The following is a 55,828-nucleotide window of genomic DNA, read 5'->3' as shown; positions in this document are numbered from 1 at the left end:
GTCAGGTGATGCTGAAAGACCACCCTCTGGCGGCAGCAATCCCGCCATTCGGGGACGACAGAACGACCCGTTTCAATGGCCCGCGAGCCGCAAGCCCTGCCCTCTTGCGATGGTCATCCGGGGACGGCGGAACCCGGCGGGCGGCGGTTTCTGACGCTGCCGCCCGGCCCTCAACCGGCAAAAGAAAAGGCCGCGCCCGAAGGCACGGCCCTGTCATCAAAAGGTTCGGCAGATCTTACTTGATCTTGCCTTCCTTGTATTCGACATGCTCGCGCTTCACGGGGTCGTATTTGCGCACGACCATTTTCTCGGTCATGGTGCGGGCATTCTTCTTGGTCACATAGAAGTGCCCGGTGCCCGCCGTCGAGTTCAGACGGATCTTGATCGTCGTCGGCTTCGCCATAGTCGTCTCTCCTGCATCGGGAAAAGACGCCTTTTCCCGCGAAATCCTGAAGCCTGCCTTTTAAGGAGCCCGGCCCCAGAGTCAACAGCGAAACCGCCCCCGCGCGCCAGATTTCGCGCCCCTGCCCGCCGCCTTCGCCAGGATGCGGCCGCGGGAGCCTCCGGCGGGGATATTTTGAGACAGAAAATGAGCTTATCGCCTCTTCAGGACGCGCCCTCGTGGGATGATCCCGAACCGAGAGCAACACGGCAAGCCGTATCCGCTGATCTTCTGTCCTCAGATATCCCGGGCCGTCTGCCGGTTTCGCCATCGGTTCGGGAAGCAGGTGGACGCGGCCCTGCGGCACCCAGGGACAAGGGCAAAGCGAGGACGGGGGCAGAGCCCCCTGCCCGGCCCGTCGAAAACGCGCGGATGGCCTGTAAGCCGGATTCTGTCCAGGCGGCGGACCGCCCTGGATGACCATTCCTCTTGCCCTTTCCTTACGGAAAGGGTCTGGCTGCCAACCCGGGCCTCTCGGGCTGAAGCGTCCCTGCGGGCGGTATGGGTTGCCCCACCGGCCCCCGCGCGAGGCCCCTATTCGGCATTGCTCCGGGCGGGGCTTGCCGTGCCGCTTCTGTTGCCAGTCGCGCGGTGGGCTCTTACCCCACCGTTTCACCATCACCCCGGCAAGCGGGGCTGTCTCTTCTCTGTGGCGCTTTCCCTCGGGTTGCCCCGGCCGGGCGTTACCCGGCGCCCTTACTTCATGGAGTCCGGACTTTCCTCGCGGGCGTCACCGCCCCCGCGGTCATCCGGCCATCCGCGCAGGGGCCGGGGTAAGATTGCGCCCTGCTTTCGTCAAGAAGAAAAGGCGGGCAGCACGGCAATCCGTTCCACCGCGCCGGAGCACTCGTTAAAATCACCAATTCACAGTATACTTCATAGACGTGTCAGGGAAGCCCGGAAATGCCCTTGGCATGGACGGGAAAAACGACCCTTATCTGGCCGCCCTCGCGCTGGTCCTCAGAGAGAAGCGCAAGAGCATGGGGCTTTCGCAGGAAGAGCTGGCGCATCGCGCCGGGCTGTCGATGCGCTATGTCTCGCTGCTGGAAAGCTGCCGCCATCAGCCGACGCTCGCCACCCTGCGCGGTCTCAGCGCGGGGCTGGGCCTGCCGCTGTCCGCCCTGCTGGCCGAGGTGGAGGCGCGGCTCTGACGCCTCAGCCGGCGGCGAGACCGGCGGCGAGCGCCGCGTCCTGCGCATCGGCCGGGCCTTCGGCCCAGGGGCGGAAGCGCAGCCGGAACGCCGCCAGCAGCAGATCATCGGGCAGATCGGCATAGCCGAAGGCCATGAGATCGCGGCGCAGCTCCCCCGGCGCGGCGGGTTCGGGCCAGACCGCCAGCCCCTGCCGCGCAAGGCGCCTCCAGTCGAAGCGCGGGCCGGGGTCGGATTTACGGCCCGGGGCGATGTCGGAATGCGCCAGCACGCCCCGCGGCGCGATGGACCAGCGCGCCATGATCTCGCGCAAAAGCCGTTCCAGCGCCGCCATCTGCGGCTCGGGGAACGGGTGGTCGCCGCGATTCGCCAGTTCGATGCCGATGGAATGGCTGTTCACGTCGCTGATGCCGCGCCAGAAGCTCTGCCCGGCATGCCAGGCGCGCGCCTCCTCGGGCACCAGCGCCTCGGTGGCGCCGTCTTCCGCGATCAGCCAATGGGCCGAAACCTCGGCCGCGGGATCGCAGAGCCGCGCGCGCGCGGCGGCGCAGCTTGCCATCGCGGTGTAATGGATCACGATCAGCGAGGGGGTCGCGCCGCCCCGCCGCTCGCCGAAATTCGGCGAGGGGAAGGCGGTCACTGAAGCGCGGAGCGGAACGGGCGCGGATCCCAGCCGCAGGCGAAGCCGTCGCCATCGGGATCGAGACCGAGCCGGTCGCGGTCCGGGCCGCCGCGGGCGAGGAACTCCTGCTGCGCCAGATCGGGCGAGGCGAATTTCGCGCAGGCGGCCATCGCGTCCCTGGCGCGGCCGCGGTCATACATCTGCACGCCCGGCGCATGGGTGGTGGCCAGCGCGAATTCCACGATATTCGGCCCGGTATCGCCGGGGCGCTGCGGCAGATCCTTCGGCTGCACCACGACATATTCCGAGCGGTTGCGGGCGATGCGCTCGGCGTCGCTCTTGATGGTCTCGCGCGCGGCGACGGCGTTGAAGTCGTTCTCGTCCGAGATGCCCGGATTGGCGTGGATCATCTCGCCGTTCTGCTCCTGGATCCCGGCCGGGGCATTGCCGCGCGGCCGCGTGCCGGTGGCCCCGGTGCTTCCCATGCCGCTGGTTCCGGTGTCGATCACGACCTGCCCCGGAGCGGCGGCGGCGGGCGCGATGCCCTCGGCGCGGTCGATCGCGGCGGCGGCGGCGGCGGGATCGAAGCCGGTGGCGGGTGCCACGGAAACCGGCGCGGCGGCGGGCGGCGGGACCGAGGTGTTGCGGATATAGCTGTTGTAATCCTGAAAGCCCACGCCGGCGCCGGAATCGGGGACCGAGGGCGTGCAGGCGGCCAGCGCCGGAATCAGCAACAGAACCAGGGAACGGGTGGTCATCTTCGCCTCACGCAAAAGAGCTCTGCCTCACGCAAAAGAGGCGCCCCGAATCGTGCTGTCGCACGGGGGCGCATCTTAAAGGGCGGTTACCACCATTTTTGTGGCCTGGCTACAAATCCAGCCGCACGCTCCAGCACATAGGCGTGATTGAGAAGCCCGCCCTCATCCCAGGGCCGGCCGATCAGTTGCAGCCCCAGAGGCAGCCCTTTCGCGTCCAGCCCCACCGGAACCGAGACCCCGGGCAGACCGGCAAGGTTCACCGTCACGGTGAAGACATCGTTGAGATACATCTCGACCGGATCGGCCGAGGCCATCTCGCCCAGACCGAAGGCCGCCGACGGCGTGGCGGGCGTCAGGATCGCGTCCACCCCTTCGGCAAACACGGTCTCGAAATCGCGTTTGATCAGCGCGCGGACCCGGCGGGCGCGGTTGTAATAGGCGTCGTAGAAGCCCGCGGACAGCACATAGGTGCCGATCATGATCCGGCGCTGGACCTCTTTGCCGAAGCCCTCGGCGCGGGTCTTTTCATACATTTCGGTGATGCCGTCGCCCTGGGCGAGTTTCGCCCGGTGGCCGTAGCGCACTCCGTCGTAGCGCGCGAGGTTCGAGGACGCCTCGGCCGGGGCGATCACGTAATAGGCGGGCAGCGCGTATTTCGTATGCGGCAGGCTGATCTCGCGGACCTCGGCGCCCGCGTCCTTCAGCATGTCGATGCCCTGCTGCCAGAGCGCGTCGATCTCGGCCGGGATACCGTCGAGCCGGTATTCCTTCGGGATGCCGATCACTTTCCCGCGGATGTCGCCAGTCAGCGCGGCCTCGAAATCCGGCACCGCGATTTCGGCGCTGGTCGAATCCTTCGGATCGTGCCCCGCCATGCTTTGCAGGAAGATCGCGGCGTCGCGCACCGATTTGGTCATCGGCCCGGCCTGGTCGAGGCTGGACGCAAACGCGATGATCCCCCAGCGGGAGACCCGGCCATAGGTCGGCTTGATGCCCACGATCCCGGTGAAGGCCGCGGGCTGGCGGATCGAGCCGCCGGTGTCGGTGCCGGTCGCGGCAAGGCAGAGATCCCCCGCCACCGCCGCCGCCGAGCCGCCCGAAGAGCCGCCCGGGGTCAGCTTGCGCTCGTCCACCTTCCAGGGGTTCACCGCGGGGCCGTAGACCGAGGTCTCATTCGACGAGCCCATGGCGAATTCGTCCATGTTCAGCTTGCCGAGCATCACCGCGCCATCCGCGAACAGCTTCGTCGTGACGGTGGATTCGTATTCCGGCTTAAACCCGTTCAGGATGCCCGAGGCCGCCTGGCTGTTCACGCCTTTGGTGCAGAACAGATCCTTGATCCCCAGAGGGATGCCGCACAAAGACGGCGCATCGCCCGCCTTCAGCCGCTGATCCGCCGCGCGGGCCTGATCCAGCGCGATCTCGGGCGTCTTGTGGACGAAGGCGCCGAGCGGCGCGCCCGCATCCATCGCGGTGAGGCAGGCCATGGTCAGATCGACGGCGGAAATCTCGCCCTTGCGCAGCGCATCGCGCGCCTTTTCGATCGTCCAGGTATTTGCGGATCCGGCGCTCATTCCACCACCTTCGGCACGGCAAAGAAGCCCTCGCGCGCGAGGGGGGCGTTTTTCAGGACCTCGGCCTGGATGCCGCCGTCGGTGACGACATCCGCGCGGCGGCGCAGGCGCATCGGCGTGACCGAGACCATCGGCTCGATGCCGGTCACATCGACCTCGTTCAGCTGTTCCATGAAGGTGAGGATGCCGGACAGCTCGCGCGCAAGCTCCGGCAGCGCGGCTTCCTCCACCCGGATGCGGGCGAGTTTCGCCACTTTCCGCGCGGTATCGGTGTCGATCGACATGGGAAAGACCCTCTGACTCTTTGGCCCCGTTTAGCCGCCGCTGCCCCGGCGCGCAAGGCACCGGCGGCGCGCGCCGGGGCCGGCCTGCGCCTCCGGCGGGGGTATTTGGGTCAGGATGAAGCCCAAAGCGCAGGCGGGCGCGATTCCAGACCGGACGGTTCGGAATCGGCTGGCATCCTGTCACATTCGGCCGCTAAAGTGCCGCCGCACGAATTAAGAACGGGAGAAACGGCGATGAAGATCACCTGGCTTGGCCATTCCGGTTTCCGCATCGAGATCGAACAGGCGGTGCTGCTGATCGACCCCTGGCTCACCGGAAATCCGATGTTCCCCGAGGCGCGGCGGGCCGAGGCGGTGGCAGGCGCGACCCATATCCTGCTGACCCATGCCCATGGTGATCACGCCTCGGATGCGGCGGCTTTGTCGCAGGAGCTGGGCGTTCCGGTCGCCTGTATCCATGAACTCGCCACCTGGCTGGGCGGCCAGGGCGCGCAAACGACCGGCTTCGGCAAGGGTGGCACCATCGACTGCGGCGGCGCGAAGGTGACCATGGTCAACGCCAGCCATTCGGCCTCAGTCGATTTCGGCGGCGGCGCGCTTTTGCCCGCGGGATCGGCCGCGGGCTTCATGATCCGCGGCGAGGGCCGCACGATCTATGTCTCGGGCGATACCGATATCATGGCCGACATGGCCTGGATGGCGGAACTGCACCAGCCCGAGATCGGCATCCTCTCCTGCGGCGGCCATTACACGATGGATATGGAGCGCGCCGCCTGGGCCGCGCGGAAATATTTCAACTTCCGCTGGGTGATTCCCTGCCATTACCGCACCTTCCCGATCCTCGCGCAAACCGCCGACGCCCTGCGCGCGGGCCTGCCGCCCGGCATTGAGGTGATCGAGCCCGAGGTGCTGGAGCCGATCGGCTTCTGACCTTCCCCCTGCCCCACAACACAGGTGTTCCATGCTGATCCGTTCGGTCAAAAACGTCATCGCCGGCCGCGCAGTTCCCGCCGTCGCCCCCTGGGCCAGCATCCGCGAGGCGGCGGAAATCCTCGAACAGTTCGACATCGGCGCACTGGTGGTGATCGACGGCAGCCGCCTCGTCGGGCTCTTGTCCGAGCGCGACGTGTTGCGCAAGGTGGTGGGCCAGGGCCGCGCGCCCGACGGCGCCAAAGTGGCCGAGACGATGACCCCGGATCCCGTCACCGTGCACGAGGACGATCCGCTGGCCGAGGCCATCGCCAGGATGGAGGCCGGGCATTTCCGCCATCTGCCGGTGGTCGATGCTGCGGGCACCTGCACCGGGCTTCTGTCGGTGCGCGACATTCCGGCGGAATACCGCGTCATGTATGAGCGTTTCCGCGAATTGCGCGGCCCCTCGGCCTGACCCGCCGGCCTGATCCTCAGCGCCGCCCGGCGAAGAAATCGCGCAGGATCCGCGCCGCTTCCGGCGCCCCGATCCCGTCCACGACCTCGGGGGCGTGGTGGCATTGCGGATGCGAGAACACCCGCGCGCCCGCCGCCACGCCGCCGGATTTCGGATCCTCCGCGCCATAGACCAGGCGGGCGATCCGCGCGGCCGAGATCGCATGGGCGCACATCGGGCAGGGCTCCAGCGTGACGTAAAGCACATGGCCCGGCAGCCGCTCGGACCCGAGCGCCGCGCATCCCGCCCTTATCGCCAGAATCTCGGCATGCGCGGTCGGATCGCTCAGCTCGCGCGTCCGGTTCCCCGCCCGCGCCACCACCTTGCCCCGGGGCGAGATCAGCGCCGCCCCGACCGGCACCTCGCCCCGCTCTCCGGCCGCCCGCGCCTCCGCAAGCGCAATCTCCATGAAAGACCGGAACGCCACGGCAGATTGCCCTTTCACCCTGATTTAAATACTCTCGGGGGTCCGGGGGCAGAAGGCCCCCGGGGCTGGCCACCCCGCGCCGAGGATCACGACTATGGCGCCGAAAGACAAGCAGGCTCAGGCCACCCCCGAAGGCGAACGCATCGCCAAGCTGCTGTCGCGCCGCGGCATCGCCTCCCGCCGCGAGGCCGAGCGGCTGATCGAGATGGGCGAGGTCAGCGTCAACGGCAAGGTGATCGCGAGCCCGGCGCTGAACGTGACCGATGCCGACCGGATCGTGGTTTCCGGCAAGCCGCTGCCGCAGGCCGAGCCCACGCGGCTCTGGCTCTACTACAAGCCCGAGGGGCTGGTGACATCGGCCTCGGATGAAAAGGGCCGCGACACGGTTTTCGACCATCTGCCCGAGGATATGCCCCGCGTCATGTCGGTCGGCCGGCTCGATCTCAATTCCGAGGGGCTCCTGCTGCTCACCAACGACGGCGAACTCAAGCGGCGGCTGGAGCTGCCCTCGACCGGCTGGCTGCGCAAATACCGGGTGCGGGTGAATGGTGAGGTGAACGACCCGAAACTCCAGCCCCTGCGCGACGGCATCACCATCGAGGGAGAGCGGTTCAAGCCGATGCAGGTCACCATCGACCGCCAGCAGGGCGCCAACGCCTGGCTGACCGTGGGCCTGCGCGAGGGCCGGAACCGCGAGATCCGCCGGGCGATGTCGGCGGTCGGGCTTTACGTGAACCGGCTGATCCGGGTGTCTTACGGCCCGTTCCGGCTGGGCGAGCTGGAACCCGGCCAGGTCGAGGAGATCAAGGCCCGCGTGCTGCGCGACCAGCTCGGCGAGACCGGATCCGATGACGGACCCGATACCGGACCCGCCCCCCGCGCCGCCGCCAGATCGCCCGCCCGCAAACCTGCCGCGAAACCCGCAACGAAGCCCGGCAGCCGCGCCGTGACGAAATCCGGCGCCGGGGTCGAGGCGCTCTCCGCCGCCTGGAAAGAGGCCACCACACCGCGCCCCGGCCCCCGGGTCAAACCGCGCACCGGCACCGGCGCCGCCGCTTCGGGGGCTGCGAAACCCGCCACTACCTCGCGCACCGCCCCCAGGTCGAGGCCGGACGAGGCTCTGCCTCCGCGCGGCGGCGCGGCGGTGCGAACCGCGGGAAAGACCGCCTCCCCGGCCAGGGCCCCTCGCCTTGCCGCGAAGGCAAAACAGGACGAGGCTCCCTCACCGCGCGGCGGGAAACCTGCGACCTCCGCACGGCGCGCGGCGGCGCCCGCGGCAAAAAGGGCGGCTCCGGCCGCCACAGCCCGCTCCGGACCGGGCACTGCCACGCCCCCCGAGGCCGCGCGCGGCAAACCGGCGCGCAGCGCCGCCGCCCTTAAGGGCAAAGCCGCCGCAAAACCCGCCGGCAAGACGGCTTCCGGCAGGACGGGCAGCGGCAAGCCTGCCACCGGGGACGGCGGCGTGAAACCCGCGCCCTCGCGCGCACCGCAGGGCGGCAAGCTGAAACGGCCGCCGCGCAGCCGCGGCTGATGGCGGCATATGGCGGGAAGATGGAAAATTCCCGCCATGCCGCAGCGCTCGCGCTGGCAAGCCTGCGGCCCATTCGCTAGGATCGCAGGGAAACCGACCGTGGCGGAGCATCCATGTCCGAATCCGGCCTTCGCACCCTCTCGCTGGCGCTTCTGGTGGCGCTGGTTTTCTACGTCGCCGGTTCGGGGGGCATCTGATGGCGTCAAGGCGCTTTGGCGGCAAATTCAGCCCCGACCCCACCGGCAACGACACACCCGTCCCCCGCGCGGCCCCGGGCGATGAGAAGCCCAAAGGGCTCTGGCGCGCGCGCATCCTGTTCCTGACCGCCTTCGCCTTCCTGTTCCCCGCCTTTCGCGGCACCCCGGCCGAGATGCTGATGGGTCTTGCCGCCGGGGGAATGCTGGTGCTTTCGGCCTGGCTCACGCGCGAGGGGATGCGCGCCCGCGCGGCATTCGACGCCCGCCGCCTCGCCCGCCGCCCGGCGATTCCGCGCATCCTGTTCGGGGCGGTGGCCACCGGGGCGGCTTTGTTCACCGGCGGGCTGATCGCGCATGGCGTCTCGGTTTACCCCGCGCTCTACGCCCTTGCCGGCGCGGCGCTGCATCTGGGCGCCTTCGGGCTGGACCCCATGCGCGACAAGGGGATGGAGGGGATCGACCGCTTCCAGACCGACCGCGTCGCCCGCGCCATCGCCGGGGCCGAGCAGGTTCTGGCGCAGATGAAGGACGCGATCCTGCGCACCCGCGACCGCCAGCTGGAAGCCCGGGTCGAGCGTTTCGCCAGCGAGGCCCGCGCCCTGTTTCGCCGGGTCGAGGAAGATCCCGGCGATCTGACCGCGGCGCGCAAATATCTCTCGGTCTATCTTGAGGGCGCGCGCGACGCGACGATCAAATTCGCGGGTCTCTGGGCCGCGAACCGCGATCCGAAGGCCCGCGCCGATTACGAGACGCTGCTGAGCGATCTTGAAACCACCTTCGCCGGGCGCTCGGAAAAGCTGCTCGGCAACGACCGCGATCAGCTCGACGTGGAGATCGCGGTCCTGCGCGACCGGCTGAAGGCCGAGACCCCCACCCGCGGCACCACTCCGCCCCAAGTGTGAGACCAGTATCATGGCGAACGACACCAACCGCAGCGAAGCCGAAGCCCTGCTGAGCGAGGTCGAGAAAGTCTCGGCGGTGATCCTGCCCGAGCCGGTGGGCGAGGTCGTGACGCTGGAGCGCGCCGCACCGGAAAAAGCCGGAGAAATCCGCCGCCGGATGGCGGAACTGGATCTGTCGAGCACGCAGTCGATCATCTCCTTCGGCTCGTCCGCCCAGGCCGAATTGCAGGTGATCAGCCAGGAAATGCTCCAGGACGTGAAGAACAAGGATGTCGGCCCGGCGGGCGACAGCCTCAGGAAGATCGTCACCACGATCCGCGGCTTTTCCACCAGCGAGCTGGATCTGCGCCGCGAAACCTCATGGTGGGAGCGCCTTTTGGGCCGCGCCGCGCCCTTTGCGGATTTCGTCGCGAAATACGAGGACGTGCAGAGCCAGATCGACAAGGTGACCCAGGAACTGCTGGGCCACGAGACGAAACTTCTGAAGGATATCAAGTCGCTCGATATCCTCTACGCCCGTACGCTGGAATTCTACGACGAGCTTGGCCTCTATATCGCCGCGGGCGAGGCGCGGCTGAAACAGGCCGATGAGCAGGACATCCCGGCGAAAGAGGCCGAAGTGGCCGCCGCGCCCGAGAACGACAAGGTGCTGAAGGCGCAGGAGCTGCGCGACCTGCGCGCCGCCCGCGACGATCTGGAGCGCCGGGTGCATGACCTGAAACTCACCCGCCAGGTGACGATGCAGTCGCTGCCCTCCATTCGCCTCGTGCAGGAGAACGACAAATCGCTGGTCACCAAGATCAACTCGACGCTGGTGAACACCGTGCCCCTGTGGGAAACCCAGCTTGCCCAGGCGGTGACGATCCAGCGCTCGAAAGAGGCGGCGGAATCGATCCGCGGCGCCAATGATCTGACCAACGAACTGCTGGAAGCGAATGCGAAGAACCTCCAGGAGGCCAACCGCACCGTGCGCGAGGAAATGGAGCGTGGCGTCTTCGACATCGAGACGGTGAAGAAGGCGAACGACACCCTGATCGCCACGATCAACGAAAGCCTCGCCATCGCCGATGAGGGCAAGGCGCGCCGCGCCCGGGCCGAGGAGGAATTGCAGAAGATGGAATCCGAGTTGCGCGACACCCTCGCCTCGGCGCGCGCGCGGCAGATCACGCCCCCGCCCCAGGCATGAAACCTGCCCGGCCCCTGCTGAACACATGGCCCGCCGCTGCCCTGCTGGCGGCGGGGCTGTCGGCCTGCGTGCCCGCCGGTGCGCCCGACCAGGCGCGCATCCCCGCGCCGCCGCCGCGCCCCGAGCGCCCGGCGGCCCCGGCCGCGGACACGCCGCGCAGCGCCGCGGCCCGCGCCTATTACGCCGAGGTGCAGCGCACGCTGCTGTCGCAGGGCCTGCTGCGCACCGACGGCGGCGGGCCGGATACCCCGTTCGACGACCGGATGCTGGCCGAAAACTTCGTCCGTATCGCGCTTTACGACGAATATTCCCGCACCGGCGGCGGCTTCGTGCGCGGCGAGACCACATCGGTCCTGCGCCGCTGGGAAGTGCCGGTGCGCTTCCAGATCCGCTTCGGCGCCTCGGTACCGGCGGAGCGGCGCGCGACCGACCGGGCGCGGATCGCCTCGTATCTTGCGCGGCTGTCGCAGATCACCGGCCATCCGATCAGCCTCGTCGACCAGGGCGGCAATTTCGTGCTGCATGTGGTGTCCGAGGACGAGCGCGAGGCGCTTGGGCCGGCGCTCCGGCGCGACATGCCGGGCCTGTCGCCGCAGGATGTGTCCGATGTCACCCGGATGTCGCCCACCACCTATTGCATGGTCTACGCCTTGTCCGAGGGGAACACCGGCCGCTACACCCGCGCGGTGGCGGTGGTGCGCGCCGAACACCCGGACCTGCTGCGCCAGTCCTGTTTCCACGAGGAAATCGCGCAAGGTCTGGGGCTTGCCAACGACAGCCCGCGCGCGCGCCCGTCGATCTTCAACGACGACGAGGAATTCGCGCTGCTGACGAAGCAGGACGAGCTTTTGCTGAAGATCCTCTACAGCCGCGAGTTGCGCCCCGGCATGACCGAGGCCGAGGCCCGCCCCATCGTGCGCGCGCTGGCCACCCGGCTGGTGGGCGGCGGGGCATGATCCGCCTCCTTGCCCTGCTGCTGAGCGCGGGCCCCGCTCTGGCGGATATGCCCGGCAGCCCCATCGCCGATCCGGGCACGACCGGCGCGCTGGCCTGGATGGCCGGGGAAAGCGCCCTGCCGCTGGACTTCCGCACGGCGGGGCCGGTCGCCGTCGCCCCCGGCGGGGTGATCGTCGTCGATCCGCTGACCTATGATCCGGGTTACGGCTGGCCCTTCATCGCAGCCCCTTCGGGCGAGGCGAGGCTCATCCTCGCCATCGACCCGGCGGAACAGCGCGTCTCCAAGGCGATGCTGGTGTTTTCCGACGCTCCGGTCCTGTGCGGCGCCGATGTAGCGACGGTCGGGGTGGACACCGGGCTCGTGTCCTTCCTCGACCAGCCGATGAGCGAGGCCCTCGGGCGGGCGCAGACGGTGCTCGGCCCCGGCAAGGATCTCTACAACGACTGGTTCCACGAGCTGATCGGCGAGATATGGGTGGTCGGCCATCTGCTGCCCCTGCCCGATGGCACCGTGATTCCGATGTCGTCCTCGGGCTGGGGCGACGGCGGCTATCCGGTCGTCGCGCTGCAATCGGGCACCGGCCAGGTGGTGGCGATCTACGCCGATTTCATGGGCCGGAACGAGGCCGGCGACTGGCTGCTGCCCGCATCCTGCACCGGCGTCTGAGCCGCAGGCGGCAAGCCGCGCCGCCCGCGCTTTTCCCCTTCAATCCCGCCGCGTCCTCGTTATCCTGTGGCCTGCGCGGCATCACAGAAAGGCTGAGGCCATGGTCTTCGATTTCCTCAAAGGCGAATTCGTCGATGTCATCTCCTGGCTCGACGACACCCGCGACACGATGGTCTGGCGGTTCGAGCGCCGCGGCCAGGCGATCAAATACGGCGCCAAGCTGACGGTGCGCGAGGGCCAGGCCGCGGTCTTCATCCACGAAGGCCAGCTTGCCGATGTCTTCGGCCCCGGTCTCTACATGCTGGAGACCAACAACCTGCCGGTCATGACCACGCTGCAACACTGGGACCACGGCTTTCAGTCGCCGTTCAAATCCGAGGTCTATTTCGTCAACACCACCCGGTTCAACGACCAGAAATGGGGCACCAAGAACCCGATCATGGCGCGCGACCCGGAATTCGGCCCGGTGCGGCTGCGCGCCTTCGGCACCTATTCGATGCGCGTCACCGATCCGGGGCGGTTCATGACCGAGGTGGTCGGCACCGATGGCGAGTTCACCGCCGACGAGATCAGCCTCCAGATCCGCAACGTCATCGTCCAGGCGGCAAGCCAGGTGCTGGCCGGATCGGGGATTCCGGTGCTCGACATGGCGGCGAATACCGGGGATCTGGGCAAGGTGATCGCCGGGGCGATCGGACCGAAAGTGGCCGAATACGGGCTGTCGATCCCGGAATTCTACATCGAGAACATCTCGCTGCCCGAGGAAGTCGAGAAGGCGCTCGACCGCCGCACCTCGATGGGCGTGGTGGGCGATCTGAACAGATATATGCAGTTCCAGACCGCCGAGGCCATGGGCAACCCCGCCTCCGGCGCGGGTTCCGCGATGGCCACCGGCGCGGGTCTCGGCGTCGGGATGGGCATGGCGCAGAACATGGGGCCCTGGGGGGCGCCCGCCGCGCCTCCCGCCGCGCAGCATACGCCGCCGCCCCCGCCGCCTGCCGCCCGCGAATGGCATATCGCCGAGAACGGCGCCACCAAAGGCCCGTTCGACGAGGCGGCGCTGGCAGGGATAGTGGCCTCGGGCGGGCTGAGCCGCACCACCATGGTCTGGAGCGCCGGGATGGAGGGCTGGAAACCCGCCGGCGAGACCGACCTCGCGCCGCTCTTCGCCCGGGTTCCGCCGCCCCCGCCGCCCGCCGGCTGATCATGCCGCAGACGGGAGAACATCGCTGGCCATGCAGCCAGTGCGGCGCGCAACTGCGCTTCGCGCCCGGCCAGCGCGAGCTGGTCTGCGACCATTGCGGCCATGTCCAGCACCTGCCCGACGCGGCGCTGGAAGACCGGGATGCCGCGCTGAAAGAGCACGACCTCGCCGCCGGGCTGCGCGACGACCTGTCTGGCAGCGATATGGAGGTGGTGCGCACCACGCGCTGCACCTCCTGCGGCGCGCTGATCGAGTTTGAAGGCGCCATCCATGCCACCGAATGCCCGTTCTGCGCGACGCCGGTGGTGACCGGTACCGGCGAGACAAGGCAGATCAAACCCCAGGCGCTGGTGCCCTTCGTGTTTTCCGAACGTGAGGCGCGCGGGCAACTGGTGAAATGGCTGGGCAGCCTGTGGTTCGCGCCCAACCGCCTGCTGGAATACACCCGCCGCGGCCGGGCGATGAACGGGGTCTATGTCCCGTTCTGGACCTTCGACGCCGAGACCCGCTCGCGCTATAGCGGCCAGCGCGGCGACGCCTATTACGTCACCCGCACCGTCACCGTGAACGGCAAGAAGCAGACCCGTCAGGAGCGGCGGATCCGCTGGAGCCCCGCCTCGGGCCGGGTGGAGCGCGATTTCGACGACGTGCTGGTGATGGGATCGGCCTCGCTGCCCGCCCGGCTCGGGAACGAGCTGACGCCCTGGGATCTGGGCGCGCTGGTGCCCTGGCGGCCAGACTACCTCGCCGGTTTCACCGCCGAGGGCTATACGGTGCCCCTGGCCGAGGCCGATGCCGGAGCGAAGGAGCGGATGGCCGAAGTCATCCGCCAGGACGTGCGCCGCGACATCGGCGGCGACGAGCAGAGGATCGACAATGTCTCGACCGAGTTCTCCGCCGAGACCTTCAAGCATATCCTGCTGCCGGTCTGGATGGCGGCCTATAAATACAACGGCAAGAGCTACCGCTTCCTCGTCAATGGCCAGACCGGCGAGGTCCAGGGCGAGCGGCCGTGGTCGGTGTGGAAGATCCTGTTCGCCGCGACCGTGGCGGCGATCCTTGCCGCCGGTATCTGGTATCTGGCACAGGAAGGTGGGGTGTCCTTCGACGGCGGGCCCGGCCTCGACTGGCTGGACTGAAAAGACGACCGGACCTTGCGGCCCGGTTTGCGCTCCGCGCGGGGGTATTTGGATCAGGATGAAAGCCCTTTCACCCTGACCCAAATACCCCGGGGGGAGTCTGCGCGGCGCGCAGACGGGGGCGGCGCCCCCCTCCGCCCGTTGACAGAGGCGCGCGCTCTGCCCATAGCAGCGCGGACATCAACCCCAGCGAGGCCGCATCATGGTGATCGATCTTTCCCGCGTGTTGCCCGAGGCCCGGATCCCCGAACTGCCCAACCCCTATTTCGGCAAGGTGCGCGACTGCTACGATCTGCCGCCCTCGGACGGTTTCCCCAACGGGCGGCGGATCCTGATCTCGTCGGACCGGATCTCGGCCTTCGATCGCATCCTCGCCGCCATCCCCTGTAAGGGCCAGGTGCTGACCCAGGTCGCGCGCTGGTGGTTCGACCGCACCGCAGACATCTGCGCCAATCATGTCGTCGCCTACCCGGACCCCAACGCGGTGATCGGGCGGCGCGTGAGCATCCTGCCGGTGGAAGTCGTGGTGCGCGGTTATCTGGCCGGGACCACCTCGACCTCGATCCTGACGCAATACCGCAAGGGCGCGCGCGAGATGTATGGCCACCGCCTGCCCGAGGGGCTGAGGGACAACGAAGCCCTGCCCCATGCGATCATCACCCCCACCTCGAAAGCCTTCGACGGCGGTCATGACGAGCCGCTGACCGCCGCCGACATCCTTGCCCAGGGCCTGCTGACCCAGGCGCAATGGGAGGAGGTCTCCGACAAGGCGCTGAAACTCTTCGCTTTCGGGCAGCGGGTTGCGGCAGAGCGCGGGCTGATCCTCGTCGACACCAAATACGAATTCGGGGTGGACGAGACCGGCAGGATCCTGCTCGCCGATGAGATCCACACCCCGGATTCCAGCCGCTACTGGATCGCCGACGGCTACGAGGCGGCGCTCGCGGGCGGCACCAGGCCGCCCTCCTTCGACAAGGATGTGATCCGCTCCTGGGTGGCGGCACGCTGCGATCCCTACAAGGATCCGGTCCCCGAGATCCCGCCGGAGATGATCGCGCAGACCGCCGGAGTCTATATCGAGGCTTACGAGCGCATCACCGGCGAGGCTTTCCTGCCCGACACCAGCGGAGAGACGCCGCTCGCGCGGCTGCGGGAAAATCTCGCGCCTTACTTCCAGAGATGATCCTCAGCTGCGGCGAGGCGCTGATCGACATGCTGCCGCGCGCCACGGTTGCGGGCGAAAGCGGCTTCCTGCCCTGCCCCGGCGGCGCGGTGTTCAACACGGCGATCGCGCTCGGGCGGCTCGGCGCGCCTTCGGCCTTCTTCTCGGGCGTCTCGACGGATCTGTTCGGCGGGATGCTGACTGAGGCGCTGCGGGCCTCGAACGTGGACATCTCGCGGCTCGCGCGCTCGGGGCGCCCGACGACGCTGGCCTTCGTGACGCTCGACGGCGGCGAGGCGCGCTATGCCTTTTACGACGAGAACACCGCGGGGCGGATGCTTTGCGAGGCCGATCTGCCCGAACTGACGCCGGACATCAGCGCGCTGTTCTTCGGCGGTATTTCCCTCGTGAGCGAGCCCGCCGCGAGCGCCTATGAGGCGTTGCAGGCAAAGGCGGCGCCCTCGCGGCTGATCATGCTCGATCCCAATATCCGGCCCGGCTTCATCGCCGGGCGCGAGGCGGCGACCCGCGCGCGGCTGGCGCGGATGATCGAGCGGGCCGATATCGTGAAGCTCTCGACAGACGATCTGTGCTGGCTGGAGGGGGAAGGCGATCGCGCCGCACAGGCCCGCACGATCCTGACCCGCGGGCCGAAACTCGTGTTCCTGACCGAAGGCGCGCGAGGCGCCCGCGCCTTCGGCGCCGAACATGATTGCCGCCTGCCCGCGCGGGCGGTCACCGTGGCGGATACGGTCGGCGCGGGCGATACGTTCAACGCGGGCGTGCTGGCCGCGCTGCACGAGGCCGGCGCGCTGACCAAAGCCGCCGTCGCCTCGGCGGATGCGGCGCTGCTGGCGCGCTGCCTCGATCTCGGCATCCGCGCCGCGGCCGTCACCGTTTCGCGTCCGGGCGCCGATCCGCCCTGGCGTCACGAGCTGGGAGAGAAAGCATGAGAGCCATCCTGCAACGTGTCCTCCGCGCCGAAGTCGCGGTGAACGGCGAAACCGTGGGCCGGACCGGCCCCGGGCTGATGATCCTCGTCTGCGCCATGCAGGGCGACGACGAGGCCGCGGCGGAAAAGCTGGCGGCGAAGATCGCGAAGATGCGGATCTTCAAAGACGATCAGGGCAAGATGAACCTCTCGGTGCGCGACACCGGCGGCAGCGCGCTGGTGGTCAGCCAGTTCACCCTCGCCGCCGATCTGCGCGGCAACCGCCCCGGTTTCTCGACCGCCGCCGCCCCCGAACAGGGCCAGCGGCTTTACGAGCATTTCGCGGCGGCCCTTGCGCGCGAGGGGGTGCCGAACCAGACCGGCATCTTCGGCGCCGATATGCAGGTGAGCCTGATCAACGACGGGCCGGTGACGATCTGGATCGACACCGCCCAGCCCTGAGCCTTTCAGCCGCAAGCCTCAGTTGAACGGATTGGACGGCGCGGTCGGGCTGCCCGAGGTTATGGTGCCGCCGCATTCGATCAGCGCGTCGATCGAGGCGCGCGAGCCCGCCAGCGAATAGCTCTGCACATCGCGCCCGTCTTTTGCGCGCAGAAACAGCGTGTTGCCCCTGGCGATCTCCATCACGAAATCCACCGCCGCATCGCTGTCGGGCAAGGTGAACTGCACCGAATTCTGGCTGAGCCGCGCGTTGGTCAGATCCCATTTCGGCTTTTTGTCGATCTGCACCTGAAGATCGGCATTCTGCCCCGAGCCGAAATCCCAGGCGGTCGAGAAGAACTGCAACTGGATCGCGGAATCCTGGAACACCCAGATCGCGAAATTCTCGGCATCCGATCCGACCATGGCGCGGCAGGCGATGTCGCCGTCATCCCAGGCGTGGATATCCACTTTCCAGTGTTTGTGCTGGAACAGCACCTCCGACTGCTGCGCCAGCCCCGGTAACGCCACGCTGGCGGCGATTGCCAGCCCTGCGAAAAACCTGCCGAAAAGCATCTTCGGGTTCCTTCATCTGTCTTCTCGCAGCCAGATTGCGGGGAAAGACGGGAATCGGCAAATGAAAACTCCCGTCATGATCGCGGGCCTTTATTCCGCCCATTCCCACGGCCGGGTGAAGCCGCCCAGCACCGCGTCGACCGCCGCGCGGTCGGTGCCGCCCGACTTCGCGATCCGCGCGACGAGGCCGCGCTTCTTGTCCTCGATCACCTCGGCCACGCTCAGTTGCAGGCCCGCCTTGCGCAGGGCCTCGTCATAGATCCGGGTGATGGCGAGGCGGCGCAGATCGGGTTTGAACACCTTGCCCACCGCGGTTTTCGGCAGCTCCGGCAGGATGCCGATGAACTTCGGCTCGGCCGCGCGTTCCGAAATATGGCGCGCGGCATAGTCCATCAGTTCCGCGGGTGTCGCGGTGGAGCCCGCGACCAGTTCGACATAGGCGCAGGGCAGTTCCCCCGCATGCAGATCGGGCTGGCCGATCGCGCCGACCATGGCGACGGCGGGATGGCCCATCAGCGCCTCTTCGATCACCGCCGGGTCGATGTTGTGGCCGCCGCGGATGATCAAATCCTTGGCGCGGCCGGTGATGAACAGATAGCCGTCCGGGTCGATCCGCCCGAGGTCGCCGGTGCGCAGGAAGCGGCCTTCGGCGAAGAGATCGCGGTTCTTGTCGATCTCGGTATAGGTCGAGCCCTCGAACACGCCGGGGCTGGCGACGCAGATCTCGCCCACCTCGTCGGTGGCCGCCTCGGTGAAGCCGCCGTTGCCGTTGCGGTTGAGGATCTTCACATGGGTATAGGGGAACGGCAGGCCAACCGAGCCGATCTTCTTCTCGCCCTCGGGCGGGTTGACCGAGACGAGGCAGGTGCATTCGGTCAGCCCGTAGCCCTCGACGATCTCGACCCCGGTTTCCTTTTTGAAGCGGTTGTACAGCTCGACCGGCAGGGGCGCCGAGCCCGAGAAGCCGTTCTTCAGGCTGGAGATGTCGGCATCGACCTTGCGCTGCATCAGCGCGGCCAGCGCGGTCGGCACGGTGATCAGATAGGTGCAGCGGTAGCGCTCGATCAGTTTCCAGAGATTGTCGAACACCCCCTCGCCGCGATAGCCGGCGGGGGTGGGAAAGACCACATGGGCGCCGGAAGCGATCATCGACATCAGGATCGGATAGACCGCGAAGACATGGAACAGCGGCAAGGGGCACATGACCACATCGGTCTCGCGGAACAAAAGCGTCCCGCCGATCCAGCCGTTGTAGACCATGCCCGAGACCTTGTGCTGCGCGACCTTGGGCATGCCGGTGGTGCCGCCGGTGTGGAAATAGGCGGCCACCCGGTCGGCGGGATCGTCGGTAAAGCTCAGCCGGTCGCCGGGCTGGCGGGCGAGTTCGGCATGGAACGAGCGCACCACCGCGGTATGCTGCACCGGGTTCTTCGGGCGAACCAGCGGCACGATGAATTTCTTCACGCCGGTCAGATACGTCAGCAGATCGACTTCCAGCACATGTCTGACGCCCGGCGCGTGGCGCACCGCCTCGGCCACCTTCTGGGCGATGTCGGTCTTGGGAAAGGCGCGCAAAGTCACCACCACCTTCGCCTTCGTCTCGCGCAGGATCGACGAGATCTGCTCGGGCTCCAGCAGCGGATTGATCGGATTGGCGATCCCCGCGACCATGCCGCCCAGCAGGGTGACGGCGGTTTCCATCGTGTTCGGCAGCACATAGGCCACCACATCCTGCGGCCCGACACCGAGGCTGCGGAACAGATTGGCCGCGCGGGTGACCCGGGTGTGAAGCTCCGCCCAGCTCACGGTGACTTTCGGCGCATCGGGGGCGGAAAAAAGCTGATAGCTGATCGCGGGGCGCGCGCCATGCGCGGCCTTCGCGCGCGAGAGATAGTCATACATCGTCTTTGCGACATCGCGGTCCTGCCAGGGGGCTTCCGCCTCAAGCCCGCGCATATCGGCCAGCGTCGCAAAGATCGTCATGGTCTTCCTCCCCTTCGCCCCCCGTCTCCCGCCGGGGGCTTCATCGAATGTGCCGGGACGGGACGCGGTTGCCAACCGGAAATCGGGCGCGAAACGCAACGTCAGACCACCGGGGTCAGACCACCGGGCCTTGCGGCCCGGTTGCGCGCCGCGCGGGGGGTATTTGGGTCAGGATGAAAGCCCCGTCACGGCAGGAGGGGCGCCGCCGCGCTGCTGCGCGGGGCAAAGCGCGGCCCGTGGCTGCCTGCTGACGAGAATGCGCATCCGGCGCCCGCGGGGGGCCGGGCCGATTTTCCCGGGGCTCAGGCCGCGGCGCCGTCGGTGAATTGCAGCCGCGCCAGCCGCGCATAGAGCCCGCCGCCCGAGACCAGCTGATCATGGCTGCCCTCGGCGATGATCCTGCCCTGGTCGAAGACCACGATCCGGTCGGCGCGTTTCACCGTCGCCAGCCGATGCGCCACCACCAGCGTGGTACGGCCCTGCGAGAGCGTCTCGAACGCGCGCTGCACCGCGCTTTCGCTTTCGGCGTCCAGCGCCGAGGTGGCCTCGTCGAGAAGCAGCACCGGCGCATCGCGCAATATCGCGCGGGCGATGGCGATGCGCTGACGCTGGCCGCCCGAAAGCATCACGCCACGCTCGCCCAGCGGGCTGTCGTAGCCCTGCGGCAGGCCGGCGATGAACTCATGCGCGGCCGCCGCGCGGGCGGCTTCCTCGACCTCGGCATCCGAGGCCGAGGGGCGGCCGAAGCGGATGTTCTCGCGCGCGGTGGCCGCGAAGATCACCGGATCCTGCGGCACGAGGGCGATTGCCTCGCGGAAATCGGCCCGCGCCAGTTCGGGGAGCGCGATCCCGTCCAGCGTGATCCGGCCCGCCTGCGGATCGTAAAAGCGCAACAGCAGTTGCAGGATGGTGGATTTCCCCGCCCCCGACGGCCCGACCAGCGCCACCGTCTCGCCGGGGCGGATGGTCAGCGTGATCCCTTCCAGCGCCGCGGTGCCGGGCCGCGTCGGATAGCGGAAAGTGACATCCTCGAAAGCGATCGCGCCGCGCACCGGGCGCGGCAGGGCGCGCGGCGCGGGCGGATCCTGCACGCTGTCCTCGATCTCAAGCAGTTCCACCAGCCGCTCGGTCGCGCCCGCGGCGCGCTGCAACTCGCCCCAGATCTCGGAAAGCGCGCCGACGGATCCGGCGACGATCACCGCATAGATCACGAACTGGATCAGCTCGCCCACGCTCATCGCGCCTTCGCGCACGTCGCGCGCGCCGATCCACAAGACACCGACCACCCCGGCGAAGACGAGGAAGATCACGATCACCGTCATCACCGCGCGGGTGGCGATCCGGGTCTTCGCGGAACGGAAGCTCTCCTCGGTGACGCGCGCGAAATCGGCGCGGGTGGCGTCTTCATGGGTGCTGGCCTGCACGGTCTGCACCGCCGACAGCGCCTCGGCCGCCATGCCCGAGGAACTGGCGATCCAGTCCTGGTTCTCGCGCGACAGCCGCCTGAGCCGCCGCCCCAGCACCACGATGGGCACCACCACGGCGGGCACGATCAGCAGGACCAGCCCGGTCAGCTTGGCCGAGGTCAGAAGCAGCATCACCATGCCGCCGATCAGCATCAGCAGGTTGCGCAAAGCGACCGAGACCGAAGAGCCGATCACCGACAGGATCAGCGTCGTATCGGTGGTGATGCGCGAGACCACCTCGCCGGTCAGCGTTTTCTCGAAGAAGGCGGGCGACAGGCCGGTCACCCGGTCAAAGACCTTGCGGCGGATATCGGCCACCACCCGCTCGCCAAGCCGCGTCACCACATAGTAACGCAGCCCGGTGCCAAGCGCGAGCAGCGCCGCGATCAGCAGGAAGGCCCCGAAATAATCGTCGAGCATGGAAAGCTGGTGCTCGCCGAACCCGTCCACCACCCGGCGCACCGCGAGCGGCAGCACAAGGCTGACCCCCGCCGTCAGCACCAGCGCGAACAGCGCCAGCGCGATCATGCCGCGATAGGGCCGCAGGAACGGGGCCAGCCCCCCAAGCGCCGCCACCTGGCGCGAGGGCGCGCGGTCCCCGGTTTCGGCGCTGGCTGTCTTCGGCTTGCGGGCCATGGGGCGTCCTTTTCGCTCGGTCCGGGCGGATTTAAGGCCTGCGCGCCCCCCGGGCAAGCGCTGGATTGCCGCGCCCCCTTTTCCTCGCGGCCCGGGGGTTGCAATCTGGCCCTCAAACAAGGAGCGCCGATGTCGTCCGGAACGCAATTCTTCACCGCCGCCGACGGGGCGCGGCTGGCCTGGCTGGATCAGGGGGCGGGACTGCCGGTCCTGTGCCTCGCGGGGCTCACGCGCGGGAAAGAGGATTTCGACCCTGCCCTGCCGGCGCTGACCGGCGCGCGGGTGATCCGCATGGATTACCGCGGCCGGGGCGAGAGCGCCTTCACCAGCGCCGCCAGCTATACCCCGGCGCAGGAGGCCGCGGATGCGCTGGCGCTGCTCGATCATCTGGGCGTGGCGCGGGCGGCGGTGCTGGGCACCTCGCGCGGCGGGCTGATCGGGATGCTGCTGGCGGCGCATGCGAAGGACCGGCTTCTGGGCCTCTGTCTGAACGACATCGGGCCCGTGGTGGAGCGCGACGGGCTTTTGCGTATCCTCGATTACCTCGGCCTGCCGCCGCAGGCGCGCAGTCTGGACGAGATGGCCGCGCTGCTGGCCCGGGGCAGTCCGGGGTTCCGGGACGTGCCCGCGCCGGACTGGCAGGCGATGGCGGCGCGGCTGTTTCGCGAGACGCCCGAAGGGCTCGCCCTGCGCTACGACCCGGCCCTGCGCGAGAGCTTCCTCGCCGGGTTCGACCCCGAGGCCCCGCCCCCGGATCTCTGGCCCTGGTGGCAGGCGGCGGCGGGGCTGCCGGTCGCGCTGATCCGCGGCGCGAACTCCGATCTGCTGAGCCTTGCGACCGTCGAAAGGATGCGCGAAACCCGCCCCGATCTGATCTTTGCCGATGTGCCGGACCGTGGCCATGTGCCCTTCCTGAACGAGCCGCCCGCGGTGGAGGTTTTGCAAGCCTGGCTCAGGCTGATCAGGGAAACCGAACATTCCGCGGCGGATACCGCCGCAAATTCACCTGCTGGTTTTACATAATCGAACATGCCGCTGATTTACCTGCCCGATCTGCGCCTCAACACCCGGCTCGATGGCCCCGAGGGCGGGCCGCCCCTGATCCTGATCCATGCGCTCGGGCTGAGCCATGAGATCTGGGATCCTCTGGTCGCGCGCCTGCCCGGTCACCGCATCCTGCGCTTTGATCTGCGCGGTCATGGCGCCAGCGACCGCCCGCCCGCGCCCTATACGATGGGCAGTCTGATCCGCGATACCGAGCGCCTCGCCGATCATTTCGCGCTGAAAGAGACGGTGGTGATCGGCCTGTCGATCGGCGGGATGATCGCCCAGGGTCTCGCGGTCAAACGGCTGGACCTGGTGCGCGGCCTCGTGCTGTCGAACACCGCCGCGCGGATCGGCACTGCGGCCGGGTGGCACGATCGCATTGCGCTGGTGCGCGAGCAGGGACTGGAGGCCGTGGCCGATGCCACGATGGAGCGCTGGCTGGGGCGCAACTGGCGCGCCTCGCCCGCAATGCCCGATCTGCGCGCGCGGCTGCTGGCCACCCATCCCGAGGGCTGGGCCGGCTGCGCCGCCGCCATCGCCGGCACCGACTTCTACGAAACCACCGCCACTTTGCGCCTGCCGGCGCTGGCCATCGCAGGCGCGCATGACGGCTCGACCCCGCCGGATCTGGTGCGCGAGACGGCAGAGCTGATCCCCGGCCACCGCTTCCGCCTGATCCGCGGCGCGGGCCATATCCCCATGGCCGAGCGCCCCGACGATTACGCCGAAGCGATCCGCGAGTTCCTGACCGGCATCGGCCATGTCTGAGGCGGAGTTCCTGCTGATCCACGGCTCCTGCCACGGCGCCTGGTGCTGGCATCGCCTGATTCCGGCGCTGGCGGAGCGCGGCCACCGGGCCCGCGCCATCGACCTGCCGCGCCACCCAGGCGTCAGCCTGCAAGACCAGGCCGGGGCGATCCTCGCCGCGCTGCCGCGCCCCGCGATCCTGCTCGGCCACTCCGCCGGCGGCCTGCCCATCACCGCCGCCGCCGAGACAGATCCCGCCCGCATCCGCGCCCTGGTCTGGCTTTGCGCCTTTATCCCGCATGACGGCGCCTCGGTCGCCAGCCTGCGCCGCGCGCAAAGCCGCCAGCCGCTGCCGCCCGCGATCCGCGTCGCCGGAGACAGCTACAGCTTCGCCCCCGACCGCCTGCGCGACCTGTTTTACCATGATTGCAGCGACGAGGATTACGCCCTCGCCGCCCGCAATCTCTGCCCCGAGCCTATCGCCCCGCAGGAAACCCCGCTGCGCGTCAGCGCACGCTCGCAGGATCTGCCGCATTTCGCCCTGCTCTGCGAGGAAGACCGCGCCATCCCGCCCGAGGCGCAGGAAGAGATGGCGCGCACCATCCCGCCCGCGAATCGCTTCCGTCTGGACTGCGGCCATTCGCCCTTCTTCGCGCGCCCGCAGGAGACCGCCGCGATGCTGGCCGAAATCGCCGCACGGCTGAGATGAGGATTTTTCACATCCCCCCTTGCGGGCGCCGCCCGGCTTCGCTAGATCACCGCCATCCGGGACCGGCGCGGGCGTAGCTCAGGGGTAGAGCATAACCTTGCCAAGGTTAGGGTCGGGCGTTCGAATCGCCTCGCCCGCTCCAGTCCCGGATCTGAAATTCCCACGGATAATCAGATCATTGCGCAGCCCGGCTTAGCCAGGGCGATGCGCCGCATCACGCCTCAGCGGTGGTCGATGCGCCGTGCAAGCGCATCTCCGGCCCATTGCATGATCGAAACCATCACGATCAGGATCACCACCACCGCCACCATCACCGCGGTCTCGAACCGCTGATAGCCGTAGCGGATGGCGATATCGCCGAGGCCGCCGGCCCCCACCGCCCCCGCCATGGCCGAGGCGCCGATCAGAGTCACCATGGTCACGGTGAAGCCCGAGACGATCCCGGGCAGCGCCTCGGGGATCAGCACCTCGCGCAGGATGGTGGCCCGCGTCGCCCCCATGGCGCGGGCGGCGTCGATCAGGGCGCGGTCCACCTCGCGCAAAGACACCTCGGCCACCCGGGCGAAATAAGGCGCCGCCGCGAGCGTCAGCGGCACGATGGCCGCCGCGATGCCGATGGCCGAACCCACGATCAGCCGGGTCAGCGGAATCACCGCAACCAGCAGGATGATGAACGGAACCGAGCGCAAAGCGTTGACCAGCCCGCCGAGGCTGCGGTTGATCCAGAGGTTCTGGAATATGCCGCCGCGGTCGGTGGTGACCAGCACCAGCGCGAGCGGCAGGCCGATCACGAAAGACAGCGCCCCCGAGATGCCGGTCATCACCACCGTCTCCCATATGCCGCGCAACAGCAGGTCGAACATCGGCCGCGTCATCGCCCAGCCCAGCAGAAAATCAAATGTCTGAGGGGACATAGCCCAGCACCTCGATCGCGGTGGTTTCAGGTTGCAGCCGGGCGGTGACCGCGCCGACCAGCGCCGGATCGCCGGTCCCGAGCGCGAGGAACAGCCGCCCGTAGGGCTCGCCCTGGACATCGTTCAGCCCGCCATGAACCAGCCGCGCCGGGCGGCCGGTGATCGCCTCGATCTCCGCCAGCAGCGGGCGCCGCGCGGCGGGGCCGTAAACATCGACCCGGATCAGCGCCTGATCCCCCTGGGGCGCGATCCGCGCCGCGAGATCGGCGGGCAGCACCGGCGACAGGCCGCGCAGAAGGCTGCGCGTCGTATCGGTCTGCGGCGAGGCGAGGACGCGGGCGACCGGCCCCTCCTCGACGATGCGGCCGGCGTCCAGCACCAGCACCCGATGCGCGATCTGGCGCACGACCTCCATCTCGTGGGTGATCATCAGGATGGTCAGGCCGAGCTGGCGGTTCACATCGCCCAGAAGATTGAGGATCGACTGGGTGGTCTCAGGGTCAAGCGCCGAGGTCGCCTCATCCGACAAGAGCAGCAGCGGCTCGGGCGCCAGCGCCCGGGCGATGCCGATGCGCTGCTTCTGCCCGCCGGAAAGCTGGGCGGGATACATATCGGCCTTGTCCGCAAGGCCGACCAGATCCAGCAGCTCCATCACCCGCCGCAGCCGCGCCGCCTTCTCCACCCCGGCGATTTTCAGGGGCAGGGCCACGTTCTGCGCCACGGTCTTTGCCGACAGCAGATTGAAATGCTGGAAGATCATACCGATCCGGCGGCGCACCGGGTTGAGCGCCTGTTCCGACAGCGTGGAAATATCGGTTCCGTCGATCACCACCCGCCCCGCCTGCGGCCGGTCCAGCCCGTTCAGACAGCGGATCAGCGTCGATTTCCCGGCGCCCGAGCGACCGATCAGCCCGACGATCTCGCCACGCGCAAGCGTCAGCGAGATGTCATCCAGCGCTGGCCGGTCCGAAAACCGCCGCACGACGTTTTCCAGCCGCACGACGGGCGCGGCGGCCGCTTGCGCTGTGGTCATTTCTCATTCCTTCGATCCATCGGGCAGCGCGCGCCCGGGTCCGTCCGCCGGAAAGGGGGCTCTCGAAAATGCAGGCCTGAACCAATGGCGACGGCATCTTCACCCCTCGCGCCTGCGGCGCTCACCCCCCTTGGGTATTTGGATCAGGGTGAAAGGGCTTTCACCTTGACTTAAATACCCCCGCCGGAGGCTTCCCGGTTTCCGCCCATGGCTTGCGTCCGAAGCAGAAAACCAGAACGCCCGGGGTGGCCGGGCGCCCTGATCTGGTCTCATATCCTGGTTCTTACCAGGCGGGAACCGCCGCGCCCTTGTAAGCCTCGGCATAGGCCTGTTTCACGGCATCGTTCTGGAACGCCTGTTGCAGAGCGGCGACCCAGGGCGCGTCCTTGTCCTCGGTCCGCACCGCGATGAAGTTGGTATAGGGGTTGTTCTCGCCCGCTTCCTGGGCGATCCGGTGGTCGAGCAGGTCGGCCTTGGCCGCCCAGTCGGTGTTGACCACCGCCGCATCCAGATCGTCGATGGCGCGGCCCACGACGCCCGCATCCAGCTCGCGCAGGTCGTAGTTCCTGGGGTTCTCGCTCACGTCGATCACGGTGGCGAGGATGCCGGCCTCGGGGCGGACGGTGATCAGGCCGAGCTGTTCCAGCACCTTGAGCGCGCGGCCGCCGTTCGAGGGATCGTTCGGCACGCCGATCACCGCGCCCTCGGGCAGCGCCTCGATGCTGTCGTATTTCCTGGAATAGAGCCCGATCGGGAAGATCGCCGTGTCGATGGCGATCGAGATCTCATAACCATGGGCCGCGATCTGCGCGTCGAGATAGGGGCCGTGCTGGAAGGCGTTGGCGTCGATTTCCTTGCGGGCCAGCGCCTCGTTGGGCTGGGTGTAGTCGTTGAAGATCACCGTCTCGATCTCAAGCCCGAGCGGTTTCGCCTGTTCGGCCACCACGGCCCAGACGGATTCGTCCTCGCCGCCCATGATGCCGACCTTCAGCTTCGTGGTATCGGCATGGGCCAGCGGCGCCGCCAGCGCGGCGGCGGCCAGCGCCAGCGCGGCGCGGCGGGTCAGAGTGAAAAGCGATGTCATAGCCTCGGCCTCGTTCGGTAAACCGGCGGAACAGCCCCGCCGCAAGCTGTGCGGAATATCCTCCCGGCGGGGAAAAGGTGCAAGCCTTCGCAAAGGAACAGCGTTTCGTTCAAACCGCATCCGAAAGAACGGAATTGGCGTTTTACGCGCGGCGGCGCGGGAATTTCCCCGCATGGTTTCCCCGGTGCGCAAAGGCGCGCGAATCCCTGGCCCGCATCCCCCTTGCGCGCGGCCGCGCGCCGGATCAGGCTGCGGCCGATTCCCCTGTTATCGGTGCGCCGAATGCTCAGCCTGCCCGTTCCGCTCGTCACGATCCTGCTGCTGATCGCGTCGAACATCTTCATGACCTTCGCCTGGTATGGCCATCTGAAAGACGGCATGGAGGCGCCGCTGATGAAGGTCATCCTGATCAGCTGGGGCATCGCCTTCTTTGAGTACTGCCTGATGGTTCCGGCGAACCGCATCGGTTACGGCCATTTCAGCGCGGCGCAGCTCAAGACCATCCAGGAGGTGATCACCCTGACGGTTTTCGCCGCTTTCTCGGTGCTTTACCTGAAAGAGCCGCTGATGTGGAACCATCTGACCGGCTTCGCCTTCATCGCCCTCGGAGCGTTCTTCATCTTCCACGAATGGGGCTGAGGCGGATGTGAAAAGGGGGCCCTGCGGCCCCCTTTCGGATCGTCATGCTATGATCAGCGGCCGAGCGACCACCAGCCCTTGCGGCGGGGTTTCGACCCGTCGTCATCGGCTTCGGCCTCCGTCTCTGCCTCGGCGGGCGCGGTTTCGGCGAAACCGGGATCGGTCTGAAGCGCCCCGGCCGCAGCCTCCTGGGCCACGAGGCCCGGATCGGCGACCAGTTCCGGCAGCGCCTGCGCGGCAGGGGCTTCGGCGACGGCCGGCACGGCTGCGGCATCTTCAGGCGCCGGCGCTTCCGCCACCGGTTTTTTCGCGCGCGAGCTGCTGGTGCGGGTGGTCTTCGGCTTCGCGGCCGCCTTCACCGGCTTTTCCGCCGCCTCGCTGCCCCCGTCCGCTTCGACCGGAGCCGCCGCGGCCTTCGTGCGGCTGCTGCTGCGTTTCGCCGGGGCTTTCGCGGCTTTCGGCGCGGGCGTCTCTGCCTCTGCCTCTGCGCCTGCCACGGCCGCATCCTCTGCGGGTGCGGCCACCGCATCGGCGGCGGCCTCCGCCGCTTTGGCCTTGCTGCGCGAGCGGGTGGCGCGTTTCGGCTTCGGCGCCGCTTCCGGGGCGGCTTCCGCGGTCACCGGCACAACGGCTTCTGCGGCCTCGTCCGGCTGTTCGGAAACCGCTTCGCCCTCTTCGCCATCCTCGAAACCGTCCTCGTCATCGGCCTCATCGCCCGAATCGGTGGCACCTCCCTCGGCGCCCTGCCCGTCGCGGCTGCCCCCCCGGCGGCGGCGGCGGCGGCGGCGCTTCTTCTTGCCGCCCGCATCGCCGTTTTCTTCAGAGGCGGCGGCAACCGGCGCAGCCGTGGTTCCGGCCACGACGGCCTCCTCCACGTCCTCTTCTCCTTCGATCTCGTCGACGAGATCCTCGTCCTCTTCATCCACCGGCGCGCCCATCAGCCCGGCATGGCCCGAGATCACCTGGCTCGGTTCGGGCACGTTGCGGGTGGCGGTCTTGAACTTCTCGATCGCGTAATCGGGCGAGACCAGCGAGGGGTCGGCCTCCATCCTGACCGCCATGCCGTAGCGGGTCTCGATCAGGGCGATATGCTCGCGCTTGTGGTTGAACAGATAGTTCACGATGCCAACCGGCGCCTTCAGCAGCACCTCTTTCGAGCGTTTGCGGGTGCCCTCTTCCTCAAGCGCGCGCAGGATGGTCAGCGCCATGGAATCATCCGAGCGGATCAGCCCGGTGCCGTGGCAATGCGGGCAGGGCTGGGTGGTCGATTCCAGCATGCCGGGCCGCAGGCGCTGGCGCGACATCTCCATCAGGCCAAAGCCCGAGATGCGGCCGATCTGGATCCGGGCGCGGTCGGTTTTCAGCTTGTCTTTCAGGCGCTTCTCGACGGCGGCGTTGTTCTTGCGCTCTTCCATGTCGATGAAGTCGATCACGATCAGACCGGCGAGGTCGCGCAGGCGCAGCTGGCGGGCCACCTCGTCGCAGGCTTCCAGGTTGGTCCTGAGCGCGGTGTCCTCGATCGAGCCTTCCTTGGTCGCGCGGCCCGAGTTCACGTCGATGGCGACCAGCGCCTCGGTGACGCCGATCACGATATAGCCGCCGGATTTCAGCTGCACCACCGGGTTGAACATGCCGCCGAGGTAGCTTTCGACCTGGAAGCGGGCGAAGAGCGGGTTCGGCTCGTCGTAGCGCTTCACCTGTTTGGCGTGGCTGGGCATGATCATGCGCATGAAGTCTTTGGCGGTGCGGTAGCCCGCCTCGCCCTCGACCAGCACCTCGTCGATCTCGCGGGTGTAGAGATCGCGGATCGTGCGCTTGATCAGATCGCCTTCCTCATAGATCGCGGCGGGCGCGACCGAGCGCAGGGTCAGATCGCGGATCTGTTCCCAGAGCCGCATGAGGTATTCGTAATCGCGCCGGATTTCCGGCTTGGTGCGCTTGGCACCCGCGGTGCGGATGATCAGCCCGGCGCCTTCCGGCACCTCCAGCTCGCCCGCGATTTCCTTCAGTTTCTTGCGATCCGTCGCCTGGGTGATCTTGCGCGAGATGCCACCGCCGCGCGCGGTGTTGGGCATCAGCACGCAGTAACGGCCGGCGAGCGAGAGATAGGTGGTCAGCGCCGCACCCTTGTTGCCGCGCTCTTCCTTGACGACCTGGACCAGCATGATCTGCCGGACCTTGACCACTTCCTGGATCTTGTATTTGCGCAGACGCGGGCGGCGCGGCGCGGAAATCTCTTCCGCCACATCCTCTTCGGCGATCGACTCGATCTCGTCGGCCCGGTCGGAGGCCGGGGTGATGCCGCCGTTCTCGCCGTTCTCGTCACCGTTCTCTTCGGCCGGGGCCGCGGAGGATTCCGCCTCCGCGCCGTCGTCGGCGCGCCCGTGCGGGCCCTCGTTGCCGATGCTGCCCTGCGGTTCCTCGTCGCCGATGATCCCATGCGCGCCCTCGTCACCGAGGTCGATCACTTCCATCGCCTCGGAGGCCGTCTCTGACGGCGCATCGCCCGACACCACCGGATCGGCGGCCGCCCGCTCGGCGCGCGGCGCGGGTTTGCGGCGGCGCGAGCGGCGGTTGTCCTCTTCCTCTTCCTCGCGGGCGAGCGCCCGTTCCTCGGCAAGCAGCGCCTGACGGTCGGCGACCGGGATCTGGTAGTAATCGGGATGGATTTCCGCGAAAGCGAGGAAACCGTGCCGGTTCCCGCCGTAATCCACGAAGGCCGCCTGAAGCGAGGGTTCGACCCGCGTCACCTTGGCAAGGTAGATGTTCCCCGCCAGTTGCCGCTTGTTCAGGGTTTCAAAGTCGAACTCCTCGACCTTGTTTCCGTCCACCACCACCACGCGGGTTTCTTCCGCATGGGTGGCGTCGATGAGCATTTTCTTAGCCATAATGTTCCATTGCGCCCCAAGCGCAAAGCGCCTCCCGGCGGACCGGAAGGCGGATCATACGTTTCAGGGCGGCTTGTCTGAGCGGGGGCGGCGGGCACAGCCGGGCGGACCCTGCCCGTGGGGCAGACCTCGCCTGTCGCTGCAATGCTCGCGCGCCTCATCGCGGTTACTTTCAGGGGGACAGAGCCCCCCGCCTTTCTGACCTCGCGGGCGACGAACGCTTGCGCGCCGCATCCGTCCGGCAATGTGCACAGCCTTGCGGCCGATCCGGCTCCCGGTCATTCGCGGCACGGATCATCGCGCCGGGACGAAGGAAGGGGAGAGAATACCTCAGGCGGCTTCACGCCCGCCCTGGCCCGAACCTGGAGGAAAGGGGGGTAAAACACAATGATAAAATACAGCGACAGCATGTCGGCTTTCGCCCGGCCAGCCGGAAGGGACAGCTCTGCCCCTTTCCGTTGTGGGATCGCCGTCCCGGCCCCGCCCGCGCAACCGTCTCAGGCCTGGACGATGACAACCTCGCGGCGGCCACCCAGCACCAGAACGAGGCCGGTCACGAGGAAAATCGTCCCGAGGAAAAACCCAAAGAAGGCCGAAGCCCCGACCATGATCCCCGCGCCAATGGTCGCACCAGCTGCCGCGACAGCCTCCTGACCGGCGCCGGCCTGCGCCACGACCTCTTGCGCGGCCAGGCCAGAGAGGACCGTCATCGACAGCGGCAGTGCAAGGAAGCAGGCTCCTGCGATCAGGCTGCCGCGGCCCCAGGCCCGCCGTCCGGTGGGGGCGGTGAAGGCCATTACGCTGACGACGACCAGCGCCGCAATCACAACAAGCGGCGGCCCCGCCTGATTGCCTTTCAGCAGCGCCGCGGCGAGAGGGGTCAGTGCCACGAAGGTGAGAAGGCCGAACAGAATAGTTGCCAAAAGCTTTCCGATGAAACGCATATGTGATCTCCTGCGGTATACCGCAGGAGATCTCGCCCAGTTTTCAGGCGAAATACCGACCGAAGCCGGGCATCTTCAGGTATAATCCTGCCGCTGAAGCCCGTATTTCGCCATCTTCTCGTTCAGCGTCCGGCGCGGCAGGCACAATTCATCCATCACCGCGACGATGCTGCCCTTGTGGCGGCGCATGGTGTTGTCGATCAGCATCCGCTCGAAGGCCTCGACATATTCCTTGAGGGGCTTGCCTTCGGTGGTCATCGCCGGGCCGGTGGCCTCGTTGTCGGCCATCAGCAGCGACGCGATGGAACCCGAGCCGCGCCGGTTCTGCAACACCGCGCGTTCGGCGATGTTCACCATCTGCCGCACATTGCCCGGCCAGGGCGCCTGGAGAAGCTGCGCCGCCTCCTGCGCGGTCACCTGCGGCGCGTCGCAGCCGTATTCCTCGGCGAATTGCTCGGAGAGCCGGGTGAAGAGTTGCAGGATATCCTCGCCGCGCGCGCGCAAGGGCGGCAGCACGATGGTCATCGCGCCCAGCCGGTAGAACAGATCCGGCCGCAAAGCCTGTTCCAGCGTCAGATCCGGGGCCTGCTGGTTGCGGATCGCGATGATCCGGGTCTCGGGCGGCAGGCCCTGGTCGTTGATGAAGGTCAGAAGCCGCGCCTGCAAACCCTGGCTGAGCGCCTCGATATCTTCCAGACAGAGCGTGCCGCCGCGCGCCTCCTCGACCAGCGGGATCGCGCCATCCTCGCCGGGGCCGAACAGTTTCGCGGTGAGCTGATCCTCGGACCAGGCCGCGCAGGAGATGGTGACGAATTTCTTCGAGGCCCGCGGCCCCACCGCATGCAGCGCATGGGCCACCAGGGTCTTGCCGGTGCCGGTCTCGCCGTCGATCAGCACATGGCTGTCGGCCTGGCCGAGATCGAGGATATCCTCGCGCAGCCGCTCCATCGCGGGCGAGGTGCCCACCAGCTTGTGCATGATGGTCGAGCCGTCCGACAGCTCCTTTCGCAGCGCGCGGCTGTCGAGCGTCATCCGCCGGGACTGGGTGGCCTTCTTCGCGAGTTCGGTCATCCGGTCCGGGTTGAACGGCTTTTCCAGGAAGTCGAACGCCCCCACCCGCATCGCCTCGACCGCCATCGGCACGTCGCCGTGGCCGGTGATCATGATCACCGGCAGGCCGCTGTCCTGGCTCATCAGCTTTTTCAGAAACGCCATGCCGTCCATGCCGGGCATCTTGATGTCCGACACCACCACGCCCGGGAAATCCGGGCCGATCGCCTTCAGCGCATCCTCGGCCGAGGGGTAGGTCTCGGTGTCGAACCCCGACAGCGCCAGCCACTGGCTGATCGAGGCCCGCATATCCGCCTCGTCATCGACGATCGCCACTTTCATCGCTCGTGCCATTCAGCTTTCACTCCGCTGCTTGCTGTTCGTGGCCCAGGATCGGCAGCTGCATCTCGAACACCGCGCCGCCCTCCTCGCCATTATGGGCGGTGAGCCGTCCGCCCAGATCGGTGACGATCCCCGACGAGATCGCCAGGCCAAGCCCGACCCCCTCGCCCGGTTTCTTCGTCGTGTAGAACGGCTCGAAAAGATGGTCGAGATCGGTGATCCCGTGACCGTTGTCGCGCACCGTCAGCGTCGCCGTCTCGCCCGCCGAAAGAAGCAGGTCGATCTGCGGCGACGACACGTCCTTGATCGCGTCAAGCGAATTGCGCAGAAGGTTGATGATCACCTGCTCCAGCCGGATCCGGTCGGCCATGACCATGACCGGCTGGCGCGGCAGGCCACGGGTGATGCGCACCACGCGGCTTTTGAGCTGCGGCTCCATCATCGCCAGCGCCGAAGAGATGCACATCCGCAGATCGACCGGCTCGAACGCCTCGCCGCCCTTCCGCGCATAGCTCTTGAGCTGCCGGGTGATCGAGCCCATCCGCTCGATCAGATCGTCGATGCGCTGGAACGAGGACAAAGCCTCGTCCGGGCGCCGCCGCTGCAACAACAGCCGCGCCCCGGCGAGATAGGTCTTCATCGCGGCAAGCGGCTGGTTCAATTCGTGACTGACGGCGGCCGACATCTCGCCCAGCACGGCGAGTTTAGAGGATTGCTCCAGCGTCTGCTCGGCGACCTGGAGGTTGGCCTCGACCTTCTCGCGCTCGGCGATCTCGCGTTGCAGCCGCGCGTTCAGGGCGCGCAGCTCGGCCGATTCCCGTTGCAGGCTGAGCGACCGCGACCAGGCCCGCCGGGTCAGGAAATAAAACGCGATGGACATCAGAATCGCGAAACCCATGATTTCCAGCGCGAGGATGCCATTCACCTTCTCGCGCACCTGGACGTAATCGGTGAAGGTGACGATGCGCCAGCCGCGGAACGGGATCCGCGCCTCGGTCTTCATCACCGGCACGCCCTGCATCCAGGCGTCGGGCCTGGGCCGCGCCCAGTCGGTCGAGGCCTGGAAGGCGCGTTCCAGCGCGCTGGTGGGCTCGGTCTCGGCCATGGCGTCGTTCAGCGCCTTGCCGCGCCAGGACGGCACCGTGGTCAGAATGACCGTGCCCTCGCTGTTCGTCACCACCACCGCGTCGTTCAGCCCCGACCAGGCGCGCTCGTATTTCAGGAGATCGACCGAGACGACGATGACGCCCAGCACCTTGCCATCGCCGCGGATCGCGCGGGAATAGCTGAAATCATAGCCGCCCGAGTCGCGCGGGGTGGAGGTGAAGATCGTCTCGTTGGTGCGTTGCGCGTCGATGAAATAGCTTTCCGAGCGGAAATTGGCGCCAAGGATGTTGCGGTTGGTCGCCCCCACCACCCGCCCGTCGCCGTCGAGCAGCCGGATCGAGGCCACACCGATCTCGGATTGCAGCGCGATCAGCTTGGCGGGGGTGCGCGAGAAATTCCCGTCCTTCAGCGCCTGGATCAGATCGGGGTCGCGCGCCAGCAAAAGCGGCACCACCGAGGTGCGCTGCAATTCCGAGACGAGGTTGCCGGAATACAGCGCCAGCCGCACGTCGCTGCGGTTGCGGGTCGAATCGATGAATCGCTCGGTCAGCCAGCGGTTCGAGACCAGCACCACGCCGATGGCCGCAAGGATCAGCAAAAGCACGACCAGCTTGACCCGCCAGGGCAGGCCCTGGGGCGTCTCGGCGGTTTGGTCGGTCATGCCGGATGCGCGCTCGCTGAACATGGCGCTAAACTAGATTGCGCCCGGCGGCCCCTCAAGGCAATGCCCCTCAGGCCAGCGCCAACCCGCCCATGAGCGAGGCAAACAGCGCCGCACCATCGGAGGAGCCATGGAGCGGCTCGTAAGCGCGCTCGGGATGCGGCATCATACCGAGCACCCGGCGGTTCTCCGACAGCACGCCCGCGATATCGCCCATCGAGCCGTTGGGGTTGTCGCCATAGGTGAAGGCGATGCGGTCCTGACCTTCCAGCCGTTTCAGCCCTTCGTCGTCCAGGGTGTAATTGCCGTCGTGATGGGCGATCGGCACACGGATCTCCTGGCCCGCGCGATAGCCCGAGGTGAAGGCGCTCTCGGTGGTCGCGACCTTCAGCGTAAGCGTGCGGCAGATGTATTTCAGCCCCTTGTTGCGCATCAGAACGCCGGGCAGCAGCCGCATCTCGGTCAGGATCTGAAAGCCGTTGCAGATGCCGAGGGCATAGCCGCCGCGGTCCGCATGCTTCTTCACCGCCGCGCCGATGGGCGATTGCGCGGCGATGGCGCCGCAGCGCAGGTAGTCGCCATAGGAAAAGCCGCCCGGCACGCCGACGATGTCGGTGCCCTCGGGCAGGTCGCTGTCCTTGTGCCAGACGCGGGTGACCTGAAAGCCGGCCTTCCCGAACGCCACGGCCAGATCGCGGTCGCAGTTCGACCCGGGAAAGGTGATGACGGCGGCTTTCATGGGCGGCACTCCGGCGGCTGCTGACGGGATGGCCCTCTCATAGCGCAAGCCGCGAAGGGTTGCCAGTGGCTGACAGCGGCGCGGGTGGAAAGTGCGGATGCCTCCGGCGGGGGTATTTATATCAAGGTGAAAGGGCTTTCATCCTGATATAAATACCCCCCGCGGAGCGTTCCCCGACCTGCGCCGGGCGCAACCGGCTGCGCTTTCATCCTGCCCGGAATATCCCCGCGCGGCGGGCTTCAGGCCGGGCCGCGGACTCAGGCGCCGATCAGGGCGCGGGCGGCCTCGCGGGCGGCGTCGGTCACCCGGTCGCCCGAGATCATCCGGGCGATCTCCTCGACCCGCTCGCGCTCGGAAAGCGGCACCACGGTGGAGAGCGTCACCTCGTCCACCACCGCCTTCTGCACCCGCCAGTGATGGCGGCCGAGGGCGGCGACCTGGGGCGAATGGGTGACGACCAGCACCTGGGCGCCGAGCGCCAGCGCCTGGAGGCGGCGGCCGACCGCATCGGCGGTGGCGCCGCCGACGCCGCGGTCGATCTCGTCGAAGATCATCGTCAGCCCCTGGCCGCCGCCGGTCAGGCAGACCTTGAGCGCGAGCAGGAAGCGCGAAAGCTCGCCGCCCGAGGCGATGCGGTTCAGGGGGCCGGACGGCGCGCCGGGGTTGGTGGCGACGGTGAAAGTGACCTGATCCCGGCCCTCGGGGCCGGGCTCGCCGGGGGCGACCACGCTGCGGAAGACGGCGCGTTCCATCTTCAGGGGCGCCAGTTCGGCGGCCATCGCGGCATCGAGCCGCTCTGCCGCCGCGCGACGCAGCGCGCCGATGCGCCCGGCCTCAAGCGTGTAATCCGCTTCCGCCGCCGTCAGCGCCCCCGCGAGCCGCCCGAGACCGGCCTCGCCGGCGTCGAGCGCCTCCAGCCGGGCGCGCAGCCCGCCCGCGTGGGTGGCCAGATCGTCCGGCGCGACGCCGTGTTTGCGCGCGAGCGCGCGGATCGCGAACAGGCGTTCCTCGGCGGCCTCCAGCTCGGCCGGGTTGAAGTCCAGAGCCTCAAGGCAGCTCTCCACCCCGGCCTGGGCCTCGGACAATTCGATCATCGCCCGCGACAGCGCCGCGAGCGGCTCTTCCAGCCGGCCGCCGGCGCGGTCCGCCGCCCCCTCCAGCCAGCGCGAAGCGTCGCGCATCCTTCCCTCGGCGCCCTCGTCCGACAGGGCGGCCAGCGCGCGGGCGACATCCTCGCGGATCCGGCCCGCCGCCTGCATCAGCCGCCGCTTCGCATCGAGTTGGGCCTCTTCCCCGGGCTGCGGCGCGAGTTTGTCCAGTTCCTCGACCGCATGGCGCAGGAAATCCTCCTCGGACCGGGCGCGGGCGATCTGCGCCTCGGCCGCGGCCAGAGCCTCGCGGGCCTGGCGCTGCGCGGTCCAGAGGCTGCGCAGGGGCGAGAGGTCATAGCCGGCGAAAGCGTCCAGCAGCGCGCGGTGGCCGCGCGGGTTCAGAAGGCCGCGGTCGTCATGCTGGCCGTGCAGTTCCACCAGGGTCTCGGACAGGCCGCGCAACACCTCGGCCGAGACCCGGCGGTCGTTGGCCCAGGCCTGGCGGCGGCCGTCGGCATGGGCGGCGCGGCGCAGGATCAGTTCGTCGCCGGGATCCACCCCGGCCTCGTCCAGCACCGCCCGCGCGGGATGGCCGGGCGGCAGATCGAAAACGGCGGTGACTTCGCCCTTCTCCGCCCCCTGGCGCACAAGATCCGCGCGGCCCTTCCAGCCCAGCACCATGCCGAGCGCATCCAGAAGGATCGACTTCCCCGCCCCGGTCTCGCCGGTCAGCACGTTGAGCCCCGGCCCCAGTTCCAGCGAGAGCCGATCGATGATCAGAATGTCGCGGATGTCGAGCGAGATCAGCATCTGGACCCTGTTCGCGCAAGGGAGCGGGCCGCGGCCCGCCCCGTCACAGCCATTCGCCGCGGATCATCTGGCGGTAGATCTGCGACAGCCAGCTGTCGCCGCGCGCCTCGGGCGCAAGCCCTTTGCCTTTCAGGAGGTTGTAGCCGTCCTGATAGAAGGGCGAGGACTGGTAGTTGTGCCCGAGAATGGCGCCCGCGGTCTGCGCCTCGGCCTCGAAGCCCAGCACCAGATAGATCTCGATCAGACGATAGAGCGCCTCGGCGGTATGGGTCGTGGTCTGGTAGTCCTGCACCACGGTGCGGAACCGGTTCAGCGCCGCGGTGTAATGCCTCCGCTTGAGGTAGAAGCGGCCGATCTCCATCTCTTTCGCCGCCAGATGGTCGAAAGCGAGATCGAATTTCAGGATCGCGGAACTGGCGTATTCGCTGTCGGGATATTTCTCGATCACTTCGCGCAACGCCAGCAGCGCCTGGAAGGTCAGGCCCTGGTCGCGGCCGACATCCTCGATCTGGTCGTAATAGGACAGAGCCATCAGATATTGCGCGTAGGCCGCATCCTCGTCGTCGGGATAGAAATCGAGGAAGCGCTGCGCGGCGGCGCGGGCCTCTTCGTATTTCTTCGTCTTGTGATTGACGAAGGCCTGCATGATCAGGGCGCGGCGGGCATATTCGGTATAGGGATAAAGCCGCTCGACCTCCTGGAAATAGCGCAGCGAATCCCCGGCCTTGCGCGAGGTTTCCAGCTCCAGCTCGCCCTTGCGGTAGATTTCTTCCGCGGTGAGGTTCTCCAGCGATTCACTTTCCGAACCGCGATTCCCGCCGCAAGCCGAAAGCGTGACCGCGAGAAGCATGACCGCTCCGATCCGCAGTCCCGGTGCCTTGCCTGCCATCTTCCGCCTACCCAAACCTGACTTCCTTGCCGGGATCCGCCCCTGCCCGGCTGCCTCTGCCGCGCATCGGTGGTGCTTGCGCCCCCGGCGATTTGCCTCGTCCTAGCACAGAAAAATCCGCTGCGCAAAACGCCTTTCACCACCCGGCGGCACCTGCGGAGCGGCGCAGCCGGGGCGCCTGGTCAGGCCGCGCGGCGGCGAGACGAGGGCAGATCACCGGAATGGACGCCGATCCCCGGCAGTTTTCCGCCGATGCGGCCGGAGCAGCCCTCGATCAGGTAATTATCCGGGTCGGCGAACAGCGCGCGCAGCAGGCGGTTGGTCATGGCGTGACCGGCGCGAATGCCGGTGTAGCGGCCAAGGATCGGCCCGCCCGCAAGCGAGAGATCGCCCACCGCATCCAGCATCTTGTGGCGCACCGGCTCGTCCTGGTGGCGCAGACCGCCGGGCGAGACCACCCGGGCGCCGTCGAACACCACGGCATTCTCAAGCGTGCCGCCGAGCGCGAGGCCCTTCTCGCGCATCGCATCCACATCCGCCTGACGGCAGAAGGTGCGGCTGTCGGACAGTTCGCGCACGAAAGCGCCATTGGACATGCGCAGATGGCGCGCCTGGGTGCCGATGGCGGCGTCGGTGAAGTCGATGCGGAAGTCGATCTCCAGCATATCGGCCGGTTCCAGCCGCGCGACCGCCTCGCCCTCGCGCACCTCGACGGGGCGCAGCACGCGGATGGCGCAGATCTCGGAGGATTGCTCGCGCAGACCGGCGGCAAGGAAGGCGGCGACGAAGGGCTCGGCCGAGCCGTCGAGAATCGGCACCTCGCCCCCGTCGATTTCGATCACCGCGTTATGGATGGCGCAGCCCGCAAGCGCGGCCATCAGATGTTCGATGGTCGAGACCGCGACGCCTTCGGCGTTTTCCACCACCGTGCACAGCCGCGAGGGCGTCACCGCCGACCAGATCGCCGGAATATCGGCGTCCGGGCCGGCAATATCGGTGCGGCGGAACCAGATTCCGTGATCCGCCGGAGCGGGACGCACCGTCATGCGCACAGGCTGCCCGGTGTGGAGCCCCACGCCGGAGAAGCTGACTGCCGTTTTCAGTGTGTTCTGCACCTGAGTGCCTTCCATTCTGCCTTGCACGTCTGTCTTGCTCAGGGGCGCATTGGCGCCGCCCTGTCTGCCAGAGTAGTTAGTAAAGTGTTGCACCGATCACAATTCACCTTTTGCAACCGTTTGTGACACCAGGTGTCACAATCACAACCCATTGATACGGCAAGGAAAAAGGGGCCGGTTTCCCGGCCCCTCCCTAGGTTTCTTCCTGCCTGTTATCAGTTGGCCTGGCGGCGCAGGAATGCCGGAATCTCGATCCGGTCCTGATCGGGGCCGCTTTCGGCTTCGTCGTCATAGGCGGTCACCGGCGGTTGCTGGCGATGTCCCTGGGGCGCCGGGGCGCGCTCGGCCTGGCCGCCTTCCAGATGGCCCGCCATCCGGTTGATCAGCGAGCCGATCCCGAAGCGCGGACGCGCCGCGGCGGCGGGCTGCGGCTCGGCCGCGCGGGGCTGCGGCGCGGCATGGGCGGCGCCCGGGGCCGGGTTCTTCTTCACCGCGGCCTGGAGCCGGGCCATCGCCTCGGGCGAGGGCTGGCCGGGCACCCTGGGGCGCGGCGCCACGAAAGCGGCGGCATCGGCCTCGATCGAGGCGGGCGCCGGGCGCATGGTCTGCGCGGGGGCCTGCTGCTGCGGGCGGTAGGCCGGCGGCGGCAGATCATGGCCCGCATGCGGGTCTTCCTCTTGCGGCGCGAAGGCCGGGGCGGTCATGTCGCCGGCGCCGAACAGATCCTGCTCGCTGTAGTCCTGCTGCGCCACCGGCTGCGGCATCGGAGCGGCGGGCTGCGCCACCGGAGCCGGCTGCGGCGCGACCGGAGCGGGCGCATAAGCCGCGGGCGCCTCGCGGCGCACCGGGGCCGGTTCCGGCGCGGGTTGCAGTTGCAGGGGCTGCGCCATCGGGCGCCGCGTGATCGGCAGTTCCGGCTTGGCCTGGGCGCTGGCGTCGATGCCGGTCGCCACCACCGAGACGCGGATCCGCCCCGCCATCGAGCCGTCGAGCGTCGAGCCGACGATGATATTCGCCTCGGGGTCGACCTTCTCGCGGATGATGTTCGCGGCCTCGTCCAGCTCGAACAGGGTCAGGTCATGGCCGCCGGTGATGTTGATCAGCACGCCCTTGGCGCCGTTCAGGCTGATCTCGTCGAGCAGCGGATTGGCGATGGCCTTCTCGGCGGCCTGGATGGCGCGGTCTTCGCCCTCGGATTCGCCGGTGCCCATCATCGCCTTGCCCATCTCGTCCATCACCGAACGCACATCGGCGAAATCGAGGTTGATCAGGCCGGGGCGCACCATCAGATCGGTCACGCCCTTGACGCCCTGATACAGCACGTCGTCGGCCATGGCGAAGGCTTCGGTAAAGGTGGTGCGCTCGTTCGCCAGCCGGAACAGGTTCTGGTTGGGAATGATGATCAGCGTGTCCACGACCTTCTGGAGGGCTTCGATCCCCTCCTCGGCCTGACGCATCCTTTTGCCGCCCTCGAACTGGAACGGCTTGGTGACGACGCCCACGGTCAGCACGCCCAGCTCGCGCGCGGCCTGGGCGATGATCGGCGCGGCGCCGGTGCCGGTGCCGCCGCCCATCCCGGCGGTGATGAAGCACATATGCGCCCCCGCCAGATGATCGACGATCTCTTCGATGGTCTCTTCGGCCGCGGCGGCGCCGACCGAGGGCCGCGCGCCCGCGCCCAGCCCCTCGGTCACTTTCACGCCCATCTGGATCCGGGCATGGGCCTTCGATTGCTGAAGGGCCTGGGCGTCGGTGTTCGCCACCACGAATTCCACGCCTTCGAGCGCCTGCTCGATCATATTGTTGACGGCGTTGCCGCCCGCGCCGCCCACACCGAAGACGGTGATGCGCGGCTTCAGCTCTTCACGCTGGTTCGCCATCGTCAGATTGAGTGCCATGGAATCCGCCTGTCCGTTTCTTGTGCCGCCACTGAGGGTCTTCAGCCCCCGGGTCTCTTGCCGGTGCCTTCTCGCCGATGGGCAGCCCTGTCCCGAGGCCGGACCCGCCGGATTGTCCGCAACTCTACCGGTATCGCTCCCCGAGGTCACGAGAAAAAAGCCGTCCGCCCACAAAATATGGGGGATTTCGCCGCCCGGCAGGCGGGATTTCGCAGACTGCGCCGTATCCTGGGGTTACCAGTTGTCTTTGAACCATCTGAACGCCCTGCGCAAAGACCGAGCCGGATAACGATCGGCGGGAACCTCGAAATCCCACCACTCGTCCTGAGGATGCGTCGCGAACATGCAAAGCCCCACCGCCGAGGCGAAAGCCGCCCCGGTCGCCGCCTGCGGCAGGCCCTGGACGCGCAAAGGCCGCCCAAGGCGCACCCGGTGGCCGAGGATGCGCCCCGCCAGCATGTCGAGCCCCGGAATCTGGCTGCCGCCGCCGGTCAGCACGATCTGCTGGCTGGGCAGATGGTCGAAACCGGCCGCATCCAGCACGGAGCGGGCCTCTTCCAGGATTTCCTCGACCCGCGGGCGCATGATGCCGATCAGCTCGGTGCGGCTGATCTGGCGGCGGTCCTTCTCCCAGTCGCCGGAATCGCCGCCGAGCTCGATCATCTCGCGGTCGTCCATGCCGGTGGCGAACAGCCCGCCGTGACGGGTCTTGATCCGCTCGGCATCGGCCATCGGGATCTGGAGGCCCTTCGAGATGTCCGAGGTGACATGATCGCCGCCCATCCGCACGGAATCGGCATAGATCATGTGTTTCTTCATGAAGATCGAGATGCCGGTCGCGCCGCCGCCCATGTCGATACAGGCCGCGCCGAGTTCCTGCTCGTCCTCGACGAGGCTGGAGATCGCCGAGACATAGGACGAGGAGGCGATCCCCGCCAGTTCCAGATCGCAGCGCTGAATGCAGTAGAGCAGGTTCTGGATCGCCGAGGCATCGACCGACAGAAGGTGCATGTCGCAGGCGAGGCGGTGGCCGATCTGGCCGCGCGGATCGCCAAGGCCGGAGCGGTGGTCCAGCGCGAAATTCACCGGCTGGGCGTGCAGCACCTCGCGCCCCGGGCCGATATCGGGCACGTCGCACGAGGCCAGCACCCGGGCGATGTCCTGCTCGGTGACCACGTTGTCCTCAAGGTCGATCGCGCCCGCGAGGCCGTAGCTGCGCGGCTCGGCCCCCGAGAAACAGGCGATCACGTGATCGACGCGGACATTCGCCATCTTCTGCGCGGCCTGAAGCGCGGTGCGGATCGCGCGCTCGGTCTCGTTCATCACCGCGATCTCGCCGAAGCGCACCCCGCGCGAGCGGGTGGTGGCCGCGCCGATGATGCGGAACTGCGACTGGCCGGCCATCGGGCCGACGCCCTCGGTCTCGCGCAATCGCGCCTCGCCGTCGAAGCGCAGGATGAGACAGGCGATCTTGGACGTTCCCACGTCGAGGATCGCGATGACGCCGCGCTGCATGGCAGCCCGGCGCATGTTCCGCATGGCGCGTTGAGTCTGATAGAGGTCGGTCACAGTTCGGTCTCCACGATCTCAAGCCCCCTGGATCGGCGCAGTTCGTTCATCGCATAGGGGGTCAGGCGAAGGGTCGGGCGCGCGGCGATCCTGAGATCGACCGCGGCAAGGTCACGGGTAAGGATGTCCTGGGCATGATCCAGCGCCAGCAGCCGTTCCAGCGCCCGCACCGGATTGTCCTCGGGCAGAAGGATGCGCTGGTCGCGGTCGAGCACGATGTCCCACCGCCGTTCGCCCATGCGGACAAGGCCGCGGATACGGGGGGCGACCGGCCCGGCGGCGGCCAGCAGCGCCAGCGCCTCGGGCGTGGCGCGGTCGGCGCCCTCGCCCGCGATCAGCGGCAGATCGGCGCGGTCAGAGCGTTCGATCAGGCTGGCGACGCGGTGGCCGGTCTCGTCGACGAGCGTCAGCCCCTCGGCCTGGCGCCAGATCGCCACCGGCTCGCGTTCGGTCACCAGCACCTGGAGCACGCCGCCCGAGCGCACCCGCAACTCGGCCGATTTCACCGCATCCAGATCCTCGATCCGGGCGCGGGCGGCTTCCAGATCCAGATCGAACGAGCTTTGCGGCAGGTTCAGGTTCAGCCGCGCCCGCACCGCATCGGCCAGATCCTGCGAACAGCCCTCGACCGAGGCCAGCGTCACCATGAATTCGGGCCGCTGCTCGAATTTCTCGCGCAGGTCGGTGAAGACGGCGGTGATCCCGGCGCGGCGGTCCTCGTCGGCGATGTAAAGCGCGCAGGCGAAAAGCACGGCGAAGCTGGGCAGCCCCACCCGCAACAGCGCGCGCAGGTAAGGCGTCAGCATCACCCTTTGCATCCGGTAGGCCCAGAGACTGGGGGCCGGATCGTGGCGCACGGGCGCGCGGGTCAGGGGCGGCTCGGGCCGCGCCCAGGTCTGTCTGGCGGGCCGCGCGGGGCGCAGGCGGAACGGGATCAGCGATCGCATGACGCATCCCTCACCAGCCAGTCGCACAGCTCGCCGTAGGAAATGCCCATATGCGCCGCCTGTTCGGGCGCAAGCGAAGTCGGCGTCATCCCGGGCTGGGTGTTCATCTCCAGCAGGATCAGCCCGGCAAGGCCGCGCGCCTCGTCCCAGCGGAAATCGGCACGGGCGAGACCACGGCAGCCGAGCACTTCAAACGCGCGCTCGGACAGCCGCAGGCAGGCCTCGGTGATCCCGGCCGGCAGATCGGCGGGCACCACATGGCGCGAGCCGCCGGTCTTGTATTTGGCATCGTAGTCATACCAGCCGTCGGTCACGATATCGGTGACGCAAAGCGCCCTGCCCCCCATCACCGCCACGGTCATCTCGCGCCCCGGGGCGTAGGTTTCCACCATGACCTGCTGCGGCATGGTTTCGGCCAGACGCGGCGCGTTCGCGCCCTCGCGCACGATATAGACGCCGACCGAAGAGCCCTCGTTGTTCGGCTTCACCACATAGGGCGGCGGCAGGACGTGGCGCTCCGACACTTCCTCGCGCGAGGCCAGAACGCTGTCCACCACCGGGATACCGGCGGCGCGGAACACATCCTTCGAGCGGGTCTTGTCCATGGCGAGGGCCGAACACAAGACGCCCGAATGGGTATAGGGAATGCGCAGCCATTCGAGGATACCCTGAACGCAGCCGTCCTCGCCCCAGCGACCATGCAGCGCGTTGAACACCACATCGGGGGCGATCTCGGACAGGCGCAGGGCAAGGTCGTGGCCGGCATCGACCTCGACCACCTCGTAACCCGTCTCACGCAGGGCCTGGGCGCAACCCGCACCGGACGAGAGGGACACCTCCCGCTCGGCGGACAAGCCACCTTTCAGAACCGCCACGCGGGGAAATCTGCCCGATCCGCCCGCCATCACTGCCTCACGGGGTCTTTGGCGACCCCTTATATGTTTTCCCGGGCCTCAGGCCCCGGACTTTTCTTCTTGACTCTCGTGCAGGGGGGCTGCTTCGCCGACCCGCATGATTTCCCATTCTAGCGTGATCCCGCTGGATTGGAACACCTTTTTTCGCACTTCCTCGCCAAGCGATTCGAGATCGGCGGCATTCGCCCCGCCGGTGTTGATCATGAAATTGGCGTGCATCGGCGACATCTGCGCAGCCCCCACCTGCGCGCCGCGCATCCCGGCGTCGGCGATCAGTTTCCAGGCCTTCAGATCGTGGCTGTCGTCGGCGCGGCCGGTCGAGCTGAACCCGGCCGGATTGCGGAAGGTGGAGCCGGCGCTGCGCTCTTTGGTGGGCTGGCTGGCGTCGCGTTTCGCCAGTTGCTCCTCCATCCGCGCGGCGAGTTCCGCCGGATCGCCCGCGGGCGCGCGGAAGGTGGCCGAGACGATCACCGCGCCCTCGGGCAGGCTGGACTGGCGATAGCGCAGCGCCAGATCGCGGGCGGGCAGGGTCAGCGCCTCGCCCTGGCGGGTGATCAGGCGGATCTCCTCCAGATGATCGGCGACATACAGCCCGTAGCAGCCCGCATTCATCCTGACCGCGCCGCCGATACTGCCGGGGATGGTGCGCAGGAAGGTCAGATCGCGCCCGGCCTCGGCGGCCTTCCGCGCGACATGGGCGTCGAGCGCGGCGGCCCCTGCGGTGACGCGCTCGCCCTCGACCGCGATGCCGTTGAAGCCGCGGCCCAGGCGGATCACCACCGCGCGGATGCCGCCGTCCCTCACGATCAGGTTCGAGCCCACCCCCATCGGAAAGACCGCGACCCCGGGCGGCAGGTCGCGCAGGAAGGCGGCGAGGTCGGCCTCGTCGGCGGGCTGGAACAGCCAGTCGGCCGGGCCGCCGACCCGCAGCCAGGTCAGATCGGCCAGGGAACGGTTCGGGGTCAGGGTGCCGCGGGGGGTGGGAAGCGTTGTCATGGCGACAGGGTTAGCCGGGAAAGCGCCCGGGCCGCAATCCCCCGCAGGGGGCGCGCCGGTCAGCGCGGGCGATGCCACAGCCAGACCAGCGGCCAGCGCAAAGCCGAGGCGCCGCCCAACAGGAACATCAGCCCCCAGAGCGGCCCCGAGGCCCAGGTCAGCCAGCCCAGAAGCGGAATGCCAAGCGCGATCAGCACCGGCACCGCCCGCTCCTGATGGCTGCGCGAGGGCAGCATGGCGGCCAGATTGGCGGTGACGAGCCAGAGAAAGCCAAGGATCAGCGGCAGCGACATCTCACGCCTCTCCGTCGCTGCGGGGGCCGGGGTTTGCAGTCATTCGTCCGTCCCCCCTCTCAGGCCATCGTCACGAAATAAGCCGCCAGCCCAAGGGCATAAGCGACGCTCAGGCCCAGCCCCAGGGGCCGCGAAAGCGCCAGTGCCGCGCCAAGCGCGATCCCGGGCACGAAAGCCAGCGCCAGCCAGAGCGCAATGATCGTCTCGCCGAGGCCAGCGAGAAACGCCCCGGTGGCGACCGAGGCGAGATGCCAGAACAGCGCCGCCAGCCCCACCACCGCCACCCAGGCCGCTACGACCAGCCATCGCAGGCCCCGCCGCCAGAGCACAAAGGCCAGCCCGCCTGCCAGCGCCGCGCTGACGACCGCCGCCAGATAAATTCCTGCGAGTTCCATCCGCTCAGGCGGCCTTGCCGATCAGCTTCGCGGGCAGGCCATTGGCCCAGGCCGAGATCGTCCCGGCGCCGAGGCAGACGAAGATGTCGCCCGGCCGCGCCTGTTCGCGGAACAGCCGCGCGAGGTCCTCCTCGTCGATCACCGCGCGGGCGTGGCGGTGGCCGTGGGCGATCAGCCCGGCGACCAGATCGTCGCGGCTGGCACCCGCCAGCGGATCCTCGCCCGCGGCATAGACCTCGGCGATGGCGACCACATCGGCCTCGTTGAAACAGGTGCAGAAATCCTCGAACAGGTTCGCCAGCCGCGAGTAACGGTGCGGCTGATGCACCGCGATCACCCGCGCGCCCGGCGTGGCCGAGACGGCCTGGCGGGCGGCTTTCAGCACCGCGGAAATCTCGACCGGATGGTGGCCGTAATCGTCGATGATGGCGACGCCGTTCACCTCGCCCACCCGGGTGAAGCGGCGGTTGACGCCGGCGAATCCGGCCAGCGCGGCGCGGATCTCTTCCTTCTTCATCCCCAGATGCCGCGCCACCGCCACCGCCGACAGCGCGTTCGAGACGTTGTGATCCCCGGGCATCGGCAGCTCGCAGCCCTCGATGGCGGAGCCCTCTTCCTCGTTTTGCAACAGGATGTCGAAGCAGGATTTGCCGTTCTCGAAACGGACATTCACCGCCCGCACATCGGCCTGGGCGTTGAAGCCGAAAGAGATCACCCGGCGGTCGGTCACCTTGCCGACCAGCGACTGCACCTCGGGGTGATCGGTGCAGCAGACCGCCACGCCGTAGAACGGGATATTCGAGACGAAATCGAGGAAACCGCGGCGCAGGGCGTCGATGGTGCCCCAGTGCTCCATATGCTCGGGGTCGATATTGGTCACGATGGCGATGGTCGCGGGCAGACGGTTGAAGCTGCCGTCGCTCTCGTCGGCCTCGACCACCATCCACTCGCCCGCCCCTGCCCGCGCGTTCGAGCCGTAAGCATGGATCACGCCGCCGTTGATCACGGTCGGATCGAAACCGCCCTTGTCCAGAAGCGTCGCCACCATGGTCGTCGTGGTGGTCTTGCCATGCGTCCCCGCGACCGCGATGTTCGAGCGAAGGCGCATCAGTTCGGCCAGCATTTCGGCCCGGCGCACCACCGGCAGCTTCCTGCGCCGCGCCTCTTCCAGCTCGGGGTTGCCGCGTTTGATCGCCGAGGAAATCACCACCACCGACACGCCGTCGCCGATGTTTTCCGCCCGCTGCCCCTCGAAGAACTCGGCGCCCAGCGAGACCAGCCGCGCGGTGATTTTCGACGCCTTGCTGTCCGAGCCCTGGACCCGGTAGCCCAACGTCAGCAGCACCTCGGCGATCCCCGACATGCCGATACCGCCGATACCGACGAAATGGATCGGCCCGAGTTCGAGCGGCAGTTTGGTGGCGGCGTTCATTGTTTTTCTCCTGCCAGGTCCCCGACGAGCGCGACCAGCCTTTCGGTCGCATCGGGCCTGCTTTGGGCCAGCGCATTGGCAGCCATTCGCTGCGCCGCAGCGGGGTTGCCCAGAACCGCCGCCATCTGCGCGCTGAGGGAGGCCGCGTCAAGCAACTTCTCGGGGATCAGCACCGCCGCCCCGGCCTCGGTCAGGCCCCGGGCATTCGCGCTCTGGTGGTCTCCGGTCGCGGCGGCGTAGGGGATCAGAACCGAGGGCCGGCCGATGACGGATATATCCGCGACCGAAGAGGCGCCCGAGCGCGAAATCACCAGTTGCGCCTCGGAGAGGCGGCGGGGAATGTCGGCGAAGAAGGGCTCGATCTCGGCGGAGATGCCGGCGGCGGCATAGGCGCTCGCGGCGCGTTCCGCATCCTCGGCGCGGGCCTGATGCGCCACGCGCAGATTGCCGCGCAAGGCTTCGGGCAGCGCGGCCACCGCGGCGGGAACCACATCGGAAAGGATCCGCGCGCCCTGGCTGCCGCCGATCACCACAAGGCTCATCGGATAGTCGCCGGGCGGGATATAGGGGGCGGCCGCGCGCTCCAGCACCGCGGCGCGCACCGGGTTGCCGGTGGGCACGCCCTCCACCCCGCGGGGCAGATCGGCAGGCCAGGTGCCGCAGGCCACACGGTCCACCCGCGGGGCGAAAAGCCGGTTGACCCGGCCCAGCACCCCATTCTGTTCATGGATCATCCGCGGGCGGCGCAGGATCCAGGCCGCCGTCAGCGCCGGGATGGTCGGATAGCCGCCGAAGCCCACCACCACGGCGGGTTTCTCGGACATCATCTTCGCAGCGGCCGAAACCACGCCCGCCGCGATGCGGAACGGCGCCATCAGCCTGCCCGTCACGCCGCCGCGCGCGAAAGTGGCGGAAGACACCTTCTCGACCGTCACCGCCGCCGGGAAGCCGCCCGCATAGCGCGCGCCGCGCTCGTCGGTCGACAGCTTCACCCGCCAGCCCTTCGCCAGCATCGCCTCGGCCAGCGCCTGCGCGGGGAACATATGCCCGCCGGTGCCGCCCGCCGCGATCAGCAAAAGCCGCGCCGCCATTCTAGCGCCTCCGCCCGAAAAGCTCGGCCATGCGGTCGCGCGGGCGGGTGCGGGTCAGCGCGAGAAGCATCCCCACCGTGATCCCGGCGGCGATGATCGACGAGCCGCCGTAAGAGACGAAGGGAAGCGTCATCCCCTTGGCGGGCAGCAGCCGGACCGCCACGCCCATGTTGATCATGGCCTGGACGCCGAAGATGCAGGCGAGCCCCGATCCGGCCAGCCGGGTGAAGGGGTCGCGCTCGGCCGTCAGCCGCAGGAGCGAGCGCACCACCACGATGCCGAACAAGGCAAGGATCACAAGGACAAGGACGAGCCCGTATTCCTCGGCCGCGACCGCGATGATGAAATCGGTATGCGCATCGGGCAGCGACCATTTCACCTGGCCCTCGCCCACGCCCACGCCGAAGAAACCGCCCTCCTGGATCGCGTTCGCCGCATAGCCAAGCTGGGTGCGCGGATCGACATCGGGCGAGAGGAACCCGTCGATGCGGCGGGCGAAATGCTCGGACGCGCCATAGGCGATGAAGCCTCCGAAGGCGACGATCCCGGCAACGACGCAGATCAGGAGCATCGGCGCCCCGGCGACGAAATAGATCACGCCCCAGGAGAACACGATCAGCGCCGACTGGCCGAAATCGGGCTGCATGGCGAGGAATCCGACCACGAGGATCAGCAGCACGAAGGAAATCAGCCGCCCCGGCGGGCCGCCCACCTGCTGCGCGGCGGCCATCAGCCAGGCGGTGACGATGACGAAACCGGGTTTGAGGAACTCGGACGGTTGCAGCGAGAAGCCGCCGACCGACAGCCAGCGCACCGCGCCCTTGCCGTGATCCTCGCCCACGAACGGCAGCGCGATCACAAGGATCAGCGCGCCCAGAAAACCAAGGATCCCCAGCCTGCGTACCAGCCCCGGCGGCGCCATCGAGATCCCCAGCATCACCACCAGCGCCATCATGCCGAACACCGCCTGGCGCTGGACATAGAAGAACTGGTTCAGCTCGTTCCGGCTGGCAAGCGGCACCGAAGCCGCAAGGCCCAGAAGCAGCCCGATCCCGAACAGCACGAAAACCGAAGTCATCGTCCAGCGATCGACCGTGCGCCACCAGCGCGGCAGCACAGGCTCGCGCACGGCAACGGGTGATGAACCATAGACCATTTCAGTCATGGGGATACCGCCTCGAATTTTCCGCCTCTGGCCCGGATGTGTCCCCCGGGTCCGTGACGGAAAACTCTAAAGCCAAAACGGCGGCTTGGCCAGCAGAAACCGGGCGGCGGGGAACCGGAGTTTGTGCCTGAGCGGCGTCCCGCCCCGCGCTGTTGTGCTCAGCCGCCGCTTTCCAGCGCCTGGAAACCGCGCAGCACTTTCAGCGCCAGCGGATCGGACAAAGCCGCGCTGCCCCCCGCATGCAGGCACCCGGTCCAGAGCCGGTAATATACGGGCTCGCGGATCAGACGCGCGAAACTCTCGCGATGCCAGGCGCAGGCGGCATCGTGCAGCGCGGCGACGCCGGGCAGCGCCATCAGTTCAGCCATCCCGCGGGCCAGCGCATCGGCATGACGCAAGGCGGCCTCGTTCGGCTGGTTGTTGAAATTGCGCTCGACCCAGTAATGCAGGTCGATCTTCTTCGTGCTGCGGTTGGGCAGGCCGCGTTCCGCCTTGACGATATAGCTCTCAACCGAACGCAGCGAGTAATGGTGCATCTCGGCGAGCCTGCGGTGATCGCGCAGGGGAATCAGCGACAGGCGCTTGTCGTCTCCGGCGATATGGCCGGGCAGCGCGCGGCCGCTGCCATCGACCCAGAGGGCGGCGGGGGCGCCCGGGCGGCGCCCGGGCCGGTGGACGCCGGGCCGCTGGAAGGCAGCCGGGCGGAACAGGCTCTTGAACATGGTGGCCGAGACCGGATGCAGCATGTCACCGGGCGCCGAGCGGGTGAAGCCCTGCGTCACCGGCTGGCCGGTGAACTCCACCCTGCCCCCGGCGCCGAACAGCCGCCAGGCCAGCGTGACGGCATCGGTCCCTTCGGGAAGGGCTGAGATGAGGTCGGCCAGCCGCCCTGCCCCGCAATGAACCACGGGAAATTCATCGACATCCGAGATCAGCATCCAGTCGGCGGCCTTGCGCAGAGGATCGGCCCAGGCCGATTTCAGCGCCTGCCACTGGATGCTCTTGCCGCCCGCCGGGAGCTGGGGCCGGTGGCTCACCACCCCCGCCCCGGCCAGAGCGTCGAGCAGCGCGCCGGTGCCGTCGCGGCAGTCGTTCGAGAAGATCAGGAAATCCGTCACCCCGATCAGCCGGTGCCAGGCGATCCATTCCAGGAGGAACGGCCCCTCATCCCTGACCGAAGTGACGGAAACGATGCGCATGGCCCCGGACCCTGCCCTGGCCTTGCGCGGCCTGCAAGAGGCTCAGCCCTTCGCCAGCGCGCGACGCCCGGCCATCTTCGCCAGCGTGCCGTCGCGCCACATGCCCTCATGCACCGCGACCATCGCGATATGGCCGAGGATCAGCAGCCCCAGCACCCAGCCGAGCTCGCCGTGAACCGCATCGCCGAAAGCGACCATCCAGGCGATCGGCTCCTCGCGCGCCGGGAACAGCTCGAAGCCGAACGGACCGAAGGGCCTTTCGCTGCCGAAAGCGCGCGACAGCGCCGCCAGCGGCACGATCAGCATCACCAGATACAGCAGCCCATGCCCCGCCTTGGCCGCGATCCCGATCAGCCCCGCGCCGTGATCCGGCCGGTTGCCGCGGTTGATCAGCGCCCAGAGCACCCGCAGGACGATCAGCCCGAAGACCGCCGTCCCCACCATGCCATGCGAGCCGACGACCGCGCTGTCGCGCGGCGACCAGCCGAGCCCGTTCTTCAGGATCATCGTCGTGAACTGCCACAGGATCAGCGCCGCGATCGACCAGTGCAGAATGCGGGTCACACGCCCATAGGCGCGCGGCGTGTCTTTCAGGGGCAGGCTTGTCCGGGTCATGAAATCACCTCGATAAGTGTGCTGGGCGCGCGTCATATCTTCGCCTAGTCGAATATACGGGCCGCGCCAACCGGCTGACGCAAAGTTGACTATTTTTCCTGGCGGCACTATCCCCGCCGTCAGAAGGCCGGACCGGGTTCCTGCCCCGGAACCGATACGCCGAAAGCCGCGAAAGCCGTCGCGGGAGTCGTGAGAAAGGTGCCTCCATGGCCGATGAGAGCCAGCCCCCCCGCCAGACCTGGCCCGAGGACTTCGCCCGCCGCTACCGCGAAAAGGGCTATTGGGCGGGCGAGAGCTTCGGCGACATGCTGCGCCGGCTGGCAGAGGCGCACCCCGACCGCATCGCGGTGGTGGGGGGCGAGACCCGGCTGAGCTACGGCGATCTGCTCGCGCAGGCCGAACGGGCGGCGCATGGTTTCCTCGGCCTCGGTCTTGCGCCCGGCGACCGGGTGATCGTGCAGATCCCCAATATCGCCGGTTTCTTCCCGGCGGTGTTCGGGCTGTTTCTGGCCGGGCTGATCCCGGTCTATGCCCTGCCCGCGCATCGCCAGACCGAGCTTGCGCATTTCGCCCGCCGCTCGGGCGCGAAGGCGCTGGTCGTGGCGGATCGGCTCGACGGGTTCGACTACCGCCCGCTGGCGCGGATGGTCCGGGACGAAGTGCCCGAACTGCGCCATCTGGTGGTGATCGGCCAGGCGGAGGGGCTGATCCCGTTCGACAGCCTGCAAGGCAGCGGCCCCCTGCCCCGGGTGGATGCCTCTTCGGTCGCCTTCATGCAGATCTCGGGCGGCACCACGGGGCTGTCGAAACTGATCCCCCGCACCCATGACGATTACATCTACAGCTTCCGCGAAAGCGCTGCGATCTGCGGGCTGGACGAGGGCAGCGTCTATCTCTGCGCCCTGCCTGCGGCGCATAACTTCCCGATGTCCTCGCCCGGCGTCTTCGGCACGCTCGCCGCCGGGGGCCGGGTGGTGATGAGCCCGAACCCCACCCCCGCCACCGCCTTCGCGCTGATCGAACGCGAGCGGGTGACGATCACCGGCCTCGTCCCGCCTTTGGCGCTTCTGTGGATGCAGGCGGCGGCGAACACGCCGCATGATCTTTCCAGCCTGAAGATCCTCCAGGTCGGCGGCGCGAAATTCACCCCCGAGGCGGCGGCCCGGGTGAAGCCCGCGCTCGGCTGCACGCTGCAACAGGTGTTCGGCATGGCCGAGGGGCTGGTGAACTACACCCGCCCCGACGACCCCGAGGACATCATCGTCAACACGCAGGGCCGCCCGATCAGCGGGGATGACGAGGTTCTGATCCTCGACGACTCGGGCCAGCCGGTGCCCGACGGCACGCCCGGGCATCTGCTGACGCGCGGCCCCTATACGATCCGCGCCTATCACAACGAGCCTGCGGCAAACGCCCGCAGTTTCACCCCGGACGGGTTCTACCGCACCGGCGACATCGTGAAGCGGCTGCCGGGCGGTTATCTCTCGGTCCAGGGCCGGGCGGGCGACCATATCAACCGCGCCGGCGAGAAGATCTCGGCCGAAGAGATCGAGGATCATCTGCTGGCGCATCCGGCGGTGTTCGACGCCGCCGTGGTCTCGATCCCCGACGCCTTCCTCGGCGAGCGGTCCTGCGCCTTCATCGTCCCGAAAGGCGAGAAGCCGAAGCCCGTGGAAATCAAGGCTTTCATGCGCGGCCGCGGGCTTGCCGAATTCAAGGTGCCCGACCAGGTTGTCTTCGTGACGGAATTCGCCACCACCGCCGTTGGAAAGGTCAGCCGCAACACTTTGCGCGCGGAACTCCGTGCCCGCTATCTTGAGGAAGAAGCCGCCAAATGACCCTCACGCTGGAAAAGATGCGCGCGGATATCGCGCGGCTGATCGACCTCGACCCCGCCGAAGTGGGCGACGGTGACCATCTGCCCGACCTCGGGCTGGATTCGCTGCGCCTGATGCAACTGGTGACGGCCTGGGAGCAGGACGGCGTGAAGCTCGATTTCGCGGTCTTCGCCGAGAGTGCGACGCTCGGCGAATGGTGGGCGGCGGTCTCGCGCAGCGGAGCGGCGGGCTGAGATGGCCGCGCAGCCGCGCCCGCTGACCGAAGCGCAGGAGGGGCTCTGGTATTTCCAGGCGCTGGACCCGGCCAGCCCGATCCTGAACACCGGGCAGTATCTGGAGCTTTCCGGACCGGTGGACCTGTCCGCCCTGCGCGAGGCGCTGGCGCGCACCATCCTGGAATCCGAGGCGCTGCATCTGCGGTTCCGCGCCGGGGACACCGGGCCGGAACAATGGCTGGCGCCGGGCACGGTGGTGGCGGGCGAGGTCGATCTGACCGCCCACCCGGAGGCCGGGGCCGAGGCGCTGCGCCTGATGCGGGCCGACAGCGCCCGCGCCCCGGATCTGGCGCAGGAACCCGCCGCCGCTTTCACCCTGTTCCTGCTGCCCGGCGGGCGGGTGTTCCTCTATGAACGCATCCATCATCTCGCCATCGACGGCTACGGCATGGTGCTGGTGACCAACCGGATCGGCGAGCATTACGGCCATCTGACTGGGGCGGGCGCGGCGCCGCTGCCCTTCCCGCCGCTCTCGCGCGCCGATGACGAGGATGCCGCTTATCGCGCCTCGGAACGGCGTGCCTCGGACGCCGCCTGGTGGCGCGCCGCGATGGAGGGGCTGCCCGAGATCACCAGCCCCGGCACGCTCCAGGGCGAGCGCGCGGTCAGCGCGCATGACTTCCGCCGCGAAAGCGCCTGGCTGGCCCCCGATCTGGCGGCACGGCTGGAGGCGGTCTCGGCGGCGCAGAAACTCGGCTGGCCCGATGTGCTGACCGCGCTGACCGGCGCCTATCTCGCGCGCTGGTCAGGCGGCGAGGCGGTGATCGGCATGCCCTTCATGGCGCGGATGGGCCGCAAGATCGCGCGGCTGCCGTGCATGGCGATGAACGTGCTTCCGCTGCGGCTACGCCCCGACGAGGACGCGCCGCTTGCGGCCTGGCTCGCGCAGGCTGCAAGCGCGATGCGCGAGGCGCGCAAACACGGGCTTTACCGTTCCGAGCAGTTGCGCCGCGACCTCGGCCTGATCGGCGGCGCGCGGCGGCTGCACGGGCCCTTGGTCAACGTCCAGCCCTTCGACCGGCCGCCGGTGTTCCCGGGCCTCGACGTGCGGCTGCATATCCTCGGCGCGGGCGCGGTCGAGGATCTGACCTTCACCTTCCGCGGCGATCCCCAAGCCGGGATCCTGTTCGAGACCGACGCCAATCCGGGGCTGTATTCCGCGGAAGACACCGCCGCGCATTCCGCCCGGCTGCTGGCTTTCCTCGCTTCGGCACTGACCGCGGAGCGGCTGGCCGAGGTGCCGACCGCCAGCCCCGACGAGACCCGGGCGCAGCAGGCCTTCGCGGCGCGGGCCAGCCATCCGGTACCGCAGACCACGCTGGTCGATCTGATCCAGGCGCAGATCTCCGCCACCCCCGGGGCGCCCGCGCTGACTTACGGCGACCAGACGCTGACCTACGCTGATGTTGAGCGCCGCACCGCCGCGCTGGCCGCCGAACTCGTGCGGCGCGGCGCCGGGCCGGAGAAGATCGTCGCGGTGGCGCTGGACCGCTCGTTCGAACTGTCGCTGGGCCTGCTGGCCACGATGCGGGCCGGGGCGGCTTACCTGCCGCTCGACCCCGAGCACCCGCCCGAGCGGCTGGCGAAGATCCTGTCGATGGCGCAGCCGGTCATCGTGCTGAGTTCCGGGGACATTGCGCAACGCCTGCCCGCGGATGCGCCCCTGCTCCTGATCTCCGACTGGCCTTGCGGCCAGCCGGGCCAGGCGCAGGGGGGGGCAGGGGGGGCAG

At 68.3% G+C, this 55,828-nt stretch carries 52 protein-coding genes, 1 tRNA gene and 1 other RNA gene; 21 read left to right on the top strand and 33 right to left on the bottom strand.

The window, feature by feature from the left end:
- Positions 1–235: 235 nt before the first annotated feature.
- Complete coding sequence (gene rpmG / locus XINFAN_RS14525; protein WP_017928995.1) at positions 236–403, bottom strand: 50S ribosomal protein L33; 168 nt, start codon at positions 401–403, stop codon at positions 236–238.
- A gap of 403 nt (positions 404–806) precedes the next feature.
- Positions 807–1,203: RNase P RNA component class A (rnpB, locus tag XINFAN_RS14520), an RNA gene on the bottom strand.
- Positions 1,204–1,356: 153 nt separating this feature from the next.
- Here rnpB and XINFAN_RS14515 point away from each other — a divergent pair.
- Entirely contained in the window at positions 1,357–1,593 is a 237-nt protein-coding gene (locus XINFAN_RS14515; protein WP_124087586.1) for a helix-turn-helix domain-containing protein, read from the top strand.
- Positions 1,594–1,597: 4 nt separating this feature from the next.
- Here XINFAN_RS14515 and XINFAN_RS14510 read toward each other — a convergent pair whose 3' ends face one another.
- The 4 genes from XINFAN_RS14510 to gatC all read right to left on the bottom strand — a co-directional run bounded on the left by XINFAN_RS14510 (position 1,598) and on the right by gatC (position 4,831).
- Positions 1,598–2,233, bottom strand: coding sequence for an N-acetylmuramoyl-L-alanine amidase (locus XINFAN_RS14510; RefSeq protein ID WP_124087585.1), 636 nt, complete (start codon positions 2,231–2,233; stop codon positions 1,598–1,600).
- Positions 2,230–2,973: a hypothetical protein gene (locus XINFAN_RS14505; RefSeq protein WP_124087584.1), complete on the bottom strand. Its 744-nt coding sequence runs from the start codon at positions 2,971–2,973 to the stop codon at positions 2,230–2,232. The genes XINFAN_RS14510 and XINFAN_RS14505 overlap by 4 nt, the downstream gene beginning before the upstream one ends.
- 86 nt (positions 2,974–3,059) lie before the next feature.
- A complete protein-coding gene (gene gatA / locus XINFAN_RS14500; protein WP_124087583.1) occupies positions 3,060–4,547 on the bottom strand; it encodes an Asp-tRNA(Asn)/Glu-tRNA(Gln) amidotransferase subunit GatA in 1,488 nt (495 codons plus the stop codon).
- Positions 4,544–4,831, bottom strand: a complete 288-nt coding sequence (gene gatC / locus XINFAN_RS14495; RefSeq protein ID WP_124087582.1) for an Asp-tRNA(Asn)/Glu-tRNA(Gln) amidotransferase subunit GatC — start codon at positions 4,829–4,831, stop codon at positions 4,544–4,546. The genes gatA and gatC overlap by 4 nt, the downstream gene beginning before the upstream one ends.
- Positions 4,832–5,065: 234 nt before the next feature.
- On the opposite strand from gatC, the gene XINFAN_RS14490 reads away from it, so the two are divergent.
- Positions 5,066–5,761, top strand: a complete 696-nt coding sequence (locus XINFAN_RS14490) for a metal-dependent hydrolase (RefSeq protein ID WP_124087581.1) — start codon at positions 5,066–5,068, stop codon at positions 5,759–5,761.
- Between the two features lie 31 nt (positions 5,762–5,792).
- Positions 5,793–6,218 (top strand): CBS domain-containing protein, encoded by a 426-nt coding sequence (locus tag XINFAN_RS14485; protein ID WP_124087580.1) that lies wholly within the window; start codon positions 5,793–5,795, stop codon positions 6,216–6,218.
- Positions 6,219–6,234: 16 nt separating this feature from the next.
- On the opposite strand, the gene XINFAN_RS14480 is transcribed toward XINFAN_RS14485, so the two are convergent.
- Entirely contained in the window at positions 6,235–6,684 is a 450-nt protein-coding gene (locus XINFAN_RS14480) for a nucleoside deaminase (protein WP_124087579.1), read from the bottom strand.
- A 94-nt stretch (positions 6,685–6,778) separates the two neighbouring features.
- Here XINFAN_RS14480 and XINFAN_RS14475 point away from each other — a divergent pair, with 94 nt between their 5' ends.
- From XINFAN_RS14475 to dtd, 10 genes are all read left to right on the top strand, one after another.
- Positions 6,779–8,215: a pseudouridine synthase gene (locus XINFAN_RS14475; protein ID WP_124087578.1), complete on the top strand. Its 1,437-nt coding sequence runs from the start codon at positions 6,779–6,781 to the stop codon at positions 8,213–8,215.
- A 196-nt stretch (positions 8,216–8,411) separates the two neighbouring features.
- Positions 8,412–9,314 (top strand): 5-bromo-4-chloroindolyl phosphate hydrolysis family protein, encoded by a 903-nt coding sequence (locus tag XINFAN_RS14470; protein WP_124087577.1) that lies wholly within the window; start codon positions 8,412–8,414, stop codon positions 9,312–9,314.
- Positions 9,315–9,324: 10 nt separating this feature from the next.
- A complete protein-coding gene (locus XINFAN_RS14465; protein ID WP_124087576.1) occupies positions 9,325–10,500 on the top strand; it encodes a toxic anion resistance protein in 1,176 nt (391 codons plus the stop codon).
- Positions 10,497–11,456, top strand: a complete 960-nt coding sequence (locus XINFAN_RS14460) for a DUF2927 domain-containing protein (protein ID WP_124087575.1) — start codon at positions 10,497–10,499, stop codon at positions 11,454–11,456. The genes XINFAN_RS14465 and XINFAN_RS14460 overlap by 4 nt, the downstream gene beginning before the upstream one ends.
- Positions 11,453–12,124 (top strand): DUF4241 domain-containing protein, encoded by a 672-nt coding sequence (locus XINFAN_RS14455; protein ID WP_124087574.1) that lies wholly within the window; start codon positions 11,453–11,455, stop codon positions 12,122–12,124. Before XINFAN_RS14460 ends, XINFAN_RS14455 begins: the two co-directional genes overlap by 4 nt.
- A gap of 100 nt (positions 12,125–12,224) precedes the next feature.
- On the top strand, positions 12,225–13,328 hold the full coding sequence (locus tag XINFAN_RS14450; protein WP_124087573.1) for an SPFH domain-containing protein: 1,104 nt from the start codon (positions 12,225–12,227) through the stop codon (positions 13,326–13,328).
- Between the two features lie 2 nt (positions 13,329–13,330).
- On the top strand, positions 13,331–14,467 hold the full coding sequence (locus XINFAN_RS14445; RefSeq protein WP_124087572.1) for a TFIIB-type zinc ribbon-containing protein: 1,137 nt from the start codon (positions 13,331–13,333) through the stop codon (positions 14,465–14,467).
- Between the two features lie 205 nt (positions 14,468–14,672).
- A complete protein-coding gene (locus tag XINFAN_RS14440; protein ID WP_124087597.1) occupies positions 14,673–15,650 on the top strand; it encodes a phosphoribosylaminoimidazolesuccinocarboxamide synthase in 978 nt (325 codons plus the stop codon).
- The gene (locus XINFAN_RS14435) at positions 15,647–16,582 is read left to right on the top strand and encodes a carbohydrate kinase family protein (protein ID WP_124087571.1); all 936 of its coding nucleotides are present in this window, start codon (positions 15,647–15,649) and stop codon (positions 16,580–16,582) included. The genes XINFAN_RS14440 and XINFAN_RS14435 overlap by 4 nt, the downstream gene beginning before the upstream one ends.
- On the top strand, positions 16,579–17,022 hold the full coding sequence (dtd, locus tag XINFAN_RS14430; protein ID WP_124087570.1) for a D-aminoacyl-tRNA deacylase: 444 nt from the start codon (positions 16,579–16,581) through the stop codon (positions 17,020–17,022). Before XINFAN_RS14435 ends, dtd begins: the two co-directional genes overlap by 4 nt.
- Before the next feature lie 18 nt (positions 17,023–17,040).
- Here dtd and XINFAN_RS14425 read toward each other — a convergent pair whose 3' ends face one another.
- The 3 genes from XINFAN_RS14425 to XINFAN_RS14415 form a co-directional block, all read right to left on the bottom strand.
- Positions 17,041–17,577, bottom strand: coding sequence for a hypothetical protein (locus XINFAN_RS14425; RefSeq protein WP_124087569.1), 537 nt, complete (start codon positions 17,575–17,577; stop codon positions 17,041–17,043).
- Between the two features lie 90 nt (positions 17,578–17,667).
- Positions 17,668–19,560, bottom strand: a complete 1,893-nt coding sequence (locus XINFAN_RS14420; protein ID WP_124087568.1) for an acyl-CoA synthetase — start codon at positions 19,558–19,560, stop codon at positions 17,668–17,670.
- Between the two features lie 302 nt (positions 19,561–19,862).
- Positions 19,863–21,662, bottom strand: coding sequence for an ABC transporter transmembrane domain-containing protein (locus tag XINFAN_RS14415; RefSeq protein WP_124087567.1), 1,800 nt, complete (start codon positions 21,660–21,662; stop codon positions 19,863–19,865).
- A 129-nt stretch (positions 21,663–21,791) separates the two neighbouring features.
- Here XINFAN_RS14415 and XINFAN_RS14410 point away from each other — a divergent pair, with 129 nt between their 5' ends.
- The 4 genes from XINFAN_RS14410 (at position 21,792) to XINFAN_RS14395 (ending at position 24,307) form a co-directional block, all read left to right on the top strand.
- Positions 21,792–22,685, top strand: a complete 894-nt coding sequence (locus XINFAN_RS14410; protein WP_124087566.1) for an alpha/beta fold hydrolase — start codon at positions 21,792–21,794, stop codon at positions 22,683–22,685.
- 6 nt (positions 22,686–22,691) lie between these two features.
- On the top strand, positions 22,692–23,477 hold the full coding sequence (pcaD, locus tag XINFAN_RS14405) for a 3-oxoadipate enol-lactonase (protein ID WP_124087565.1): 786 nt from the start codon (positions 22,692–22,694) through the stop codon (positions 23,475–23,477).
- A complete protein-coding gene (locus tag XINFAN_RS14400; protein WP_124087564.1) occupies positions 23,470–24,165 on the top strand; it encodes an alpha/beta fold hydrolase in 696 nt (231 codons plus the stop codon). The genes pcaD and XINFAN_RS14400 overlap by 8 nt, the downstream gene beginning before the upstream one ends.
- Before the next feature lie 67 nt (positions 24,166–24,232).
- A tRNA-Gly gene (locus XINFAN_RS14395) sits at positions 24,233–24,307 on the top strand.
- 79 nt (positions 24,308–24,386) lie between these two features.
- Here XINFAN_RS14395 and XINFAN_RS14390 read toward each other — a convergent pair.
- The 3 genes from XINFAN_RS14390 to XINFAN_RS14380 all read right to left on the bottom strand — a co-directional run bounded on the left by XINFAN_RS14390 (position 24,387) and on the right by XINFAN_RS14380 (position 27,196).
- On the bottom strand, positions 24,387–25,040 hold the full coding sequence (locus XINFAN_RS14390) for a methionine ABC transporter permease (protein ID WP_124087596.1): 654 nt from the start codon (positions 25,038–25,040) through the stop codon (positions 24,387–24,389).
- Between the two features lie 19 nt (positions 25,041–25,059).
- The gene (locus tag XINFAN_RS14385) at positions 25,060–26,112 is read right to left on the bottom strand and encodes a methionine ABC transporter ATP-binding protein (protein ID WP_124087563.1); all 1,053 of its coding nucleotides are present in this window, start codon (positions 26,110–26,112) and stop codon (positions 25,060–25,062) included.
- 283 nt (positions 26,113–26,395) lie between these two features.
- Positions 26,396–27,196: a MetQ/NlpA family ABC transporter substrate-binding protein gene (locus XINFAN_RS14380; protein ID WP_124087562.1), complete on the bottom strand. Its 801-nt coding sequence runs from the start codon at positions 27,194–27,196 to the stop codon at positions 26,396–26,398.
- 282 nt (positions 27,197–27,478) lie between these two features.
- Between XINFAN_RS14380 and XINFAN_RS14375 the strand changes: the two genes are divergently transcribed.
- Positions 27,479–27,835: a DMT family protein gene (locus XINFAN_RS14375; RefSeq protein WP_124087561.1), complete on the top strand. Its 357-nt coding sequence runs from the start codon at positions 27,479–27,481 to the stop codon at positions 27,833–27,835.
- 53 nt (positions 27,836–27,888) lie between these two features.
- Here XINFAN_RS14375 and XINFAN_RS14370 read toward each other — a convergent pair whose 3' ends face one another.
- The 20 genes from XINFAN_RS14370 to XINFAN_RS14275 form a co-directional block, all read right to left on the bottom strand.
- The gene (locus XINFAN_RS14370; protein ID WP_124087560.1) at positions 27,889–30,723 is read right to left on the bottom strand and encodes an Rne/Rng family ribonuclease; all 2,835 of its coding nucleotides are present in this window, start codon (positions 30,721–30,723) and stop codon (positions 27,889–27,891) included.
- Between the two features lie 497 nt (positions 30,724–31,220).
- On the bottom strand, positions 31,221–31,667 hold the full coding sequence (locus XINFAN_RS14365) for a hypothetical protein (RefSeq protein ID WP_124087559.1): 447 nt from the start codon (positions 31,665–31,667) through the stop codon (positions 31,221–31,223).
- Positions 31,668–31,742: 75 nt separating this feature from the next.
- On the bottom strand, positions 31,743–33,071 hold the full coding sequence (locus tag XINFAN_RS14360; protein WP_124087558.1) for a sigma-54-dependent transcriptional regulator: 1,329 nt from the start codon (positions 33,069–33,071) through the stop codon (positions 31,743–31,745).
- Positions 33,072–33,078: 7 nt separating this feature from the next.
- Complete coding sequence (locus XINFAN_RS14355; protein ID WP_124087557.1) at positions 33,079–34,827, bottom strand: sensor histidine kinase; 1,749 nt, start codon at positions 34,825–34,827, stop codon at positions 33,079–33,081.
- Positions 34,828–34,897: 70 nt separating this feature from the next.
- Positions 34,898–35,566 (bottom strand): phosphoribosylformylglycinamidine synthase subunit PurQ, encoded by a 669-nt coding sequence (purQ, locus tag XINFAN_RS14350; protein WP_124087556.1) that lies wholly within the window; start codon positions 35,564–35,566, stop codon positions 34,898–34,900.
- A 257-nt stretch (positions 35,567–35,823) separates the two neighbouring features.
- On the bottom strand, positions 35,824–37,467 hold the full coding sequence (gene recN / locus XINFAN_RS14345; RefSeq protein WP_124087555.1) for a DNA repair protein RecN: 1,644 nt from the start codon (positions 37,465–37,467) through the stop codon (positions 35,824–35,826).
- Positions 37,468–37,510: 43 nt separating this feature from the next.
- On the bottom strand, positions 37,511–38,317 hold the full coding sequence (locus tag XINFAN_RS14340) for an outer membrane protein assembly factor BamD (RefSeq protein WP_124087554.1): 807 nt from the start codon (positions 38,315–38,317) through the stop codon (positions 37,511–37,513).
- Positions 38,318–38,538: 221 nt separating this feature from the next.
- On the bottom strand, positions 38,539–39,471 hold the full coding sequence (gene lpxC / locus XINFAN_RS14335) for a UDP-3-O-acyl-N-acetylglucosamine deacetylase (protein WP_124087595.1): 933 nt from the start codon (positions 39,469–39,471) through the stop codon (positions 38,539–38,541).
- A gap of 215 nt (positions 39,472–39,686) precedes the next feature.
- A complete protein-coding gene (gene ftsZ, locus XINFAN_RS14330) occupies positions 39,687–41,369 on the bottom strand; it encodes a cell division protein FtsZ (RefSeq protein ID WP_124087553.1) in 1,683 nt (560 codons plus the stop codon).
- A 234-nt stretch (positions 41,370–41,603) separates the two neighbouring features.
- Positions 41,604–42,938: a cell division protein FtsA gene (gene ftsA / locus XINFAN_RS14325; RefSeq protein WP_124087552.1), complete on the bottom strand. Its 1,335-nt coding sequence runs from the start codon at positions 42,936–42,938 to the stop codon at positions 41,604–41,606.
- Positions 42,935–43,885, bottom strand: a complete 951-nt coding sequence (locus tag XINFAN_RS14320; RefSeq protein WP_124087551.1) for a cell division protein FtsQ/DivIB — start codon at positions 43,883–43,885, stop codon at positions 42,935–42,937. Before XINFAN_RS14320 ends, ftsA begins: the two co-directional genes overlap by 4 nt.
- Positions 43,873–44,790 carry a D-alanine--D-alanine ligase gene (locus tag XINFAN_RS14315; protein WP_124087550.1) on the bottom strand — a complete coding sequence of 306 codons (918 nt, stop codon included), beginning with the start codon at positions 44,788–44,790 and terminating at the stop codon, positions 43,873–43,875. The genes XINFAN_RS14320 and XINFAN_RS14315 overlap by 13 nt, the downstream gene beginning before the upstream one ends.
- A 48-nt stretch (positions 44,791–44,838) precedes the next feature.
- Entirely contained in the window at positions 44,839–45,795 is a 957-nt protein-coding gene (gene murB, locus XINFAN_RS14310) for a UDP-N-acetylmuramate dehydrogenase (RefSeq protein WP_124087549.1), read from the bottom strand.
- A 59-nt stretch (positions 45,796–45,854) separates the two neighbouring features.
- The gene (locus tag XINFAN_RS14305; protein WP_124087548.1) at positions 45,855–46,088 is read right to left on the bottom strand and encodes a DUF2484 family protein; all 234 of its coding nucleotides are present in this window, start codon (positions 46,086–46,088) and stop codon (positions 45,855–45,857) included.
- 59 nt (positions 46,089–46,147) lie between these two features.
- Complete coding sequence (locus XINFAN_RS14300; protein ID WP_124087547.1) at positions 46,148–46,483, bottom strand: hypothetical protein; 336 nt, start codon at positions 46,481–46,483, stop codon at positions 46,148–46,150.
- A 4-nt stretch (positions 46,484–46,487) separates the two neighbouring features.
- Positions 46,488–47,915 (bottom strand): UDP-N-acetylmuramate--L-alanine ligase, encoded by a 1,428-nt coding sequence (murC, locus tag XINFAN_RS14295; RefSeq protein WP_124087546.1) that lies wholly within the window; start codon positions 47,913–47,915, stop codon positions 46,488–46,490.
- Positions 47,912–49,006 (bottom strand): UDP-N-acetylglucosamine--N-acetylmuramyl-(pentapeptide) pyrophosphoryl-undecaprenol N-acetylglucosamine transferase, encoded by a 1,095-nt coding sequence (locus tag XINFAN_RS14290; protein WP_124087545.1) that lies wholly within the window; start codon positions 49,004–49,006, stop codon positions 47,912–47,914. The genes murC and XINFAN_RS14290 overlap by 4 nt, the downstream gene beginning before the upstream one ends.
- A gap of 1 nt (position 49,007) precedes the next feature.
- Positions 49,008–50,171 carry a peptidoglycan glycosyltransferase FtsW gene (locus tag XINFAN_RS14285; protein ID WP_124087544.1) on the bottom strand — a complete coding sequence of 388 codons (1,164 nt, stop codon included), beginning with the start codon at positions 50,169–50,171 and terminating at the stop codon, positions 49,008–49,010.
- 158 nt (positions 50,172–50,329) lie between these two features.
- Entirely contained in the window at positions 50,330–51,370 is a 1,041-nt protein-coding gene (locus XINFAN_RS14280) for a glycosyltransferase family 2 protein (protein ID WP_124087543.1), read from the bottom strand.
- A gap of 42 nt (positions 51,371–51,412) precedes the next feature.
- The gene (locus tag XINFAN_RS14275) at positions 51,413–51,985 is read right to left on the bottom strand and encodes a cytochrome b (protein ID WP_124087542.1); all 573 of its coding nucleotides are present in this window, start codon (positions 51,983–51,985) and stop codon (positions 51,413–51,415) included.
- 206 nt (positions 51,986–52,191) lie between these two features.
- Here XINFAN_RS14275 and XINFAN_RS14270 point away from each other — a divergent pair, with 206 nt between their 5' ends.
- The 3 genes from XINFAN_RS14270 to XINFAN_RS14260 all read left to right on the top strand — a co-directional run.
- Positions 52,192–53,823, top strand: coding sequence for a (2,3-dihydroxybenzoyl)adenylate synthase (locus tag XINFAN_RS14270; RefSeq protein ID WP_124087541.1), 1,632 nt, complete (start codon positions 52,192–52,194; stop codon positions 53,821–53,823).
- Positions 53,820–54,056: a phosphopantetheine-binding protein gene (locus tag XINFAN_RS14265; protein WP_124087540.1), complete on the top strand. Its 237-nt coding sequence runs from the start codon at positions 53,820–53,822 to the stop codon at positions 54,054–54,056. Before XINFAN_RS14270 ends, XINFAN_RS14265 begins: the two co-directional genes overlap by 4 nt.
- 1 nt (position 54,057) lies before the next feature.
- On the top strand, positions 54,058–55,828 hold a 1,771-nt coding region (locus XINFAN_RS14260; protein WP_148087150.1), incomplete at its 3' end, for a condensation domain-containing protein.

The sequence above is a fragment of the Pseudogemmobacter humi genome (assembly GCF_900609055.1).
GTDB classification, from domain to species: domain Bacteria; phylum Pseudomonadota; class Alphaproteobacteria; order Rhodobacterales; family Rhodobacteraceae; genus Pseudogemmobacter; species Pseudogemmobacter humi.
This window is presented reverse-complemented; position numbering and strand designations above follow the sequence as displayed.

Bases quoted from the DNA above. Each gene is read 5' to 3' on its own strand.
- rpmG (WP_017928995.1), bottom strand. From the start codon at position 403: ATGGCGAAGCCGACGACGATCAAGATCCGTCTGAACTCGACGGCGGGC.
- XINFAN_RS14515 (WP_124087586.1), top strand. From the start codon at position 1,357: ATGGACGGGAAAAACGACCCTTATCTGGCCGCCCTCGCGCTGGTCCTC.
- XINFAN_RS14505 (WP_124087584.1), bottom strand. From the start codon at position 2,973: ATGACCACCCGTTCCCTGGTTCTGTTGCTGATTCCGGCGCTGGCCGCC.
- gatA (WP_124087583.1), bottom strand. From the start codon at position 4,547: ATGAGCGCCGGATCCGCAAATACCTGGACGATCGAAAAGGCGCGCGAT.
- gatC (WP_124087582.1), bottom strand. From the start codon at position 4,831: ATGTCGATCGACACCGATACCGCGCGGAAAGTGGCGAAACTCGCCCGC.
- XINFAN_RS14490 (WP_124087581.1), top strand. From the start codon at position 5,066: ATGAAGATCACCTGGCTTGGCCATTCCGGTTTCCGCATCGAGATCGAA.
- XINFAN_RS14485 (WP_124087580.1), top strand. From the start codon at position 5,793: ATGCTGATCCGTTCGGTCAAAAACGTCATCGCCGGCCGCGCAGTTCCC.
- XINFAN_RS14475 (WP_124087578.1), top strand. From the start codon at position 6,779: ATGGCGCCGAAAGACAAGCAGGCTCAGGCCACCCCCGAAGGCGAACGC.
- XINFAN_RS14470 (WP_124087577.1), top strand. From the start codon at position 8,412: ATGGCGTCAAGGCGCTTTGGCGGCAAATTCAGCCCCGACCCCACCGGC.
- XINFAN_RS14465 (WP_124087576.1), top strand. From the start codon at position 9,325: ATGGCGAACGACACCAACCGCAGCGAAGCCGAAGCCCTGCTGAGCGAG.
- XINFAN_RS14460 (WP_124087575.1), top strand. From the start codon at position 10,497: ATGAAACCTGCCCGGCCCCTGCTGAACACATGGCCCGCCGCTGCCCTG.
- XINFAN_RS14455 (WP_124087574.1), top strand. From the start codon at position 11,453: ATGATCCGCCTCCTTGCCCTGCTGCTGAGCGCGGGCCCCGCTCTGGCG.
- XINFAN_RS14450 (WP_124087573.1), top strand. From the start codon at position 12,225: ATGGTCTTCGATTTCCTCAAAGGCGAATTCGTCGATGTCATCTCCTGG.
- XINFAN_RS14445 (WP_124087572.1), top strand. From the start codon at position 13,331: ATGCCGCAGACGGGAGAACATCGCTGGCCATGCAGCCAGTGCGGCGCG.
- XINFAN_RS14435 (WP_124087571.1), top strand. From the start codon at position 15,647: ATGATCCTCAGCTGCGGCGAGGCGCTGATCGACATGCTGCCGCGCGCC.
- dtd (WP_124087570.1), top strand. From the start codon at position 16,579: ATGAGAGCCATCCTGCAACGTGTCCTCCGCGCCGAAGTCGCGGTGAAC.
- XINFAN_RS14425 (WP_124087569.1), bottom strand. From the start codon at position 17,577: ATGCTTTTCGGCAGGTTTTTCGCAGGGCTGGCAATCGCCGCCAGCGTG.
- XINFAN_RS14420 (WP_124087568.1), bottom strand. From the start codon at position 19,560: ATGACGATCTTTGCGACGCTGGCCGATATGCGCGGGCTTGAGGCGGAA.
- XINFAN_RS14415 (WP_124087567.1), bottom strand. From the start codon at position 21,662: ATGGCCCGCAAGCCGAAGACAGCCAGCGCCGAAACCGGGGACCGCGCG.
- XINFAN_RS14410 (WP_124087566.1), top strand. From the start codon at position 21,792: ATGTCGTCCGGAACGCAATTCTTCACCGCCGCCGACGGGGCGCGGCTG.
- pcaD (WP_124087565.1), top strand. From the start codon at position 22,692: ATGCCGCTGATTTACCTGCCCGATCTGCGCCTCAACACCCGGCTCGAT.
- XINFAN_RS14400 (WP_124087564.1), top strand. From the start codon at position 23,470: ATGTCTGAGGCGGAGTTCCTGCTGATCCACGGCTCCTGCCACGGCGCC.
- XINFAN_RS14390 (WP_124087596.1), bottom strand. From the start codon at position 25,040: ATGACGCGGCCGATGTTCGACCTGCTGTTGCGCGGCATATGGGAGACG.
- XINFAN_RS14385 (WP_124087563.1), bottom strand. From the start codon at position 26,112: ATGACCACAGCGCAAGCGGCCGCCGCGCCCGTCGTGCGGCTGGAAAAC.
- XINFAN_RS14380 (WP_124087562.1), bottom strand. From the start codon at position 27,196: ATGACATCGCTTTTCACTCTGACCCGCCGCGCCGCGCTGGCGCTGGCC.
- XINFAN_RS14375 (WP_124087561.1), top strand. From the start codon at position 27,479: ATGCTCAGCCTGCCCGTTCCGCTCGTCACGATCCTGCTGCTGATCGCG.
- XINFAN_RS14370 (WP_124087560.1), bottom strand. From the start codon at position 30,723: ATGGCTAAGAAAATGCTCATCGACGCCACCCATGCGGAAGAAACCCGC.
- XINFAN_RS14365 (WP_124087559.1), bottom strand. From the start codon at position 31,667: ATGCGTTTCATCGGAAAGCTTTTGGCAACTATTCTGTTCGGCCTTCTC.
- XINFAN_RS14360 (WP_124087558.1), bottom strand. From the start codon at position 33,071: ATGGCACGAGCGATGAAAGTGGCGATCGTCGATGACGAGGCGGATATG.
- XINFAN_RS14355 (WP_124087557.1), bottom strand. From the start codon at position 34,827: ATGACCGACCAAACCGCCGAGACGCCCCAGGGCCTGCCCTGGCGGGTC.
- purQ (WP_124087556.1), bottom strand. From the start codon at position 35,566: ATGAAAGCCGCCGTCATCACCTTTCCCGGGTCGAACTGCGACCGCGAT.
- recN (WP_124087555.1), bottom strand. From the start codon at position 37,467: ATGCTGATCTCGCTCGACATCCGCGACATTCTGATCATCGATCGGCTC.
- XINFAN_RS14340 (WP_124087554.1), bottom strand. From the start codon at position 38,317: ATGCTTCTCGCGGTCACGCTTTCGGCTTGCGGCGGGAATCGCGGTTCG.
- ftsZ (WP_124087553.1), bottom strand. From the start codon at position 41,369: ATGGCACTCAATCTGACGATGGCGAACCAGCGTGAAGAGCTGAAGCCG.
- XINFAN_RS14320 (WP_124087551.1), bottom strand. From the start codon at position 43,885: ATGCGATCGCTGATCCCGTTCCGCCTGCGCCCCGCGCGGCCCGCCAGA.
- XINFAN_RS14315 (WP_124087550.1), bottom strand. From the start codon at position 44,790: ATGGCGGGCGGATCGGGCAGATTTCCCCGCGTGGCGGTTCTGAAAGGT.
- murB (WP_124087549.1), bottom strand. From the start codon at position 45,795: ATGACAACGCTTCCCACCCCCCGCGGCACCCTGACCCCGAACCGTTCC.
- XINFAN_RS14305 (WP_124087548.1), bottom strand. From the start codon at position 46,088: ATGTCGCTGCCGCTGATCCTTGGCTTTCTCTGGCTCGTCACCGCCAAT.
- XINFAN_RS14300 (WP_124087547.1), bottom strand. From the start codon at position 46,483: ATGGAACTCGCAGGAATTTATCTGGCGGCGGTCGTCAGCGCGGCGCTG.
- murC (WP_124087546.1), bottom strand. From the start codon at position 47,915: ATGAACGCCGCCACCAAACTGCCGCTCGAACTCGGGCCGATCCATTTC.
- XINFAN_RS14290 (WP_124087545.1), bottom strand. From the start codon at position 49,006: ATGGCGGCGCGGCTTTTGCTGATCGCGGCGGGCGGCACCGGCGGGCAT.
- XINFAN_RS14285 (WP_124087544.1), bottom strand. From the start codon at position 50,171: ATGACTGAAATGGTCTATGGTTCATCACCCGTTGCCGTGCGCGAGCCT.
- XINFAN_RS14280 (WP_124087543.1), bottom strand. From the start codon at position 51,370: ATGCGCATCGTTTCCGTCACTTCGGTCAGGGATGAGGGGCCGTTCCTC.
- XINFAN_RS14275 (WP_124087542.1), bottom strand. From the start codon at position 51,985: ATGACCCGGACAAGCCTGCCCCTGAAAGACACGCCGCGCGCCTATGGG.
- XINFAN_RS14270 (WP_124087541.1), top strand. From the start codon at position 52,192: ATGGCCGATGAGAGCCAGCCCCCCCGCCAGACCTGGCCCGAGGACTTC.
- XINFAN_RS14265 (WP_124087540.1), top strand. From the start codon at position 53,820: ATGACCCTCACGCTGGAAAAGATGCGCGCGGATATCGCGCGGCTGATC.